This is a genomic window from Lactobacillus delbrueckii subsp. bulgaricus (genome assembly GCF_046938665.1).
GTDB classification, from domain to species: domain Bacteria; phylum Bacillota; class Bacilli; order Lactobacillales; family Lactobacillaceae; genus Lactobacillus; species Lactobacillus delbrueckii_C.
Window position 1 is genome coordinate 1 of record NZ_JBKZCD010000011.1, and the last position, 51,640, is coordinate 51,640.

At 50.9% G+C, this 51,640-nt stretch carries 46 protein-coding genes, 1 tRNA gene and 2 pseudogenes; 26 read left to right on the forward strand and 23 right to left on the reverse strand.

From position 1 onward, the window contains the following. Positions 1 to 239: 239 nt before the first annotated feature. From ACLUXO_RS06165 to ACLUXO_RS06175, 3 genes and pseudogenes are all read right to left on the reverse strand, one after another. Positions 240 to 584 (reverse strand): annotated as a pseudogene (locus ACLUXO_RS06165) (transposase); the annotation flags it as partial. Positions 585 to 1,148: 564 nt separating this feature from the next. Then, positions 1,149 to 1,997, reverse strand: a complete 849-nt coding sequence (locus tag ACLUXO_RS06170) for a helix-turn-helix domain-containing protein (RefSeq protein ID WP_412136775.1) — start codon at positions 1,995 to 1,997, stop codon at positions 1,149 to 1,151. 24 nt (positions 1,998 to 2,021) lie between these two features. Further along, the gene (locus ACLUXO_RS06175) at positions 2,022 to 3,497 is read right to left on the reverse strand and encodes an MFS transporter (protein WP_412136776.1); all 1,476 of its coding nucleotides are present in this window, start codon (positions 3,495 to 3,497) and stop codon (positions 2,022 to 2,024) included. A gap of 302 nt (positions 3,498 to 3,799) precedes the next feature. On the opposite strand from ACLUXO_RS06175, the gene ACLUXO_RS06180 reads away from it, so the two are divergent. The 3 genes from ACLUXO_RS06180 (at position 3,800) to ACLUXO_RS06190 (ending at position 6,334) form a co-directional block, all read left to right on the forward strand. Further along, positions 3,800 to 5,155 (forward strand): ATP-binding cassette domain-containing protein, encoded by a 1,356-nt coding sequence (locus tag ACLUXO_RS06180; RefSeq protein WP_412136777.1) that lies wholly within the window; start codon positions 3,800 to 3,802, stop codon positions 5,153 to 5,155. An 8-nt stretch (positions 5,156 to 5,163) separates the two neighbouring features. Beyond that, complete coding sequence (locus tag ACLUXO_RS06185; RefSeq protein WP_412136778.1) at positions 5,164 to 5,832, forward strand: energy-coupling factor transporter transmembrane component T family protein; 669 nt, start codon at positions 5,164 to 5,166, stop codon at positions 5,830 to 5,832. Positions 5,833 to 5,965: 133 nt separating this feature from the next. Then, positions 5,966 to 6,334: a pyridoxamine 5'-phosphate oxidase family protein gene (locus ACLUXO_RS06190; protein WP_201331567.1), complete on the forward strand. Its 369-nt coding sequence runs from the start codon at positions 5,966 to 5,968 to the stop codon at positions 6,332 to 6,334. A 59-nt stretch (positions 6,335 to 6,393) separates the two neighbouring features. On the opposite strand, the gene ACLUXO_RS06195 is transcribed toward ACLUXO_RS06190, so the two are convergent. The 9 genes from ACLUXO_RS06195 to yycF all read right to left on the reverse strand — a co-directional run bounded on the left by ACLUXO_RS06195 (position 6,394) and on the right by yycF (position 15,611). Then, positions 6,394 to 6,735: a hypothetical protein gene (locus ACLUXO_RS06195; RefSeq protein ID WP_412136779.1), complete on the reverse strand. Its 342-nt coding sequence runs from the start codon at positions 6,733 to 6,735 to the stop codon at positions 6,394 to 6,396. Between the two features lie 102 nt (positions 6,736 to 6,837). After that, the gene (locus ACLUXO_RS06200; RefSeq protein WP_412136780.1) at positions 6,838 to 7,281 is read right to left on the reverse strand and encodes a hypothetical protein; all 444 of its coding nucleotides are present in this window, start codon (positions 7,279 to 7,281) and stop codon (positions 6,838 to 6,840) included. Positions 7,282 to 7,408: 127 nt separating this feature from the next. After that, on the reverse strand, positions 7,409 to 7,888 hold the full coding sequence (gene rlmH, locus ACLUXO_RS06205; protein WP_003620648.1) for a 23S rRNA (pseudouridine(1915)-N(3))-methyltransferase RlmH: 480 nt from the start codon (positions 7,886 to 7,888) through the stop codon (positions 7,409 to 7,411). A gap of 491 nt (positions 7,889 to 8,379) precedes the next feature. Further along, positions 8,380 to 9,669: a S1C family serine protease gene (locus ACLUXO_RS06210; protein WP_412136781.1), complete on the reverse strand. Its 1,290-nt coding sequence runs from the start codon at positions 9,667 to 9,669 to the stop codon at positions 8,380 to 8,382. Positions 9,670 to 9,759: 90 nt separating this feature from the next. Beyond that, positions 9,760 to 10,557: an MBL fold metallo-hydrolase gene (locus ACLUXO_RS06215; RefSeq protein WP_412136782.1), complete on the reverse strand. Its 798-nt coding sequence runs from the start codon at positions 10,555 to 10,557 to the stop codon at positions 9,760 to 9,762. A gap of 18 nt (positions 10,558 to 10,575) precedes the next feature. Further along, positions 10,576 to 11,376 (reverse strand): two-component system regulatory protein YycI, encoded by an 801-nt coding sequence (locus ACLUXO_RS06220; protein WP_412136783.1) that lies wholly within the window; start codon positions 11,374 to 11,376, stop codon positions 10,576 to 10,578. After that, positions 11,377 to 12,951 (reverse strand): hypothetical protein, encoded by a 1,575-nt coding sequence (locus ACLUXO_RS06225; protein ID WP_412136784.1) that lies wholly within the window; start codon positions 12,949 to 12,951, stop codon positions 11,377 to 11,379. Next, entirely contained in the window at positions 12,941 to 14,836 is a 1,896-nt protein-coding gene (gene walK, locus ACLUXO_RS06230) for a cell wall metabolism sensor histidine kinase WalK (protein ID WP_412136785.1), read from the reverse strand. The genes ACLUXO_RS06225 and walK overlap by 11 nt, the downstream gene beginning before the upstream one ends. Before the next feature lie 46 nt (positions 14,837 to 14,882). After that, the gene (gene yycF / locus ACLUXO_RS06235) at positions 14,883 to 15,611 is read right to left on the reverse strand and encodes a response regulator YycF (RefSeq protein ID WP_412136786.1); all 729 of its coding nucleotides are present in this window, start codon (positions 15,609 to 15,611) and stop codon (positions 14,883 to 14,885) included. A gap of 126 nt (positions 15,612 to 15,737) precedes the next feature. On the opposite strand from yycF, the gene ACLUXO_RS06240 reads away from it, so the two are divergent. The 5 genes from ACLUXO_RS06240 to ACLUXO_RS06260 all read left to right on the forward strand — a co-directional run bounded on the left by ACLUXO_RS06240 (position 15,738) and on the right by ACLUXO_RS06260 (position 19,376). Then, a tRNA-Lys gene (locus ACLUXO_RS06240) sits at positions 15,738 to 15,810 on the forward strand. Positions 15,811 to 15,870: 60 nt separating this feature from the next. Next, complete coding sequence (locus ACLUXO_RS06245) at positions 15,871 to 16,647, forward strand: lysophospholipid acyltransferase family protein (protein ID WP_412136787.1); 777 nt, start codon at positions 15,871 to 15,873, stop codon at positions 16,645 to 16,647. Between the two features lie 28 nt (positions 16,648 to 16,675). After that, the gene (locus ACLUXO_RS06250; protein WP_412136788.1) at positions 16,676 to 17,500 is read left to right on the forward strand and encodes a glycosyltransferase; all 825 of its coding nucleotides are present in this window, start codon (positions 16,676 to 16,678) and stop codon (positions 17,498 to 17,500) included. A 38-nt stretch (positions 17,501 to 17,538) separates the two neighbouring features. Continuing rightward, complete coding sequence (locus ACLUXO_RS06255) at positions 17,539 to 18,486, forward strand: glycosyltransferase family 8 protein (RefSeq protein ID WP_412136789.1); 948 nt, start codon at positions 17,539 to 17,541, stop codon at positions 18,484 to 18,486. A 26-nt stretch (positions 18,487 to 18,512) separates the two neighbouring features. Next, a complete protein-coding gene (locus ACLUXO_RS06260) occupies positions 18,513 to 19,376 on the forward strand; it encodes a 1-acyl-sn-glycerol-3-phosphate acyltransferase (protein ID WP_412136790.1) in 864 nt (287 codons plus the stop codon). A 66-nt stretch (positions 19,377 to 19,442) separates the two neighbouring features. Here ACLUXO_RS06260 and ACLUXO_RS06265 read toward each other — a convergent pair whose 3' ends face one another. Together ACLUXO_RS06265 and ACLUXO_RS06270 are read right to left on the reverse strand one after the other, a co-directional pair. Beyond that, positions 19,443 to 19,910 carry a hypothetical protein gene (locus ACLUXO_RS06265; protein ID WP_412136791.1) on the reverse strand — a complete coding sequence of 156 codons (468 nt, stop codon included), beginning with the start codon at positions 19,908 to 19,910 and terminating at the stop codon, positions 19,443 to 19,445. Positions 19,911 to 19,938: 28 nt separating this feature from the next. Continuing rightward, positions 19,939 to 21,819, reverse strand: a complete 1,881-nt coding sequence (locus tag ACLUXO_RS06270; RefSeq protein ID WP_412136814.1) for a flavocytochrome c — start codon at positions 21,817 to 21,819, stop codon at positions 19,939 to 19,941. Between the two features lie 160 nt (positions 21,820 to 21,979). On the opposite strand from ACLUXO_RS06270, the gene ACLUXO_RS06275 reads away from it, so the two are divergent. Then, positions 21,980 to 22,906, forward strand: coding sequence for a LysR family transcriptional regulator (locus ACLUXO_RS06275; RefSeq protein ID WP_412136792.1), 927 nt, complete (start codon positions 21,980 to 21,982; stop codon positions 22,904 to 22,906). Between the two features lie 102 nt (positions 22,907 to 23,008). Continuing rightward, complete coding sequence (locus ACLUXO_RS06280; protein WP_412136793.1) at positions 23,009 to 23,962, forward strand: Rpn family recombination-promoting nuclease/putative transposase; 954 nt, start codon at positions 23,009 to 23,011, stop codon at positions 23,960 to 23,962. A 39-nt stretch (positions 23,963 to 24,001) separates the two neighbouring features. Here the strand turns inward: ACLUXO_RS06280 and ACLUXO_RS06285 are convergent, their stop codons facing one another. Beyond that, complete coding sequence (locus ACLUXO_RS06285) at positions 24,002 to 24,934, reverse strand: shikimate dehydrogenase (protein ID WP_412136794.1); 933 nt, start codon at positions 24,932 to 24,934, stop codon at positions 24,002 to 24,004. Between the two features lie 223 nt (positions 24,935 to 25,157). Between ACLUXO_RS06285 and ACLUXO_RS06290 the strand changes: the two are divergent. Then, positions 25,158 to 25,331: pseudogene (locus ACLUXO_RS06290) on the forward strand (CAT RNA binding domain-containing protein); the annotation flags it as partial. Between the two features lie 75 nt (positions 25,332 to 25,406). Here the strand turns inward: ACLUXO_RS06290 and aroD are convergent. The 3 genes from aroD to ACLUXO_RS06305 all read right to left on the reverse strand — a co-directional run bounded on the left by aroD (position 25,407) and on the right by ACLUXO_RS06305 (position 28,456). Further along, a complete protein-coding gene (gene aroD, locus ACLUXO_RS06295; RefSeq protein ID WP_412136795.1) occupies positions 25,407 to 26,165 on the reverse strand; it encodes a type I 3-dehydroquinate dehydratase in 759 nt (252 codons plus the stop codon). 39 nt (positions 26,166 to 26,204) lie between these two features. Beyond that, positions 26,205 to 27,419 carry an MFS transporter gene (locus ACLUXO_RS06300; protein WP_412136796.1) on the reverse strand — a complete coding sequence of 405 codons (1,215 nt, stop codon included), beginning with the start codon at positions 27,417 to 27,419 and terminating at the stop codon, positions 26,205 to 26,207. 101 nt (positions 27,420 to 27,520) lie between these two features. Continuing rightward, complete coding sequence (locus ACLUXO_RS06305; RefSeq protein WP_072546882.1) at positions 27,521 to 28,456, reverse strand: shikimate dehydrogenase; 936 nt, start codon at positions 28,454 to 28,456, stop codon at positions 27,521 to 27,523. Between the two features lie 183 nt (positions 28,457 to 28,639). Between ACLUXO_RS06305 and ACLUXO_RS06310 the strand changes: the two genes are divergently transcribed. Next, positions 28,640 to 29,560 (forward strand): LysR family transcriptional regulator, encoded by a 921-nt coding sequence (locus ACLUXO_RS06310; RefSeq protein ID WP_412136797.1) that lies wholly within the window; start codon positions 28,640 to 28,642, stop codon positions 29,558 to 29,560. A 143-nt stretch (positions 29,561 to 29,703) separates the two neighbouring features. On the opposite strand, the gene ACLUXO_RS06315 is transcribed toward ACLUXO_RS06310, so the two are convergent. After that, positions 29,704 to 31,488, reverse strand: coding sequence for an FAD-dependent oxidoreductase (locus ACLUXO_RS06315; protein WP_412136798.1), 1,785 nt, complete (start codon positions 31,486 to 31,488; stop codon positions 29,704 to 29,706). A 118-nt stretch (positions 31,489 to 31,606) separates the two neighbouring features. After that, positions 31,607 to 32,788: an MFS transporter gene (locus ACLUXO_RS06320; RefSeq protein WP_412136799.1), complete on the reverse strand. Its 1,182-nt coding sequence runs from the start codon at positions 32,786 to 32,788 to the stop codon at positions 31,607 to 31,609. 220 nt (positions 32,789 to 33,008) lie between these two features. On the opposite strand from ACLUXO_RS06320, the gene ACLUXO_RS06325 reads away from it, so the two are divergent. The 3 genes from ACLUXO_RS06325 (at position 33,009) to ACLUXO_RS06335 (ending at position 36,753) form a co-directional block, all read left to right on the forward strand. Beyond that, positions 33,009 to 33,755: a YczE/YyaS/YitT family protein gene (locus ACLUXO_RS06325; RefSeq protein ID WP_412136800.1), complete on the forward strand. Its 747-nt coding sequence runs from the start codon at positions 33,009 to 33,011 to the stop codon at positions 33,753 to 33,755. A 117-nt stretch (positions 33,756 to 33,872) separates the two neighbouring features. After that, positions 33,873 to 35,099: an MFS transporter gene (locus ACLUXO_RS06330; RefSeq protein ID WP_412136801.1), complete on the forward strand. Its 1,227-nt coding sequence runs from the start codon at positions 33,873 to 33,875 to the stop codon at positions 35,097 to 35,099. A 730-nt stretch (positions 35,100 to 35,829) separates the two neighbouring features. Next, the gene (locus ACLUXO_RS06335; protein ID WP_412136802.1) at positions 35,830 to 36,753 is read left to right on the forward strand and encodes an L-lactate dehydrogenase; all 924 of its coding nucleotides are present in this window, start codon (positions 35,830 to 35,832) and stop codon (positions 36,751 to 36,753) included. A 51-nt stretch (positions 36,754 to 36,804) separates the two neighbouring features. On the opposite strand, the gene ACLUXO_RS06340 is transcribed toward ACLUXO_RS06335, so the two are convergent. Next, complete coding sequence (locus tag ACLUXO_RS06340; protein WP_412136803.1) at positions 36,805 to 37,743, reverse strand: ROK family glucokinase; 939 nt, start codon at positions 37,741 to 37,743, stop codon at positions 36,805 to 36,807. Positions 37,744 to 37,909: 166 nt separating this feature from the next. After that, positions 37,910 to 39,034 (reverse strand): 5-methyltetrahydropteroyltriglutamate--homocysteine S-methyltransferase, encoded by a 1,125-nt coding sequence (locus ACLUXO_RS06345; protein WP_412136804.1) that lies wholly within the window; start codon positions 39,032 to 39,034, stop codon positions 37,910 to 37,912. A 135-nt stretch (positions 39,035 to 39,169) separates the two neighbouring features. On the opposite strand from ACLUXO_RS06345, the gene ACLUXO_RS06350 reads away from it, so the two are divergent. The 10 genes from ACLUXO_RS06350 (at position 39,170) to ACLUXO_RS06395 (ending at position 49,707) form a co-directional block, all read left to right on the forward strand. Further along, positions 39,170 to 40,084 (forward strand): LysR family transcriptional regulator, encoded by a 915-nt coding sequence (locus ACLUXO_RS06350; RefSeq protein ID WP_412136805.1) that lies wholly within the window; start codon positions 39,170 to 39,172, stop codon positions 40,082 to 40,084. Between the two features lie 233 nt (positions 40,085 to 40,317). Further along, positions 40,318 to 41,019: a hypothetical protein gene (locus ACLUXO_RS06355; protein ID WP_412136806.1), complete on the forward strand. Its 702-nt coding sequence runs from the start codon at positions 40,318 to 40,320 to the stop codon at positions 41,017 to 41,019. 240 nt (positions 41,020 to 41,259) lie between these two features. Continuing rightward, positions 41,260 to 42,822 carry an ATP-binding cassette domain-containing protein gene (locus ACLUXO_RS06360; RefSeq protein ID WP_412136807.1) on the forward strand — a complete coding sequence of 521 codons (1,563 nt, stop codon included), beginning with the start codon at positions 41,260 to 41,262 and terminating at the stop codon, positions 42,820 to 42,822. Then, positions 42,819 to 44,396, forward strand: coding sequence for an ATP-binding cassette domain-containing protein (locus tag ACLUXO_RS06365; RefSeq protein WP_412136808.1), 1,578 nt, complete (start codon positions 42,819 to 42,821; stop codon positions 44,394 to 44,396). Before ACLUXO_RS06360 ends, ACLUXO_RS06365 begins: the two co-directional genes overlap by 4 nt. Positions 44,397 to 44,556: 160 nt before the next feature. Next, positions 44,557 to 46,152 (forward strand): acyl-CoA dehydrogenase family protein, encoded by a 1,596-nt coding sequence (locus ACLUXO_RS06370; protein WP_412136809.1) that lies wholly within the window; start codon positions 44,557 to 44,559, stop codon positions 46,150 to 46,152. A gap of 202 nt (positions 46,153 to 46,354) precedes the next feature. Continuing rightward, complete coding sequence (locus ACLUXO_RS06375) at positions 46,355 to 47,182, forward strand: Rpn family recombination-promoting nuclease/putative transposase (RefSeq protein ID WP_412136810.1); 828 nt, start codon at positions 46,355 to 46,357, stop codon at positions 47,180 to 47,182. A 144-nt stretch (positions 47,183 to 47,326) separates the two neighbouring features. Then, positions 47,327 to 47,509 carry a hypothetical protein gene (locus tag ACLUXO_RS06380; RefSeq protein ID WP_270448314.1) on the forward strand — a complete coding sequence of 61 codons (183 nt, stop codon included), beginning with the start codon at positions 47,327 to 47,329 and terminating at the stop codon, positions 47,507 to 47,509. A 108-nt stretch (positions 47,510 to 47,617) separates the two neighbouring features. After that, on the forward strand, positions 47,618 to 47,917 hold the full coding sequence (locus ACLUXO_RS06385; RefSeq protein WP_231523914.1) for a hypothetical protein: 300 nt from the start codon (positions 47,618 to 47,620) through the stop codon (positions 47,915 to 47,917). A 410-nt stretch (positions 47,918 to 48,327) separates the two neighbouring features. Further along, the gene (locus ACLUXO_RS06390; protein ID WP_002879583.1) at positions 48,328 to 48,807 is read left to right on the forward strand and encodes an S-ribosylhomocysteine lyase; all 480 of its coding nucleotides are present in this window, start codon (positions 48,328 to 48,330) and stop codon (positions 48,805 to 48,807) included. A gap of 18 nt (positions 48,808 to 48,825) precedes the next feature. After that, complete coding sequence (locus tag ACLUXO_RS06395) at positions 48,826 to 49,707, forward strand: MetQ/NlpA family ABC transporter substrate-binding protein (RefSeq protein WP_412136811.1); 882 nt, start codon at positions 48,826 to 48,828, stop codon at positions 49,705 to 49,707. Positions 49,708 to 49,750: 43 nt separating this feature from the next. Here ACLUXO_RS06395 and ACLUXO_RS06400 read toward each other — a convergent pair whose 3' ends face one another. Beyond that, positions 49,751 to 50,182 carry a peptide deformylase gene (locus ACLUXO_RS06400; RefSeq protein ID WP_412136812.1) on the reverse strand — a complete coding sequence of 144 codons (432 nt, stop codon included), beginning with the start codon at positions 50,180 to 50,182 and terminating at the stop codon, positions 49,751 to 49,753. A gap of 225 nt (positions 50,183 to 50,407) precedes the next feature. Between ACLUXO_RS06400 and ACLUXO_RS06405 the strand changes: the two genes are divergently transcribed. Then, positions 50,408 to 51,409, forward strand: coding sequence for a D-2-hydroxyacid dehydrogenase (locus tag ACLUXO_RS06405; protein ID WP_412136813.1), 1,002 nt, complete (start codon positions 50,408 to 50,410; stop codon positions 51,407 to 51,409). Positions 51,410 to 51,640: the final 231 nt, after the last annotated feature.

Consider the following 51,640-nt stretch of genomic DNA (forward strand, 5'->3'; position numbering starts at 1 on the left):
TGATAATATAAAGGACAAAGTTCCCCTAAGGAGCAAGCGCACCAAAGGGAAATTATTATATCCATATACATACTAGAGCATTCCAAAATTTGATTGTACAATCAGCCCAAAACAAAAATGCCCCCTTGATTCTGAAGGGACTGAATCAAGAGGACTTCTCAAGTATGTAATATCTTTGTGTTTTAGGTAATGTTAAGAAAAAGAATGAGGATATATAGGATATAAGGATACGCGTGGTGCTACTTGAAGAAGCTGAATCCATATCTCTCTAGGATGTAGCTAATATTGTAAGTTAGTACAATTATCTCGACAGTTTGTTGGAAACCATCTACACTTCTTGCAAGTATATTTTCAATTCCGTAGTACTTTAGTACAGAAAACACACTCTCGATTGTTCTGCGAATTGCCATTAGCTCTCTTTTGTTATGCTGCTTAGCACCCTTCATATTTTTCCAATAAGGTGTCCACAGTATATAACCGTCTATCTTGAGGGCATCATGCAGTCGTTTGCCTATATAACCTTCATCGCCTAAGATAAAGTGCCCTTCGGGACGAGTACTGAGAATCAGTTCTTCTGCTTCTTTTAACGGTCAAACTAGCCTAGAGCATAAAGGGGCTAGGGTTAGCACCTTAGGCGAGCTCACAATCCTAAGTTAGCCGGCTGCATCGGCATCAAAGTGAGAAATGAAAATATGAAAAAGGTTACCAAATCTGCAATTTTTGTGATTTTTTGAACTATATCTGGCAAAATATTTTAAGATTACGAGTGAGGAGGAGAAGAATGAGTAAAATTATATGGTGAAGAACCATGTGCCGAAGTGAGCAGCAAAATCAGCAGCCGCTGTGTTATATGGTATAATTTGGTATTATCTAAATTAATATAGGAGAAAATATGGATAAGCTAAAAAAGAAAATGCCAAAAAATAAGTATGCAAAAGCTGCTATCTCATTGACAATCTTTTTTGCCTGCATTCTGCCAATCCAATACTTATTTGATAAATTGTCATTTAGTACATTTTGGTCAAACTTTCTTGGCTTAACTATTGGTGTGTACCTCTTTCGGAAAATCATCGTTGCTTTGGGAATTCAACGACACAATTTTTAAAATGTCACTTTATTTAGTGGCATTTTTGCCTTTTTAGCTTAGTCTACAAATTGATCCCCTGCTGGCGGAAGAGCTCCTTACGCTTGGCCGCCGGCGACATCCCGTAATACTTGCCGAATTTTTCATAAAAGAAGGACTTGCCCCGGTAGCCAACCAGGCCGATGATCTGCTTGATCGACAGGTCTGGCCGGGCCAAAAGGCGGACGGCTGCCTCCATCTTCTGCTCGTCAACCAGCTCAATAAAGCTCTGCCCAGTCTTCTTTTTGACCAGGTCGGAAAAGTAGTTGGGACTGAGCTGGTAGTAAGCTGCGGCACTCTTTAAGCTGGTCGAGACGTAGTTTTCACTAATATAGCGGCGGATCTCCCGCTCACTCAAGCTGCCCGCTTCATTTAGTGCCCGCAAGGCCAGGGCCAAGGCAGTTAGCAGGTGGCTTTTGAGCAGGATTGGGGCTAAAGAATCGCTAGTATGGTACTCATTCAAGGCCGCCAGGAAAGCCGCTCCAGCCGGCCCGTCAACCGCCACCCGGCCGTGGGTCCCTACTTCTTCAGCTTCTCCCAGCATAAGCTCCTTTTTCAAGTCTTTCACTGAAAAAGCTTCTGGCAAGACTAGCTGGACCAAGAGCCCCTCTTTCAAACTGGCCTGGCAAGATTGGCCAGCTGCCAGGAGAAACCAGTCGCCGGGCTTGACCTGCCACTTTTGCTGGTCAGCCCGGAAGCGCCCCGTCCCCGCTAAAAGCAGCAAGGCAGTCAAGGAGTCCGTCTTCCAGCCTTCAGCCTTGTCGCCTAGTAAAACAAACTGGCAATCAGCAGTCTGCCCCTTCCCTTTAGTCAGCGGCAGGGCGGCATCCCCAGCTTCCTGCAATTTTTTCCGCAACTTGGCAATTTCAGTCATCGGCTTGCCCCTTTCCTAAAAAACTTACCGTAACTTGGCCAATTTTTTCTCCCGCCAGCGGGCCCAGATGGCCAAAAGCAGAGACAGGAAGACCAGGATAAAAGCGGCCCAGAAAATCGCGTGGATGGCCCCGTAAAGGATATTCTCCATCTGGCCCAAATCCTGCTTGGGCAGGCTGGCCCGGGTCTTGGCGTCTGACAAGTGGTTGAGCATGGACAAGCTGATCTTGCCGCCGCTAGCCTTGACCCCCTTAGCCAGGTGCTCATTCAAGATGACCCCGAAGACGCTGGAAGAAATCGCCATGGCCAGCATCCGGATCAGGTAAGAGAAGGAAGTAGCGACCGGCACGTCCTGGCTTTCCGCGTCTTCTTGCACCTTAACCTGGAGCTGGTTGAACATGACCCCATTGCCCCAGCCCTGCAGCATCCCGGCCAGCAAAATCCCCCAGTAAGGGAAATAGCGCGGAGCCACGGCCATGGCCAGGTAGCCCGCCGTCAAAAGCCAGCAGGTGGCCAGCATAACCTGGTAGGCCGACCAGCGCCGGCGCATTTTTTCCACGGACAAGGAGCCCAGCATGTCGGTAAAGGCCCCGGGAATCTGGGTCATCCCCCCGACCAGGGCAGTCGTGGCCATCAAACCTTCAGCCCACATCGGCGCGTAGACGCTGTAAGCCGACATGGCGGCCCAGATCAAAACGAACAAAGTAAAGTCGACCACCAGGGGGATATTTTTGAACAAACGGCCCGGGATAATCGGGTCCTCCGCCCGGCGCTCAATAATGACCAAGAGGCCGATGAAAATCAAGGCCGCCGCGAAGATCAAAAGCGCCGTGGCCAGACTGGCTGAACCCACCAGCTGGGTCCCCAATAAGAGGGCCACCACCCCAAAGGACAGGCAGATGGCCCCGCCTAAGTCGACCTTGCGAACTGGCCGGTCTTTTTTCTCATCCAGGAAAAAGATCTGGATCAAAACGATGGAAATCAAGGCCACCGGGATGTTGATGTAAAAGACCCAGCGCCAGGACAGGGCATCAACGATCCAGCCCCCAAAGAGCGGCCCTAAGATGGTGGCCGTGGTGAAGAAGGCAGAGACCATCCCCAGCACTTTTAAGCGCTTGTGGGCGTTTGGATAAAGGTCAGAGTAGATGATATAAGGAAGCGACACCATCCCCCCATTGCCGATCCCGGCCAACAGGCGGAAGGTTAAGAGAAAGGACATCTGCTGGGCGCAGCCCTGGAGCAGGGCCCCCAGCAAGAAGCAGGCAGCCGCGAGCTGGTAGGCCAGCTTATTCCCCCGCCGCTCGCCTAATTTACTCCAAAGCGGCGTGGAAACAGCCGTCCCCAATAAGAAGATGGCCACCAGCCAGCCGGTATACTCAATCCCGTGCAAATCGGCAATGATCCGCGGCAAGGCGGTGTTGATGATCGTGTTGTCCAGGCCGGACATGACGTTTGACAACATCAAGGCCACGGTAATTACTCGTCTTCGTTGATCTGACATTTTTCTCTCCCACTAAAGTCTAAAAGTCTGTAATTCTAGGATACAGCTAAAAATTTTTTCGTTAAAGCCACTTCCCAGATTATTTTAAGAAAAGTGCTATAAATCGGCTTTTTCAATCAGTTTGGACAAAGTTTGAATTAGACAGGCCTTAGCAAATCCAATATAATAAAATAAGAATCAATTTGACGAATCAACGGGGTGCCGGAAGGCTGAGATGATACCCATGGAACCTGGCCAGGTAATGCTGGCAAGGGAAAATGCTGCTGCTTATGGTCACCCCATTTTTGAGGTGACTTTTTATTTTGCAAGCAGAACTGATAATTGACCACTTAACCTTTTCCTACGGGGACCGGGAGGTCATCCGCGACCTGTCCTTAACCCTGCCGGCGGGGACTTTTTCCCTCTTGATCGGGCCGACCGGCTGCGGCAAGTCGACCCTGCTCAAGATCATGGCCGGCCTCTACCCGAAATACGGGGGCCAGCTGACCAGCGGGCAGGTCTCTTTGGGCGGGCGGAGCCAGGCCATGATGTTCCAGGAAGCCGGCGAGCAGTTTACCATGGCCACGCCTAGAGAAGAGATTATTTTTGCCATGGAAAACCTGGGCAAGGGTAAAGAAGAATTTGCGGACCGGCTGAAGCTGGCCAGCGAATTCGCGGAAATCGACGCTCTTTTAGACCAGAAGATCGTAACCATGTCCGGCGGGGAAAAGCAGCGGGTAGCCTTGGCCGTCCTGGTCGCCATGGACGTGGACATTTTCTTATTAGATGAGCCTTTTGCCAGCGTGGACCCGGCGGCCCGCCGCTTCTTGATTGGCCGCTTGGCCAAGCTGAAAGAGCAGGGCAAGACCATCATCATCACCGACCACATTTTTGACGACTACCAGGGAAAGGTGGACGGGGTCTACCGCTTCAAAGGCGAGCAAGTGGACTTATTGACTAAGGATGAACAAGCACTTCTCCTGGCTACTGAGCCAATCAGCCTGCACTTCTCCCTGCCGGAGAAGGAGCCAGCGGCTTTTGTCATGAAAAATTTCGCCATCAAGCAGGGCCGGCCTTTGCTTGAGCAAAAGGAATTAGCCATCCCAAAGGGGAAGGTAACCTTGATCACGGGGCCAAACGGCAGCGGGAAGAGTTCCCTGTTTAAGGCCATGACCAAATTGCTGGACTACCAGGGATCACTTACCTGGGAGGGCAAGGAAGTGGCCAAGCTCAAGGAACGGACCTACTTCCAGCATGTGGCCCAGATTTTTCAAAACGCAGCTGACCAGTTCATGGCGATTACTGTCAAAGAGGAGCTGGATTTGAGCAAAAAGCACGCCTGCCCCTACTTCACTCCGGAAGTCTTGGACCAGGCCCTGGCTGACCTGGATTTGGCCGACCACCTGGACCAGGTGGTCTATTCTTTATCAGGCGGGCAGAAAAAGAAGCTGCAGATCCTCTTGATACTTCTGTCAGGCCAGGAAGTGCTCTTGATCGATGAGCCTTTGAGCGGCCTGGACCAGAAGTCGATTGAGCAAGTTGTGGGCCTTCTCAAAAAGTGCCAGAAAAAGAGCGGGCAGACCATCCTGCTGATCAGCCACCAGTTCTACGGAATCAATACTTGGTGCGACTACCACCTGCGCCTGGCCGGCAGAGAGCTGGCTTTTGTCCAGGATTAGGAGGAAAAATGACTAAAAGCAAAATGAATCCCAGCTTGAAATTCCTGCTGACCTTGATTATTTCACTGGAGTTATCTTTTAAGGTCAGCCTTTTCAGCAACATCATCGTTATTGTTTTATCCTTAGCCTACCTCTTATACCGGCGGATCAAGCCTAAGGCCCTGGGCGGGATGCTTCTGGCAACGGGCTTAGCGGCAATTACCGTCTTTTCTTCGGGCTACATCTTCAGTGACCACCGCGACCTCTGGTATGCCCTGGACATTTCCAGCCGGGTCTTCGTATACACCTTTACGACGGCCTGCTTGACCATTTCAACCACGGCAGAAGAGATGGCCCGGTCGCTGGAACAGAACCTGCACTTGCCAAGCAAGTTTGCCTACGGGACTTTGGCGGCTTTGAACATCATCCCCCGCATGCAGGCCGCGGTCAAGCAGATCCGGGTGGCAGGGATGATGCGGGGAGTCTACCTCTCCTTTTGGTCCCCACTTTTGTACTTTAAGGCGATTTTAGTAGCCTTAAACAGCGCCGACAACCTAGCCCAAGGAATGGAGTCTCACGGCTACAAAGAAGGGGCTCCGCGGTCGGTGATCATCGCTGTGCCACTGACTAAAAAAGACTGGCTGCTCTTTATTATCGCCATTGTCTTTTTGAATCTGGGCGCATTTCTACTACCGTAGAAATCGCAAAAAATTTTAGTAAAAAAGTTATAAACTTGACCTAAATCAATTTCTTTTGCCTGGCAGGGTCCTATAATATTAAGTATCAAGAGAAAAATTGTTACTTTAAGTAAAAAGAAGGGAAATTACCATTATGAAGAAATTAGACGCTACTACTTTGACTGCTGACCAACAAAAGTTCTTTAACGACGCTTTAGCCTTCGTTGCTTCCGTTGACAAGGACGGCAAGCCACAAGTTGGTCCTAAGGGCTCTGTAACTGCTTTGGACGACAAGCACTTGGTCTGGAGTGAAGTTACTTTCTCCCACTTGTGGGAAAACATCAAGAACGGCAGCAAGGTTGCTGTTGTAGTTGCTGACGTGCCAAGCCACACTAACGTGCGCGTGGTCGGCAGCGTGACTATCCACGAAGGCGACGACTTTGCTAAGGAATACGCTGCTAAGGTTGGCAAGCCAGAAACTGCTGCTGCCGTAGTAGTTGAAGTTGAAGAAATCTTCGCTTAATCAAATCAGCATAAAGAAAATGGCTTCTAGGAGAAAATCCTGGAAGCCATTTTTTCTGTCTATTTTTTCGCCCATAAAAGGCCACAGGCCAGAGCCGCGTAAAGCAAGTACAAGATGCCGATTGAGATGTACTCATGAATGTTGAAGCAAAAAATCAAGACAACAACCGCTAATGCTGCAGCAATTACGTAGCCAGCTGCTGGGCTGAGCTTGGTCAAGGGCGCGATGCCCAGAAATAGGGTTAACACTGTGATTGCAATCATACTAGCAATGGCCCAAGATACTGGCCCCGGGTTGCCTAAGGCAAAGATCCACTGAACTGCCATAAACAAGGCTAAACAGATGCCGGCCAGCAGAAAGGCGGTTTTGACGGCTGGCTTAGTTGCAAAGTTTTTCATCATAATCACGCTCCTATTTTTAAAAGGCTATTCACTTATATTGTAAGCTCAAGTTCAACTTTTGAGCAGTGATTCTTGCTAAGTTTAATAACTTTTGTTCTTCGGTTACCCAAGCCAGGCCATCACGCAGCTGACCAGGCTGACGGCCAAGAGGATACTAGCCAGCCAATAGTTAAAGACTGCCTTCCCCCGCCAGCGGTAGCTGGCCAGAACCAGACTAACCGCCAAATCTACAACAGCCAAAGTCCAGTACCAGGTCAAGCCGAAATACAGGCCTACCACCCGGTCAATTACAAGGCCCAGCAAAAGGCAGGCGCCAATTACCCAAGCCGCTGCAGGAGCTAGCCACTTGCTCAGCCAGACCCCCACAACAGCCGCAGCAACGAGCAAAATAAAGGCATCATAGAGCAGTTCTGCTGCCCGCCCATGACTGCCGCTAAAGGCATAACCGGAAGCCGTCTGGCCAACTAAATTAATGATCAAAGACACTGCCGCTGCCGTCAAAAGCAGGTCATTGGCCAGCCACATGTAACGCTCTGTTTTAGTCATCAAAACCATCCCTTTCATGACTAAAATACTTTATTCAAACACTTTCACCCTAGATTCTAGCACTAGACTGATTCGTATACAAAAAGCCCCTCCTGTTTATTACCCAGGAGAGGCTAAAAAATCTATTCTATTTGTGGTAAGGACTGCCAGAGTTAATCATAAAGGCCCGGTAGATCTGCTCAATCAAAACCAGCCGCATCAATTGGTGGGGCATGGTCAGCTTGCCGAAACTGAAGAGATCGTTGGCCCGCTTGTTGACCGCGTCACTGGTCCCCAGGCTTCCCCCAATCACGAAAGTAATGTCGGAATGCCCGTAGGTCCCCAGGTCCTTCAGTTCCTTGGCGAACTCTTCACTAGCCCGCTCTTTGCCCTTAATGGCCAAAACGTAGACATATTCCTTATCCTTGATCTTGCTCAGGATCCGCTCGCCTTCCCGCTTCTTGACCTCTTCCATCTGGGCCGGACTGAGGCTTTCCGGCGCCTTTTCATCCGGCACCTGCACGATCTCCACCTTGGCAAAACGGCTCAGCCGCTTCTGGTACTCCGCGATCCCGTCCTTAAAATACTTCTCTTTTAATTTTCCAACGCAAACAATTTTGATATTCATAATGCCCCTATTTTACCATTTTTGCTTCTGTCCCCACAATTAACAGTTTATCAACCGCCTTTTTCCACAGCTGTGGAAAGGCCTTTTCTAGATCTAGTGGACTAGAGCAGAATTCTATCTAGGTCTAGCTTTTTGCAAAAAAATTTCTAAAATCCCGTGTAACCATTCCACAAAGCGCCTGTGGACTGGACCTTTTCACAAACAATCAGCCAAAAAGCCCGGCCTGCCGCCTTGAACAGACGTTTTAACATGACTTTTACCCGTGGAACTTACACACAATCCACAACTTATCCACAGCTTTTTTAGTGCTTTTTACCCCATTTTTTGCACAATTCACAGTGTTTTCCACAGGATTGGGGATAAAGTCTCCTCAAAAATTTTCCTTGACAAGAAAAATATCCGAACTTTACGCCTTTTTCTCCCTGTTTTCGTTTTGGAAAAAGCAAAAAATCCAGCAGATCTGCTGATCCACTGGATTATTTGTTCTTAAATTAGTTGCTTGCCTGCAGGGTTACCGTGAAGGTCATGGTCTTGCCGTTCCGGTTGACCGTGATCTTGACCTTGTCGCCAACATTGTGGCTGTACAGGATGCTGTGCAGGGTGGCTACGTCGTTGACCGTCTTGCCGTCAGCCGCCGTAATCACGTCACCCTTCTTGATCCCGGCACTGGCTGCCGCGCTACCTGAAGTTACGCTGGCCACGTACAGGCCCTTCTTCAGACTGGTTGAAATGCCCAGCTGCTTCTTGTAGTAGCTGTTCAGTTCAGCAATCGCTGCTACCTTGATGCCCAATTGCGGCCGGGTGATCTTCCCCTTCTTGACCAATTGGTTGACGATCGTCACAACTTCGTTTGACGGGATCGCGAAGCCCATCCCTTCAACGGAGTCACCGCTGCTGGAGCTGGACAGCTTCATGGAGTTGATCCCGATAACCTGGCCGTCAGAGTTGACCAGGGCACCACCGGAGTTACCGGAGTTGATGGCCGCGTCAGTCTGGATGACCGTCATCTGGTTGGAGTTGTAAGTGATCGTCCGGCTTGGTGAGGAAATGATCCCTTGCGTTACCGTAGACGCGTATTCAGACCCTTCCGGTGAACCGATGGCAATCACCGTCTGCCCGGACTGCAGGCTGCTGGAGTCACCAAATGAAGCGGTCTGGGTCACGTACTTGGAGTCGATTGACAGAACTGCCAGGTCACTGGTTGAGTCCTTGCCGACAACCTTAGCGGCAATCGTCTGCCCGGAAGCCAGGATGACCTTCACCTTGGCTGCCCCGGAAATAACGTGGTTGTTAGTGACGATGTAGCCCTTGCCATTGGCCGTCGTGTAGATGACCCCGGAACCTTCAGAGTACAAAGTCAAAGACTTCTTGGAGCTGGATGAGCCTGAATCAGAACTGTCCGAATCACCGTAGCCAAACATGCTGTAGATGTCAGAGCTTGATGATGAACTGGAAGTGTACTTGTAGTTCAAGACTGAAACAACCGCGTTCTGCACCTTCTTGTAGGCGGAAGTCATCGTCCCGCTGGTAGTCGTGGACTTGTTGACCTTGGTCGTGCCGCTGGATGAAGTCGTCACTGACCCGGTTTCACCAGTGTTGCTGCTGCTTGAGCTGGCCGTGGATGATGAAGTACTGCTGTTCAAATTGGCTGCTGACAAACCGCCATAAGCAATCCCCCCGCCCAAAAGACCGGCAACGACCCCAATGATGGCCGCTTTAGTTAACAAACGGTTATTTTCCTTCTTGCGCGTGTTTCTTTGCTTATCTTGTTCTTCAGACATGATTATCACTCCTTATCGTTGCCATTATCATATCCAAGCTTTTTGAAGTATATATGAACAAAAGGTATTAAAAGCTTTAAAGCCTATGTATTATAAATTAATTAAAGAACTCGGCGTCATCGGCTCGGTATCGTGCAATTCCAGGTCACTGGACACATCGGCGTCTTTTTCCGCCAGAACCTGTTCAGCCACGTCCCGGGCCAAATAGTTTAAATTGTTCTGCTGGCTGCGGTGGGCCATGAAAACATGCTTGGTTTTAGAACTGATAACCCTGGCCAGAGTCTCAGCCGCCTGCTCGTTTGACAGGTGGCCGTGGTCTGACCGGACCCGCTGCTGCAGGCTCCAGGGATAGGGGCCGCTTCTCAGCATCAGGTCGTCATAGTTGAACTCGAGCAAATAAGCATCCGCGTCTTGAATCTCATATTCGACTTCTTCAGACACGTAGCCCGTGTCCGTCAGGCAGGCCAGGCGCTTGCCCCCGCTGGAGAAAACGTAGTACTGAGGCTGGGCCGCGTCATGGCTGGTGGCAAAAGCCGTCACTTCCAAGTCCCCATAGCACTTGGTCTGGCCCGGCTCAATCACGTTGATCTGGTCTTCCGGCAGGCGGCCGATCTTCCCGGTCTCCTCCAAATACTTCCAGGTGCCCGTGTTGCTGAAGGCATTCAGCTGGGGATAGCGGCGCATAAGGACCCCCATCCCCCCGCTGTGGTCGCCGTGGTCATGGCTTAAAAAGACCATGTCCAGGTCCTCGATCGCCACGCCTACCTTGGCTAAAAGCTCCTTAGTCTTCTTGCCTGAAAGGCCGGCATCCATCAAAATCTTGTGCTGGTCAGTCATCAGCAGGCTGCAGTTGCCCGCTGATCCGCTCGATAATACCGCGAATTGCAAATCTTTTCCTTCCTGCCCTTAATCGTCCAATGTACTGTTTTGCAAAAGCTGGCCGCTGAAGGCGTTAACCCGCTTCAAGCTGCTGCTCTTGCTGCTCTTGTTTTCGATCCAGACCAGCCAGGTCGGGACAAAAATCACGCTGCCCCGGACCTCGGTCAATTTGGTGTAGCCCAGCTTAACCTGCATTACCCGGGAGTTGTCAGCCAGTTCCCGGGTGGTGTAGAGGTTGCTGACCGCCCGCCAGGGGCTGATCGTGGCCTGCAGCTCGCGGACGCTGGTCAAGTCGCTCAAATAAGTCTGATAGTAGCCAGTAATCTTCTTGTTCTTGACATTGACCACCAGCTGGGCCAGGCTGCTGTAAACCTGGCCATACTGGGACTTCTGCACGTAAACGTAGCTGCTGTTGCTGGAAAGGTTCTTGGCATAGACATACTGCTTGCCATGCGGGACGTAATTGCTGTCATTCTTGAACTCGCCCACCGTCATCCGCTCCAGCGGAATCGCGGTCTTCATGGTCGCGTATAGGGTCTTGTCCCCTTCAGTGTAGCTGGTGGAGACGTCGCTGCTGAGCTTCTTGGCGGCTTCTTTCAAGTCGCTCTTGCTTCTAGTGGCCAGGTAGTAGCCCGAGTCCCCCTTTTTAGATAGAGAGGGAACCGTAATATTGTCTGACTTCATTTCAGTCTTCAAGCTGGTTGAGGTCGTCACCGAATTGGTCGATGAGGTCAAGGTAACCGGGGCCCGCCAAAGTTCAATCAAGAGATAGATGTCGACTAAGCAGAAGAGGATCAGAAAAAGCCATTCAATTTTGCGATGATCCATTTACTTTTCTCCTTCCTCTGAGCTGGCAGAGCTTGCTGATACGGCGGAACTTGAACTGGAGCTGCTGGAGCTGGAGCTTGATTCAGCCGCCGGCTGGCTGCGGCTGCTGGAATATGCTTCCTGGCTGCTGGCCGGTGCCTGGCTGCCCGCCTGGCTGACGCTGGAGCTTGCGCTCGAGCTGGCTTCACTGCTCGACTCACTGCTGGAAGAGCTGGAAGACGAGTAGCTGCTGGAGCTGGAACTTGATCCCTCCATCAACAGATCCGTGTTTTCCGCCTTGGCCTTCTTCCAACCGGCCAGGCTGTTCCAGCTGCCGCCAACCTTGATGAAGTAGGCCGGAACCAGGGTGATCAAGTCGCTGCGCTTCTTGTCGGCCTGGATATGGTAGCCGATGGCGATTTTTTCAATTTCGCTTTCCTTGATGCCGATGCTATTCAGCTCCTTCAGCAGGGTCGCGGTTTTCGGCAAGGTCTTGACATGGCCGTCATACGGGATCGGGATCTGCAGGTTTATGCTGCTGAAAGCCACGCTGACCGACTCCGTCCCCATGGTTACCTGGGTCTGAGCCAAAGTATCGTTGGCAAAAATCGGATAGCCTTCAATATAGTTGATGTAGGACACCGTCTTGCCGCTGCTTTCAAAAAAGCGCAGGTCCTGTTCAGCCAAGCCCAGCTGCTTGACATAGGCAGCACTTTCCAGCATCTCCTGGGTGGCCGTCCGCTCCTGGCTGGTCAGGTAGTTCTGGTACAGGTACTGGTGGTCATCGCTCTTGCCTTCCTTAGGGATCTGCAGGCGCTTGGAATAGCCAGCCGTGTAGACGGTGCGGCCGTTCTTAGCCACTGACTTCCGGTAGCTGCTGCCCAAAAGCCGGGAAGCATAGTAGCTGCTGGACTGGTAGCTGATCAGGTAGCTGTATTCCTTAACCTTGACCGCTTTCGCATAAAAAGGCACGTAGAGCTTCTTTAAGTGTAGGAAGCTGACCTCCTGCCGGTCTTGGGCGCTCTTGACGTACTTAACCAGCTGCTGGAAGGAACCGGACTTGATCCTTATCCGGTAGACCCGGCTGCCCTTGTCATTGCCAAAGTAAAGGTAGCGGGTCTTGCTCTTGACCGGAACGAAAACCCGGTTGAACTGCAGGCTGGAATTGGTCTGCTTCTTGCCTAAAAGGACCGTGAAATTGATCTGGTCCGGGTAGGCAAACATAATATAGTTCTGGTCAGCCAGCAGTTTCTCATAGTCACTGGCCGTGGTTGACATTTTCTCGATCGTCCCCAGCTTGACCTTTTCCAGGTACTGGACAAACTTCAAAGGCAGGTTCCGCTTGGCGTCATGGACCTGGTAGCGGACCCCGTTTTGAAAGACATAGGTCTGGCCCGGGGCGTAAAAAGACTGGACATTCCGGTAGTGGGTCGATAAAGAAGCCGAGCTCTGAGAGGATGATTCATTGCTGATCCGGCTGAAGCGCTGGTCACTGGTCATCACCGTGACCCAGAGGCCGATCGAGATCAGAATCACGGTCAAGGTCGCCAGGTGGAGGAGAAAATCATTGAATTTGAACTTGAATTTAAACTTCATCCCATTCATCCTCCTCATCCATTGGTTCGTAAGGCAGGGCAATATAGAAGGTTGACCCGTGCCCTTCCCGGCTGTCCGCCCAGATCCGGCCGCCATGGGCCGTCACGATTTCCTTGGCGATAGCCAGGCCCAAACCAGTCCCGCCTTGGGCCCGGGACCGGGCCTTGTCTGCCCGGTAGAAGCGGTCAAAGATCTTGCCCAGGTCCTTCCTTGGAATCCCTAGCCCCTGGTCGCTGATGCTGAGCAGGATCTGGTTCTGGTTCTGGGTCAGGCGGACCGTGATGGTCCCCCCGTCAGGGGAGTACTTGATAGCGTTGTTCATGATGTTGTCGATCACCCGCATCATCTGGTCAGTGTCGATTTCCACCCAAAGGGCCTGGTTGCCCAGGTCCCGCTTGATCACGTATTCCTTGGTATCGCTCTGGGCCTCGCCCTGGTCATGTTCGACAATCATATCGAAGCGGTTGAGCAGGTGGGAGACAAAGTCGGTAAAGTTGACCCATTCCGGTTCCAGCTTGGTGGCTCCCCGGTCCATTCTGGACAGAACCAGGAGGTCGTTGACCATCCGGATCATCCGCTCAGTTTCCTTTTGCGTCACATCCAAAAACTGGGGGGCAATCTCCGGATCCTTCCAGGCCCCTTCATTCAAGGCTTCAATATAAGCCCGGACACTGGTTAACGGAGTCCGCAATTCATGGGAAACATTAGAAACGAACTGCCGCTGCTCGTCTTCGTTCTTGATCTGCTCAGTCACGTCGTGCAAAACGCAGACGGCCCCGGAAACAAAGCCCGTGACCCGCTTGATCAAGGTAAAGCTGGCGTGCAGGATCATTTCATCATCCGTGCCGGCATTGACCGTGACCTGCATGTCGCTTTGGTTGGAGATCAAGTCCTGGGAAGTGTAGTCCTCCCCCAGGCCTAAAACTTGGGAAATCGGCTTGTTGATCGCGTCTTCAGCCTTGACGTCCAGGAAGTCCTGGGCCATCTGGTTCATGATCGACACGTTCCCGTGCCGGTCGGTCGCGATCACCCCGTCAGTCATGTGGGACAGGACGCTGTCCAGCCGGCGGCGCTCAGATTCTGACTGCTCATTGGACCGCTCGATCTTGGCTGAAAGGGTGTTAAAGGCCGCCCCCAGCTGGCCCAGTTCGTCATTAGAGTAGATCTTGACCTGGGTTGAATAGTCCCCGTCAGCCACCTGGATGGCCTGCTGGCGGAGCTCTTCAATCGGCCGGGTTATTGCCCGGGAAATAAACATGGAGGCAATCGCCGCCACGACCACGGCTAAAAGTGAGGCTGTCAAGAACATCATCGAGACATTGCGCAAGTTGTTAAAGACGTCAGCCATGCTGGCCCGGACGTAAACCGCCCCAACGATGTTAGTTCCGCTGGTCAAGGGCACGATCTGGACCATGAAGCTGCCCTTCTGGTCACTGGTAACCTGGGTCTTCTGCTGGCCGGAGTTGATCACTTCCCGGATATCGCCGTTGTTGGACAATTGCCCCACCCGGTTCTTGTCGTTTAAGTTGGACACGGCCCGGATCACGTTCTTGCTGTCCACGACCTGGATTTCAGAAATCGCGTCATTGCTGTAGTCAGTGATGATCTGGTTCATCTTCCGGTCAGCGCTCTTGCCGTTCTTGACCAGCTGGGTGGTCAGCTGGTCGGTTACGATCGACTGCAGCTGAATCGTGGTTTGAAAGTTGTCGATGCTGGTCTGTTCCATCTGCCGGGTAAAGTAGGCCCCGATAATTTCAATCGTGGCCAGCAAAAGGAGCATGAAGATAAGGGCGATCTTGGTCTGGATCGAGCTGACCACGCGCTTAAGCAAGTTGGTCTTCTCTTTCTTCACTTTCTCTTTGCGTGCTTTTTTATCTTTCTTCATTAATCCATCCACATAAAGAAAGCCACCTCAAACAGTGGCTCCCAAATTATTCTTCTGTTTGCTGCTTGACAAAGTAGCCGACTCCCCGCCGGGTAACCAAAATCTTCGGCCGGACCGGGTTGTCCTCGATCTTTTCCCGCAAGCGGTGAACCGTAACGTCGACAGTCCGGACATCACCGAAGTAGTCGTAGCCCCAGACCGTCTGCAAGAGGTGCTCTCTGGTCATAACCTGGTCCATATGCTGGGCCATGTAGTAGAGCAGCTCGAATTCCCGGTGGGTCAGTTCGATCTTTTCCCCGTTCTTTTCAACCAGGTAGGCATCCGGCTTGATCAGCAGGTTACCGATCTGGATGTCATTGCTTTCCTGTTCTTTTTCCTTCTGCTGGTTGACTTCCACTGCCTTCTTGACGATGTCCCGGCGGCGCAAATTGGCCTTGACCCGGGCCACCAGCTCACGGTTGGAGAAAGGCTTGGTCACGTAGTCGTCCGCCCCCATTTCCAGGCCGAGGACCTTGTCGATCTCACTGCCCTTGGCAGTAACCATGATGATCGGCATGTCATGGGTCTGGCGGACCTCCCGGGCTACTTCCAGCCCGTCTTTCTTCGGAAGCATTAAGTCTAAAATCATTAAGTCAGGGTTGTATTCTTCAACCTTCTCGACAGCTTCCTCGCCGTCATAAGCGGTCTCTACATCAAAACCCTCTTTGGTCAAGTTGAACTTGATGATATCGGAAATCGGTTTTTCGTCGTCAACGACGAGAATTTTTTTAGGCATTATGAACCTCCTTCACTGTGACTATTATACTTGATTTGCCCGCGAAATTAAAAAAATTACAATTAATGTAAAAAAGAAGATTGCTTTTACTGAAATTTATGGCATAATAAAGGTGTTGGTTGATACGGGTCGTTAGCTCAGCTGGCAGAGCACCGGACTCTTAATCCGGGTGTCCAGGGTTCGATCCCCTGACGACCCATCATCCCTAAGCACTGCACTTGCAGTGCTTTTTTTATTTTACAGCAAGCGGGGACTTTTGATGAGTAAAAAGACTTACTACTACCACAGTGAAAGCGAGGACCTGGTCAGTTCCGCCCAGCAGGACTTCCAGCTCCCAGATGACTACCAGGTCTTCCGGAAAGGGGCGGCTTGGCAATTCTGGAACGGCCTGGTCCGCACTTTGGCCTACGCCTTTGCCTGGCTCTACTCCCGCCTCTTTTTATTGGTTAGGGTCAAAGGCAAGGAAAAATTGCGCCCCTTTAAAAAGCAGGGATATTTTGTCTACGGCAACCACACCCAGATGCTGGGTGACCCCTTCACCCCCATGACCATCGTCAACCCCTACCGCTACTATGCCCTGGCCGCCCAGGCCAACTGGGGGATTCCTTTTTTAGGCAAGTACGTAATTCCGGCAGCTGGCCTGCCGGTTGGGAAAAACATCAAGCAGTCCATCAGCCTGCTTAAAGACGTCAAATACGCCTATGAAGAAAAGCAGGCAGCTATCGTCATCTACCCGGAAGCCCATCTTTGGCCCTACTACACCAAGATCCGCCCCTTCCCGGCGACCAGCTTCAATTTCCCGGTCAGCTTGAAGGCCCCGGCTTTTGCCATGACGACCACCTACCAGCCCTGCCGCTGGCGCAAGCGGCCGAAAATCACGGTCTATATTGACGGCCCCTTTTACCCGGACGAGAAGCTGGGCAAGAAGGCGGCCCAGGAAAAGCTGCACGGTGAAATCGCCAAAAGCATGCAGGAGCGGGCAAAACTGAGCACTTGCGAGTATTGCTCGTATGTTAAAATTGACAGTAAGAACTAGGACTTTTTCTACTAAGGAGGCAAAAACCATGAACTTTCTTTTTTGCGGTGACCACAACGCTGAAAGAGGCGTGCTGATTGCCGTCTTATCCCTGCTCAAAGCCGAACGCGGCGAAGAGGTTCACGTCTACATCCTGACCATGAGGGCCAAGAGCAAATCCAGGTCCTTCAAGCCCTTCAGCCAGCACGCGGCCGACTTCATCCGCTCGCTCATCGTGGCTGACAACCCCAACAGCAGCCTGGAGCTGATCGACTGCACCGAAAACTTCATCAAGGAACCGCCGACGGCCAACATGGGCACCCGCTTCACCCCCTACGCCATGCTCCGGCTTTTTGCCGACGAACTGCCGCAAATTCCCGACCGCATCCTCTACCTGGATGATGACGTGATCATCCGCCGGCCGGTTGACCAGTTCTACACCCAGGACTTGACCGGGACGGAACTGGTCGGGGTCCTGGACTACTTTGGCCGCTTCTTCTTCCACAATCAAAAGAAGATTTTTGACTACTTGAATTCCGGGGTTCTCCTTTTGAACATGCCGGAAATCAAGCGGACTGGCCTCTTTAAACGGGTCCGTCACTTGATGCAGGTCAAGAAGATGTTCCTGCCTGACCAGACAGCTATCAACAAGCTGGCCAAGGAAAAGCGGATTGCCCCGCGCAAGTACAATGAGCAATATGCCCTGCAGGAAGACACGGTCATCCAGCACTTTACCACCAGCTTCCGCTTCTTCCCTTACTTCAGAACTCAGACGGTCAAGCCTTGGGACGTAAAAAGGGTCCACAGTGTGTTAAAGTTGCATGAATATGATGACTTGCTCAATGAATACCTGCAACTGAAAGACCAGCTGTAAAACAAACAGGAGACTAACTCTGCTTGGAGGAAAGAATAATGACGATTCCAATTTTTTACACCATCAGTGACGACTTTACGCCATATTTGGCTGTTTCCATAAATTCCTTGGTCAAACAGGCCAGACCTAACAATGACTACAAGGTCATCATCCTGCACCAAGGCTTAAGCCAGGCCCACCAGCAGGCCCTGGCGGCTTATGAAAGGGCCAATGTCAAAATTGACTTCCGTCAGCTGGATGACCAGCTTTTTGCCCCGATTCAAAACAAGAAGGGGAACTATCTGCGGGCCGAATTCTTTACCCTGTCCATCTTCTACCGCCTCTTCATCCCGGACCTTTTTCCGGAATATGACAAGGCGATTTACATTGACGCCGATACCGTTATCAACGATGACTTGGCCAAGCTGTATCAGACCGACTTTGCCAACAACTTGATCGGAGCCTGCCATGACCAGTCAATTCAATACGTCAAGCCCTTGCAGGTCTATCTCAAAGATGTTCTGGGCCTAAATCCAGCCAGCTACATCAATTCCGGGGTCTTGGTCATGAACTGCCAAGCGCTCAGAGCAGAAGGCTTTTTGGACAAGTTTTTGCAGCTGCTGACGACTTACCAGTTCAACTCAATCGCGCCTGACCAGGACTACTTGAATGAAATCTGCGCCGGCCGAATCAAACTGCTGGACCCGCGCTGGGATGCCATGCCTAATGACTTTGACCCGGAAATTGCCAATCCTGGCCTGGTCCACTACAACCTCTTCTACAAGCCCTGGCACTTTACCGGGGTCAAGTACGAGCGCTTCTTCTGGGCCAGCGCCAAGGAAACAGCTTTTTACGAGGAGCTCAAGGCAGAACTAGCCAACTTCACTGACCAAGACCGGGAAAAAGAAAAGGCCAAGATGCAAGAGATGGTCCAAGCAGTTGACCTGCTCTTGGCTGATCCTGGCAACTGGTTCCACGTGAAACAGACGATCAAGGTTACCCTGTAACTTTTTAACTTAATGAGGAGAATGAAATGATTATCGGTGACAAGCGCCTGGACGTGATCAACAATATCAAACAGGCCGCGAATGAAAGAAACTTTACCGCCAAAACGGAAATCGGCGACCCGGTAATGTCCAGCGAGGAAAAGCTGGCCCTGGTGGAAGACTTTTGGCAAAAGCAGGACAAGCTTCAGACAAAATTTGACGGGGCCGTGGGCCGCGAGCTTCTACAGGCCTTGACCAAGACGATTTCCGGCTCAACCAAGGTGACCGGCGCGGACAAACTGCAGGACCTGCCTAAGGGCGGCGCCATCGTGACGGCCAACCACTTCAACCAAGTTGACGCCCTGGCCGTTAACCGCCTGGCCCAGAAGGCCCACCGGCGGATGGACATTGTGATTGAGGAGACCAACTTGAAGCTGCCGGGCTTTTTCTCCTACATCATGAACAACATGGGCTCAATTCCCTTGACCCAGAGTCCCAACTACCTGGGCCGGGAATTCATCCAGCACTTGAACCATGCCTTTAACCAAAACCACTGGGTCTTGATTTTCCCGGAGCAGGAGATGTGGTGGAACTACCGCAAGCCCCGTAAGCCACAGCGCGGGGCCTACTACTTCGCGGCCAAGTGCAACGTACCGGTGATTTCGACTTTCGTGGAAATCCAGGACCTGCCAAAACTGGAAAAGCAGAACGAGCACTTCTACCAGACCCGGTACACCGTACATGTTTTGGGCGTGCTCTACCCGGACCCGACCAAGACGGCCAGCGAGAACGCCAGCTGCTTGATGGAAGCAGACTACAAGCTGAAGGTCCAGGCTTACGAGAGAATCTACAAGAAGAAACTGGACTACGACTTCACCAGCTGGGACATTGCCGGCTGGCGGGGAGAATAATTTTTGACAAAAGCAAAAGATCATGAAGGAAAGAATGTCCTTCATGATCTTATTTTTTATGGGAAATTACTTGACGAACTTTTCAGCAACCTTCTTGCCCAGCCAGACAGCCGCGAAAGAAGCGATGTAGGATACGATAAAGCATGGGATCCAGGCTTCCTTGCAGCCGTTAAGGTAGGCGGTCATCCGCGCTGCCTTAGGGATGGATTCGTTGTAGAAGATGCTGGCGCCGGTACAGATAAAGGTGTTGAGCGTGTTCAAAACGGCGGAAGGGATGATCCCTTGGACCAGCTTGAAAGCTACCGTGCCTTCCTGCAAGTGGAAGAGGCCGGCAAACCAGTCACCCCAGGCATTGTAAGGGATGAACAAGCTGAAGAAAAAGACGATCAGGTTGATTTCCGCGGTCAATTCAAACAGGTTAACCCAGTTGAAGGGCAGGTGGTTCAAGAAGATGATGAAGATTGCCATCACAAAGCCCATGAATATGGACAATACAGAAGTCAAAATGGTGCCGAAGTGGCTTTTGTAAAACATAGTGTTGCTCCCTCTTGATTATTTTCTCTTAGTGGTGGGATGCCCCGCTAACTGCATCAGCAGCTGGGTTTTCTTCATTAGCCGTGTCAGCAGCAATCCGGCCGAAGGTGAAGATGTCAGCCAGGGAGTTCCCGCCCAAACGGTTGCCGGCGTGCAGGCCGCCCGCGTTTTCACCAGCTGAGTACAAGCCGGCGATCACGTGGCCTGCTTCGTCCAAAACGTGGCCCTTAGTGTCGATGACCAGACCGCCCATCGTGTGGTGGATAGCTGGCTTACGCGGAGTTGCGTAGAATGGTGCTACTTCACACTTCAAGTGGAAGGCGCTCTTGCCGAATTCCGGGTCGTGGCCGGCGTCAACGTAAGAGTTGTACTTCTTGATGGTGTCGGTCAAAACTGCTGGGTCCATGCCGACCTTTTCAGCTAATTCTTCCAAAGTGTCAGCTCTGAATAAGGTGCCAGCTTCAACTTGGGCATCGATTGATTCTTGCGTGGTGTTGTAGGCAGTTTCCTTGATCTTGTCATCAGCGATCAGGTAGAAAAGGCCGCCGTTGTCGATCGCTGCCTTAGCCAGAGTGTCACGTTCAGCGAATTCGTTGACGAAACGTTCACCCTTTTGGTTGACCATGATGAAGTTTTCTGGTGGAGTTTGCAAGCCAGTGAAAAGTTCCCCGGTTACCGGGTCAGAAACTGGCATGAGTTGGATGAAGCCCATCCCCGTCAAAGCAGCGCCGGCTTCCTGGCCCAAGGCAATCCCGTCACCGGTAATAGCTGGTGAGTTGGTCGTAGCGATGTCGTCAGCGATGTCGCTCCAGTAAGTGTTGTACTTTTGCACCATCTTGGTGTTGGCCCCGAAACCGCCGGCCGTCAAAATCACGCTCTTGGCGTGGACAGTTACCTTTGAGCCGTCAGTCTTTTCCGCGATCACGCCAGTAACCTTGCCGCCTTCAATGATCAAGTGCTTGGCCCGGGTTTCGGTCAAAACGGTTGCCCCATGTTCCTTAACCCAGTCACCCAAAACGTGGATGAAGGCAAAGCCCATTGGTTCAACCGGCTTGTGGCCTCTGCGCCATAAGGCACCAACTGGCATGGTCACGTCGCTGCGGTCAAACTTCACGCCCAAGTCGGTCAGCCAGTTGACTGAGTCCAGAACGTTGTTGACCAAGGTCGTTACCAGTTCGTACTTGCCGTGGATTTCGTTGCCCTTGAGGTCCACCCGCTTGCCGCCGAGGTAGGTTTGAATTTCGTGCAGCAGGACTGAGTCGAAGAGGTAGTCTTCACCTGAGTCAAGGTAGGCCTTGATCTGGTCACGCAGCTTTTCGAAGTCTGCCACGTATTCTGGGTCGATTTCGCTGGTTGGCGTTTCAGCCAGTTCCTGCAAGGTTTCCTTTTCACCTGGCAGAGCCTTGAAGCCCTTTTGCCAGTCTGGTTCAGCGGCGTTCATTGGACCACCAGCCCGGGCAGTGTTGCCGCCAAGTTGCGGGAACTTTTCCAGGATAACAACTTTCTTATCATGTTGCAGAGACCGGGTAGCAGCGGCCAAGCCAGCCCCGCCAGCACCGATGACTACAACATCAGCTTCGTATTCTTCATCCTTGGCAGCTGAGGAAGCAGGCTTGTCCCGCTTCTTCCATTCTTCAGCATCCCCGCCAGCTTCATTGATCGCTTCGGCAACCCCGTCGATCACCCCTTGTGAGGAGATTGAAGCCCCGGAAACGGCATCGACGTTCAAGGTTTGCCCGTCGATGATCGCCTTTGGCAGGCGCTTGAAGACTTCATCAGCAATCCCGCTGGTTTCACCCGCTGAGTCAACCGTGATGTCCGCCACCTTGTCGTTTTCAATAATGACTTCCATTGGCATGAATGATGAACCGTGGCCCTTGGCCTTAACCTTATAAGTACCTGATTTCATTGACATGATTTTGCTCCTTTTGCTTTGTTAGCGTTTTCTTTACTTGATAGCTTAATTCTAATATTATTCCTGGAAAAAATGAACGACTTTAAATATTATCAATCAATAACATTTGTGTTATCGTAAAAACAAGACTTTTTAACAGAGGAGAAAAAAGAAAATGAACGATCCCGACATTATGCTCAACTACCTGGAAACCCTGCTCAAGGAAAGCAACTTCACCCGGGCCGCCGAACACCTCTACATCTCCCAGCCCTACTTGACCCAGCTGATCAAGCGGGTGGAGAAAAAACTGGGGACCACCATTATCAACCGGGACAAGGTTCCCTTTACCTTGACTGAATCTGGCCAGATCTACTACCAGTATTTGGAAAACATTTCCGCCCAGCGCCACCAGCTGGCCAACGCCCTGGAGCGTTTCAGCAACCAGCAGGAAGAAGTCATCCGGATCGCCATTCTGGAAAGCCTGGGCACCTTCCTCTTGCCTAAGATCCTACCTGCCTTTTTGGCAAAGCACCCCCAGGTCAAGATCCAGGTCGCTGAAGGCTTCCCTCACACCAGCGAAGACCGGCTGCTAGGCGGGGATGTCGACTGCTATATGGGGCAGACGCCGGAAACCGTCGCGCAAGGAATTGATACTTATATCAACGGCGGGGAGGTCTACTATATCGTGATTCCGGAAAACTCCAAGTACTATCTCAAAGACCACTTTATCCTGGATCCGGCTGATTATGATCCCAAGGAGCTGCTCCAGCAGCCTTTTGTCTTAAGCAACGGGGAATCCGCTATCCGCCACCAGGTCAACGGTTTATTTCATTATTTCCGCGTGCAGCCAAATATCCGGATGACCTCCAACAGCGTTATCACGGCCACCAACCTTGCCGTCAACGGGGTCGGCTTCACGATCTCCTCAGCCAGTATCTTGAAGCGGCTGGAGCACCTGCCAATCAATCTCTACCCCCTTGACCCCCGCCAGATCAAGCTTACCTACTTCATCGGGGTCCGGCGCGGGGCTGACCTTTCGCCGGCCTTAAAAGACCTGGTCGAGGCCTTCCAAGCGGCCGAACTGCAGGAAAAAATCAGATAATTGGCTAAAAGTGATTTTTTGGCTGAAAATAAAAAAATTTTGCCCTTTTTCTTGTATTAGTAAGTGGAGGGAAAAATTGCCCCTCCTAGTTAAGGAGGAACCATGTCAAAAAAACATTCAAACCAGCCTCATGGCACCAATGACCTGGTTGAGAAAATTCTGCTGGACAAGAATGAAGTGTTCGCTGACGTATTGAACGGCTTCATCTTTAATGGCCAGCAAGTCATCAAGCCTAAGATGCTGGCAAATACCAACACGCTTAGCTACTACAAGGCTAACGGAAAGATTCACAGCCAGAACCGGGACGTAGCCAAGCTACTGACAATCGGCAAGAAGAAGGTCGTCATTTCGCTAGTCGGCATTGAGAACCAGACCCGGCCGGACAAGAATATGCCGGCCCGGGTGATGAACTACGATGCCGCGGCCTATCGCTACCAGCTCACTAAGAGCAAAAATCTCTACCCCGTGCTCACGCTGGTGGTATACTACGGGAAAGAAGCTTGGAACTACAGCCGGAATTTGCTGGGGAGTGTCAATATGAAGAAACTGCCTGAAGAAATGCGGCCACTGATCAGCGATTACGAGATCAAGGCTTTTTACCGGATCAGCGACTTGTCGGCAAAAGGGCTGGATAAACGTTTCAAGAGCGCCTTCTTCTGCTTAGCGGAATACTTCATCCAGACCAATGCTGGTGAGGAATACCACCCAAGCGCCAAAAAGCTGTCAGTAGAAGATATCATGCTTCTTTTGGACATGATGAATGCCCTGTCGGGGACGCATGCTTTTGACGAGTTAATCAAGGAATTGGAAAAAAGAGATAAGAACGAGGTGACCACCATGACTGAAGTAATGCCACAATTTATCCAGGTCAAGCTTGACCGGGCCAAGAAGGAAACGACTGAGGAAGTGACTAAAGAAACGACTGAGAAGGTGACTAGAGACTACTTGCTCAACATTCTGAACACCACTAACTTAACTCCAGACGGAGCCATGGACCTCCTGGGCATCCCCGAGGCAGACCGGCCTATGTACAGGGACTTGCTTAAGAAAAAGTAGACAAATAAAAAGCGGACAAGTTTGCCTTGTCCGCTTTTCTTACGCCTTAGCGACGATTTCCTTAATGTAGTCAACCGGCATTTCCTTGCCAGTCCAGAGCTTGAAGGACTCTGCCCCCTGGCCGACCACCATACCCAGCCCGTTATAGATATGCTTGACGCCGGCTTCTTTGGCGATCCGCATCAGCTTGGTCTCCCGCGGTTCATAAACCGTATCGCTGACCACCATGTCCTCATGCAGCCAAGATGGGTCTTCCACCAGTGACAGGTCATCCAGCGGCGGCATCCCTACCCCGGTCGCGTCGCAGTAAATCCCGGATTCAGCAATCGACTGCTTGAAAGCTTCCTTATCTTCCATCGGGTTCAAGCTGCAGACGCAGCCAGTCGCTTCATTGATCGCGGCCACCTTGTCCTTGGCTGGTTCCCAGTTGCGGTCATGGATGTTAAAAATTCTGATCTCCTTGGCCCCGCCCATAGCGGCGGCTACAGCAATCGGAATCGCCGCCCCGCCGGCACCAGCTAAAGTCATAACCTGCCCCTTCACGTCCTGGCCGTCTTCTTGCAAAGACCGCAGCCAGCCGGTCCCGTCAGTGGTATAGCCCGTCAAAAAGCCATGGTCATTGACCACCGTGTTGACCGCCCCGCAGATTTCTGCTGCCGGGTCCAGCTTGTCAAGGTAAGGGATGATCGCCTGCTTGTTTGGCATGGACACATTGGCCCCCCGCATGTCCAAAGTCCGCAAGGCCTTGACCGCGTCCTCAATCCGGTCCGGCCCGATCTCAAAGCAGAGGTAGGCCCCATTCAAGCCCAGCTTAGCCATAGCATTGTTGTGCATAGTTGGTGAAACTGAGTGTCTGATTGGATTCGCGAACAGGCCCAGCAAAATGGTGTGCCCATCCAGCCAGCCTGTCACCGGTCCGGTAATCCCGCTGATTTTTACCGGTAAAATATCATTGTTTCTTTCGTCAGTCATCTTTTCCAGTCCTTTGTTTTTATCTCTAAAAAATATGCTAGCGCTTGCCGCCTGGTAAAAAAAGGCATCCAGCCGCTTTTATCGATCAATTTCTTCTATTGCTTATGCAACAAATTCCCAAGTAATCCCTAAATTCTCTATTAAAAGCAGGATTGACAAAGTCTTCCTGTTAACGCTAACATTGAATAATGACGCGATTATGATTTGTTAACGAGGACTTGCTATGGAATTTATCAAGAATTACAACAACAACGCTGCCCTTGTCAAAGACTCAGCTGGCAAAGACTGGGTCGTCATCGGCAAAGGTATTGGCTTTGGCCTGAAAAAAGGGATGCCGGTCGATGAAAGCAAGATTGAGCGCCGCTTCCTGGCCCAAGACGAAACCGACCAGGTTGAACCCTGGCTCAAGTGCAAGAAAAAGCTCCTGTATCGCGTTTGATACGGGAGCTTTTTTTCTATTTCTCTTAGCTAATTAGTGCAATTCCAAGTAATTTTCAGCGTTTCTCAAGTCTTCGATTGACAATTGGCCAGGTGCTGAAGTCTTGCCAACGGCACCGAATGACAAGCAGGAGCCGAAGACTTGGCCGGCAATCCGGCTGACCTTGCCCAAGTCAGCCATTGCCATGGTGATGATTGGCGTGGAGAGTGCCTTGCGGGCGTCGTTAGTCGCGCTCAACAGGGTCAAAACGTCGTCAGCACTGTGCGGCATGCAGGCCAGTTTTGGCACGTCAGCACCCAATTCAGCCATCTTCTTCAAGCGGAATTCGATAACATCCTTGGCTGGCACCTTTTCAAAGTCGTGGTTGCTCATGATCACGACCACGTTGTAGTTGTGGGCCTGCTTAACCAGGTCCTTGACTCTTTCTTCATCGTGGAAAAGTTCGATGTCGACCGCGTCACCCAAACGGTTGGTTACTACAGTAGCTACCAGGTCCAGGTATTCGTCTTCACCAAGTTCCAGGACGCCGCCTTCGTTCTTGGTTCTGAAAGTAACCAGGATTGGCAGTTCGCCAACTACGTCCCGCAAAGCCTTGGCCGTAGCGATCAGCTTTTCATTGTCCTTGATGCCGGCTTCGTAGTAGTCGATCCGCCATTCCATGATGTCCGGCTTGGCAGCCGCGATTTCCTTGGCTGAAGCCAGGATTTCTTCTTCAGTCACGCCAACGTTTGGCACGGCAATCTTCGGCAGGCCTTCGCCCAAAACGATGTTTCTAACTTTTACAGTAGTCATTTTTTTACCTTCTATTTTTCTACTTTTGCTTTTAAAAAATTACTTCTTCAGTGAACCAAACAGCTTCTTGTAACGGATAGCGATGATGGTCGTGTCCACGAAGCCCAGCAGGGCAACGATCACGTCAAAGAACATAACTTCTCTCATCCCTGGCAAAGCGTTGATTACCAAAGGAATAGTAAAGGAAGCGATTGAACCGGCAGTGTAGAAGAAACCAGTAACCGTCCCCTTGCCAGCTGGGAAGAAGTCGGCCATAACCGTCAAGCCCAACTGCATTACGCCACCAGCGGCAAAGAAACCAACGGCGAAGGCCAGAACAGCCATCAATACCGCGCTGGTTGGGTATGCCCACATCAAGAAGATGGCAATGAAGGCACCCAAAGTGTAGATTGGCACCAGTTGCACTTCCTTAAACTTGCTGCCGATCACTGCAGTAAACAGGACGCAGCAGATTGAACCAAGTGAGTACCAGGAAACCAGGGCGTGGGCAGCACCATCGTTCATATGGCTGATTTGTTGCCCGTATTGAGTCAGCATTTGGCTGACCATGTAGAAGGTAGCTTGGGAAATATAGCCGTAAAGGATGAACAAGGTACCGTCAACCCACTTGTTGGACTTAACGGCTGGCTTGTCGCCAGCAACGGCAGCTTCAGCTTCGGCAGCCTTCTTTTCTTCAGCTTCAGCAACTGCCTTGGAGTCCGGGAAGGCACCCTTGAGGAAGTAGATGAAGGTGATAACCAGGATGGCAGCTGGGATAACGATTGACCAGCCGTACCATGCGTGAGCAGCAGCCAGGCCGCTGACGATGAATGGCAAAAGGAACTGGGCACCAGAGATGAAGGCCTTCAAAACAACGTTGGAAGTCCCCTTGGCATCTGGGAAGATTTCCATCAGGGCTGGGTAAGTACCAGTGTCCAGGAAGGAGTTGGCCATCCCGGCGCAGATCCCCAAAATGTAGGCCACAGTCACGCTCTTGGAGAAGAGCAGGCCAACAAAGAAGACCAGGTAGAAGACGATCCCCAGTTGCACGAATGGCTTTCTGCCAAACTTGTCAGACAGGATACCTGAGATCAAGAGGTTGATGATCCGCCCGATACCCAGTGAGGAAACTACAGCGATGGCACCAGTCGTGGTCGTGCCCCATTGCTGAGCCAGGCTGGAGGCATTTTGTGAGATGATGATAACGCCCATCCCGTGCACGAAGTAGTTCATGTACAGCATGAAGGCAGTCATCATGTACTTGTTCTTTTTCATGATTTTGTCCTTCCAAAAATACCTTCTGTCGGCAAATATTCAGCTGCAGAAGGTATTGATTCAAACCAATTTCTATTAAGTTTGCTGGTTAAAAGTTTTTCTTACTTGTTGGCATCCATGATTTCCTGGATGTAGTCAGTTGGCATTTCCTTGCCAGTCCACAGCTTGAAGGCAGCGGCACCTTGTTCGATCATCATGCCGATCCCGTTGTAGATGTGCTTTACACCGGCCTTTTCAGCAACTTCCATCAGCTTGGTCTTGCGTGGTGCGTAAACAGTGTCGGAAACAACCATGTCTTCGTGGAACCATGATGGGTCTTCAACCAAAGTTTGGTCTTGCAATGGGTTCATCCCTACGCTGGTAGCGTCGCAGTAGATGTCTGATTCAGCGATTGACTGCTTGAAGTCTTCCTTGTCTTCCAGGTGGTGAACGCTGGCTACGCAGTCAGTTTCCTTGTTGATGGTTTCAACATTCTTGACTGCTTGTGCCCACTTGTCGTCATCCAGGTTGAAGATGCGGATTTCCTTAGCCCCTTCCAAGGAAGCAGTAACGGCGATTGGCGTAGCGGCACCGCCGGCACCGGCCAAAGTAATGATCTTGCCCTTAACGTCTTGGCCGTCCTTCTTCAAGGCCCGCAGCCAGCCCATGCCGTCAGTGGTGTAGCCGGTCAAAACGCCGTGTTCGTTGACGATAGTGTTTACCGCGTCACACATTTGTGAAGTCTTGTCCAGCTTGTCAAGGTAAGGGATAACCTTCTTCTTGTTAGGCATTGAAACATTTGAGCCCCGCATGTCCAGGGTCCGGATAGCGTCGATAGCACCTGGCAGCTTTTCGTTGTCGATTTCAAAGCAAAGGTAAGCCCCGTTCAAGCCCAACTTGGCAAAAGCGTTGTTGTGCATGGTTGGTGACATGGTGTGGCGGATTGGGTAAGCCATCAAACCGACTAAAATCGTGTGCCCGTCAAGCCAGCCGGTGATTGGACCGTTAACGCCTTGAATCTTCGTTTCTTCGATCTCGTTGTTTCTTTCGTCTGCCATTTCTGGAATCTCCTTTAAACTTTATAACAAGTTACATTTTTCTCAATTCACTATTATGTTATCGTTTTCACCCTTCGTGATAAATAAGGCAAAGCAAAATTATTGATAAAAGCATTTTATTAATTTTAGATTAACGGTACAATGTAGGTATGAAAACCTGTTGTGCATGATTTGGAGGCAAATATGAACATTCGACATTTACGTTTCTTCGTCGAACTGGCGAAAACGGAACACATGGCCAAGGCAGCCGAAAAGCTGGGCATCTCCCAGCCTTCCCTCTCCTACGCCATCAGCAGCATTGAGGAAGAGCTCGGCGTGCCCCTGTTTGAAAAAGAGGGCCGGAACATCCGCTTGACCAACTATGGCAAGATCTACCTGGAATACGTCAAGAGCGGCTTGAGCGACCTGGACCGGGGCGGCGAGTACATCGCTGAATTGCTGGACGTCAACCGGGGGCATATCAGGGTTGGCTTCACCTTTACCATGGGCCAGGACCTGATTCCCCAGCTGATCTACAAGTTCAAGCAGGAAAAAGACACCAAAGACATCACTTTCTCCTTCGTACAGGGAACCACTGACGATTTGGTGGACAAGCTGGTCAATGACGAACTGGATTTGGTCGTCTCCTCAGCTCCTGACCTGCCTGGCCTGGAAGAAAAGGTCGACATTTCCCATCTGGTTGACCAGGAAATGCTGGCTGTCGTTCCCTTTTCCAATCCTTTAGCCAAAAAGGACTCTGTCTCCCTGGCTGATTTGGCCAAGTACCCGATGATCTACTACAGCAAAAGCAGCGGCCTGCGCCCCCGTCTGGACAAGATGTTCGCTGAAGCCGGCGTCAAGCCGAAGATCATCATGGAGTCCATGGAGGACCATACCATCATCGGCTTCGTTCACTGGGGCTACGGGGTAGCCATCGTGCCCCACCTGCCCCAGCTGGATCCGCGGACGGTCAAGCTCTTGCACATTGATGAAAATGTCGGCGTTCACCCGATTTTCGTCGTGAAAAAGTCCGACCACTTCTTAACCCCGGCTGTAACCAGATTCGAACAATTTATCAAATCCTACTGCCGGAAGCATTACAATAACGAACATAAGCTCGTTTAAGAAGAAAAAGCCCAAGCATCAGCTTGGGCTTTTTTAGCAAGTTTTTGTAAGGAAGAAGGTTCCCGCGGCCAAAAAGAACAAAGTGTATGTTTTCACATAGCCTGTTTTAGGCCCGGGAGAAAATTTGTGAATTGTTAGCAATATTAGTGACTGGCACCGGAAGTTGCTTCTGGCTTAGGAGCCGGAGCATGGCTGGCGCTGGTAACAACGTCAACAGCGTAGTTGTTGGCATTGTCAGCAGCTGCGGTCCCTGCCACAAAACCGGAAGCGTAGGACCAGGAGTTCATCATTGACGGCATTGAGTCCTTGCCGTTGGCCCCGCCAACCAGTTCGCCGGCAGCGTAGAAGTTGGCAACTGGCTTAAAGTCGTTGTCCAAAAGCTGCATGTCCTTAGTGGCTTCGTAGCCGCCCATGGTGGTGCAGAAACGGAGCTTTTGTTCAATGACGTAGTAAGTGTCGCCTTCCAGTTCGTGGAGGAACTTGGCATCGCGGCCGAATTCCGGATCGCGGCCTGCCTTGGCATATTCCTGGTAGTGGTCGAAGGTTTCCTTCAAGTTGCCGTAGTCGATGCCGGCCTTTTGCGCTACAGTGGCCAGGTCACCCTTGACCAGAACCGGGCTCTTCTTACCGTCATTAGCAAAGAAGCCTTGGACTTCTTCAGCGGTGAAGCCGTACTTAAGCATCAGTTCATAGTAGCGGTCCCAGATCCGCTGGTCCATCAAGACAAAGCAGATCTTGTCCTTTTCATTGGCGATCGCGTCACGGAAGTGGGTGTAAGGCAGGCTTTCGTTGACCACCCGCTTGCCGGCCCGGTTGACAAAAATTGCCCCCATGTCGCTGGCTTCCTTGGTTGAGTAAGTAGTCAATTTGGCAATGCCAGGTTCAACTTCCAAGCCGTGCGGGTAAACCTTGTACCAGTCCAGGTTCCGGGTAACCAGGTTCATGCCCTTGGCAAAGCCGAAGTAGTCACCAGTTGAGGTCATTGGCCCGTAGTAAGGAATGTCAGTCTTGTGTTCCTTGAAGTCCTTGGCGCCCCAGCCGCCGGCGGCCAAAACCAGGGACTTGAAGTTGACCGTGGTGGTTTGGTGCTTGCCTTCAGCAACCAGGCTGGTCAAGACGCCGGCCGGGTTCTTCTTCAATTCTTCAACCCGGGCGTCGGTCAACAGGATCCCGCCCTTGGCCTTGAAGGCGTCAGCCACCTTAGTTACGACTTCGTAGGAGCTTTGGCTTGGCATTTCCACTTGCCGGTTGACACTGTGTTCAATGGTCTGGGTTTCTGCCTTTTGGTAAGTCAGACCCGCGAAGTCAGTGATAAAGTCGATGGCCTTGCCGATGTTGTCCGCCAGCAGGTGGGACATTTCAGGGTAGTTGGTCCCCCGGCATTCTCTGGTAATGTCGTCAAAAAGGCGTTGGGCTGAGTCTTCTTCAGCTGCAGAGCCAAAGAGCTTCTTGGCCAGTTTTGACCCGGTAGCCGTTACGTTGGACCCGTTCAAGATGGAAGCCCCGCCGACATAGCCGTTCTTTTCCAAAACGACGACCTTCTTGCCCATGGACAAGGCCCGGCAGGCAGCGATGAGGCCGGCCATGCCGGAGCCGACAACAGCCACGTCGACATCTAAAGTAACAGCCTTGTGGCTTCTGTCAACTGGCCGGGGAGCTGGCATGAGACCTGCTTCATCCAGCGCCTTTTGGCCGGATTCCAGGATGGCCTTGGTCATGATGGTTGCCCCGGAAACAGCGTCAACGTTGAAGCTGTTGGCAGCCAGAACATTGTCGCGGAGCTGGCCGAAGGCCTGGTTGAAGACAGCCTTGGTTTCTGAGCTCTTGGTTACCTTGATGTCGGCAATTTCCCGGTTTTCGATTTCAATGTCAAAGTCGATTTCCCCGTTACGGCCTTGTGCTTGCGCTTTAAGTGTTTCTTTACTCATGAGATCTTCTCCTGCTAATTATTTTTCTACAATCGCTTTCATTATAAAAAGACCGGTTACTTAAAAAAATAAGTCCCGGTCTTTTTATTAATAGATCGTCTTTATTAAAAATAATGTATTAATCAGCCTTACCCTGCTTCTTCTGGCCAACCCGCTTGACTACGAAGGCCAAAGCCGTGCCGACCAGCATATTGGCCACGTTCAAAAGCAGGATCAAACGCGGGGCAGCCGCGCCAGTCCGGGCCGTAATGGAAGCCGCCAGCTGGATGATGGCAAAGTTGGCGAAGGCTGAGAAGAAGCCGCCCCAAGACTGAACAGTCGCCTTCATGTCCGGGTACATCTGGCCCAGGACGCTTTGGCCCAGCTGGTAAAGACCGCTGGCCGCGAAGAAGCCGACCGCCAGACTGGTCAGGTAGAGGATTTGCGGGGCCTTGATGAAGTAGGCCAAAAGCAGGCCAGCAGCGCTGAGCAGGGGGTACCAGATCAAGATGTCGATTTCCTTGACCCCTTTTTTAATGATAAAGGAGTTGAAAAGGACGGCAATTGAGGCCCCAACCGCGTAGACTGACTGCAAGGAGCTGGGGTTGGCAATCCCGTAGGACTTGGCCAGTTCCTGGTAGGTATTGATCCAGAGCAGGAAGGCAGCCGTGGAAGTGAAACCCATCAAAACCAGGCTCCAGACGCCCAGGTTGAAGTCGTGCTTGGCTTTTTCCTGCTTTTTCGGGCCAGTGACCTGGTCTGGGTAAGGTGAAAAGGCCAGAATCAAGGCCATGACGATGTACAAAATGCCAGCCAGCATGAAGACGGTCCGGTAGCCTGAACCCAGGGCCGTCCCCAGCAGGATAGCTAAAGGCAGGCAGAATTGGCCGATATTGATGGCAAACTTAGACATGAGGCCGGCTACTGAGGCACTTTCTGGAAAGATTTCCATCAAGGCCGGGAAGTTGGACGCGTTCAAGAAGGAATTGGCGATCCCGCCCAGGATCCCGATGATGTAGGCAACCGCAAAATTCGGGGCATAAAGCAGGCCGATATAGTAGATAGCCCACAATAAGTGGCCGATGACGGCTGAGGCCCGGCGGCCAAAGTGGTCTGAAATAGGACCAGTGATCAAGATGGAGACGATCCCCCCGATCCCAACCGCGCTGACCACGCTCAATACTCCGGAAATTGAGGAATGCCAGAGGCTGGCAAACTGGGGCTTGAACTGGGCCAAAAGGGACATCCCGATCCCCATCATAAAGTATGAAAAGTAGACCGTACTGGCCGTAGCGGCATACCGGTGCTTCTTAACTGACATTGCTTTCACTCCTTTTGTTATTTTTCTCACTTAATTTCAGTATATAGTAAACCGTTTACATTTTGTAATAGAATGCTTATTTTTATTAATAGATTTATCTGATTAAAAAGCAGTTTATCGCCAGTAAATTATAATTAGAGAAAATCTATTGGAATCTCAGCAAACGATAGAGTAAAATTATGATACTTAAATAGCAAGTATATTTTTTTCGAGGCATATTTTGGATATCAGTAAATCACATTTCTCACTTCATGTTTTTCTGTCTTTCTTCAAACCGAAAGCCGGGTCTGGCTTTGACCCCCTTCCCCGCCGGCTGGCGGCCTTGACCTTTGGCCTGGTCTTGAATGCTTTTGGCAACGGGATCACCATTTCCAGCAATATCGGCACGGCCCCCTGGGGAGCGTCAGAGGTCAACCTGGCCCATATTTTCCATACCAGCATTGCCCTGGCCATGTTTTTGACTGGTTTTTTGGTGGCCGTCATCAACCAGCTGCTTATGCGGCGCTTTGACCTGCCCCGTTTCCTGGGCGAAGTCGTCTTTATCGCCTGCTTCAGCTACTTCATCAACTTGTTCACCAGGCTCTTTTCCGCCCTTGGCCTGCCGGACCTGCCTTTGCCTTGGCGGCTGGCAGCCGGGCTTTTGGGCATCATGACCCTGGGCTGCTCCATTTCCTTTTACCAAAGGGCAAATTTGCTCATGCACCCGAATGACGACACGACCAACATCCTCCGCTTCATGTACTGCAAGAACAAGGTGGTCCGGGCCCAGCTGATCAACTTCAGCGTTCCGCTTTTGCTTACCGGCATCTGCTGGCTGGCAACGGGCAAAGTCTATGCCGTCAATATTGGCACCCTCCTTTGCCTCCTGGTCAATGGGCCGATGATTGCCCTGGCTGACCAGCATCTTTGGCATAGTCTCCACCACAATATTGCCCTGCCGAAGGCCATCAGCGACCGGACTGAGTAATTAAATAACGATTGTTTTGCAAGAGCCCTTGACAATCTTAAGGAAAACGCAAATAATTGTTACCGATACAAAATAAGTAATGTCCGTGAGCATTAATTTTGGAGGTACAAGTTAATAATGGATAATACCAGCTCAATGTCCACTAACCAAAAGTGGGTTTTGGCCTCCATGTCTTCCGGCTTCCTGCTGGAAAACATGGACGTCATGTTCCTGTCTTTCTCCCTGTCGGAAATCATCGCGCAGATGCACATCAGCTCCGCGGCCGGCGGCTGGATCGGAACTTTTACCAACCTCGGAATGTTCTTCGGTGGCGCGCTCTTTGGGCTGCTAGGAGATCGTATCGGCCGGGTCAAAACTTTCAGCTATACGATCTTTCTTTTTGCCATCGCGACTGGCTTAACCTACTTTGCCCACAACATCACCGCCCTTTACGCTCTCCGCTTCTTAGCCGGGATCGGGGCCGGCGGTGAATACGGGGTCGGGATTGCCTTGATCGCGGAAAACTTCCAGGCTAATCAAATCGGCCGGGCCAGCTCGGTGGCGGCCGTGGGTGGCCAAATCGGCTCTATCGTGGCCGCTCTTCTGGCCGCCTGGATCATTCCGGCTTACGGCTGGAACACCCTCTTCCTCTTTGGGGTAGTGCCGGTTGTCTTGACCTACTTTGTCCGCCGCCACGTCAAGGAAAGCGATGAATTTTTGGCCGCTCACAAGAAGGCGGAAGAAACGAGTGAAAAGATCTCCTTCGGCCGCTTGTTTGAGACACCCCGCCTGGCTTTGCAGACCCTGGCCTTGATGCTGATGACGATCGTGCAGATTGCCGGCTACTTTGGCTTGATGAACTGGCTGCCGTCAATCGTGCAGAAGAAGCAGGGCCTGTCCGTTTCCGGCTCTTCTTACTGGATGATCGCTACTATCATCGGGATGAGCATTGGGATGATGGTCTTCGGGACGAGCATGGACAAGATCGGTCCCCGCTGGGCCTTCGGCATCTTCCTTTTGGGCAGCGCGGTCGTGGTCTTTGCCATCGTCAACGTGACCAGCTACTGGGCCATGCTCTTGGCCGGAGCCTTGACCGGCTTCTTCTCCAATGGGATGTTTGGCGGCTACGGGGCGGTAATCAGCCAGCTCTACCCGACTGAAATCCGGTCCACGGCTAACAACTTAATCATGAACACTGGCCGGGCCATCGGGGGCTTCTCTTCCGTCATCATTGGTGCCTTGATGGACCACTACAACCTGTACGTGGTTATGGGCTTCTTATCCGCCCTCTACATCATCAGCTTCCTGGTCATGATCAGCCTGCCAGGCCTTAAGGAAATCCAGGCCAAGAAGCGGGCAGCTTAAGGCTGGAAAGACAAAAGCAGGAAAACAAGCAAACTAACAAACTAGAAAACTAGAATTAAATATCTACCATGTCACGGCTTCAGCTCTGCTGGAGCCGTTTTTCTTTGGCTAGCTATCTTTTCTGAAAGTTTACCAAGTCACAAGCTTAATTTTTTGCAGTTTTCATTTTCCCCCAACCGCTTACAAAAAGATATGTTTTTTAATAATCAAAAAAGTGAGCTGTTTTTTTGATTATTAGCATAAACCGTAGTACTATATTCTTCGAAAGTTATGCGGCTAGTTATTTTTCTCATTTTTTCTCCTTCAGTCGTTATAATTTTCGGTACTACTGACAGGTGGCGATCCGAGCATGCCACCGGTTGGTGTAGCTCTTAATAGGTTCATGAGCAGCCCAGTTGCCATGCTTTTGCTTTTCTATTATGTTACTTGTTTTTTATAGGCAAGGGCCGGCTCTGAACTCAGATATGTATTTCAACATTTTTCGGTTCCTGTCTCTTACAGACAGACAAACTTATTTTTTCCTTACTCATCACATGCGGCGCCTCTACTCCTATCACTAACAGGCGCCGCCAAGCAAACTACTTTGTCGTAGCAAGCTTAAGTTTTATCACATCACATCACATTTCTAAGAAACGCAGTCCTCTGGGCCGCGTTTTTTATTTCCCGGGAAATTTTCCAGCTAATTCAGTTATAATATGGTTAGCTAATTTCCTTGAAGGAGGATTAAATAATGAGTAGAAAAGTCCTGCTAGTTGGCGACGGTGCTGTCGGTTCCAACTTTGCCAACGATTTATTGCAAACAACGCGGGTGGATGAACTGGTCATCTGCGACTTGAATAAAGACCGGGCCGCGGGCGACTGCCTGGACCTGGAAGACCTGACCTACTTTACGGGCCAGACCAAGCTGAGAGCTGGCGACTACAGCGACGCGGCTGACGCCGATGTGGTAGTTATCACGGCCGGCGTGCCCCGCAAGCCAGGTGAAAGCCGGCTTGACTTGATCAAGAAGAATGAAGCCATCTTGCGGAGCATCATTGATCCAGTCGTAGCTTCCGGCTTCAGCGGTATCTTCGTCGTTTCCGCCAACCCGGTCGACATCTTGACCACCTTGACCCAGAAGCTGTCCGGCTTCCCGAAGAAGCGGGTCATCGGCACCGGGACTTCCCTGGACTCAGCCCGTTTGCGGGTGGAGCTGGCCAAGCGGCTGCAAGTGCCAATTGAATCAGTCAACGCCTGGGTTCTGGGCGAACATGGCGACAGCAGCTTTGAGAACTTCTCAAGTGCCGTGGTCAACGGCAAGCCCTTGCTTGACTATCCAGGCATGACGAAAGCAGCCTTGGATGAGATTGAAGCCCACGTCCGGGAAAAGGGCGGCGAGATCATCGGCAAAAAGGGCGCGACCTACTATGGCGTGGCCATGATGCTGGCCAAAATCGTGGCGGCCATTTTGGAAAACAACGACCTGGCCCTGCCTCTTTCCGCGCCATTGCACGGGGAATACGGGATCAAGGATGAGATCTATCTGGGCACCCTGGCCATCATCAACGGGCAAGGGATCAGCCACGTGCTGGAATTGCCGTTAAATGACAGCGAATTGGCCAAGATGCAGGCCTCAGCCGCAACGATGAAGGCAACCCTGGACTCTTTAGACTAAACAAAATAAGCACCAGACTTTAAAAGCCTGGTGCTTTTTCTATATTCAAAATTACAGAACCATCTTAACGGCGCCGTACATACCGGCATCGTTGCCCAGTTGGGCCAGGGCGAATTCAGTACCTTCAGAAGCGTGGAAGGCCGCGTCAACGAAGTGCTTTTGCACAGTGTCAAGCAAGATTTGGCCAGCCTTGGAGACCCCGCCGCCGATAACGTAGACTTCTGGGTCAAAGACGCAGGAGATGGAAGCCAGGGCAGTACCCAAAGTTTCGCCGACAAAGTCCACGATTTCCAAAGCCAGCTTGTCGCCTTCCTTAGCCGCGTCAAAGACGGCCTTGGCGTCAAGTTGGTCTACCCCGCGCAGACTTGATTCTTCGCTGCTTTCAGCCAGAAGTTCCTTGGCCTTGCGGGCAATGCCAGTAGCGGAAGCGTATTGTTCCAGGTGGCCCTTCTTGCCGCAGCCGCAGAGCTGGGTTTCATCCTTATTGACCAGCATGTGGCCGATTTCCCCGGCAGCCCCAAAGGCACCAGCGACGATCTTGCCTTCAGAGATGATCCCGCCACCGACACCGGTACCCAGGGTAACCATGACAACGTTTTGGTGGCTTTCACCACCACCTTGCCACATTTCACCCAAAGCAGCAGCGTTGGCGTCGTTGGCTACCTTGACTTCGTCCAGGCCAGTCAGCTTGCGGACCTTTTCAGCCACGTTGAAGACGCCCCAGCCCAGGTTGACGCAGCGGTTGACGATTTCGTCGTCCAGGATTGGACCTGGCACGTCGATGCCGATCCCGGCTACTTCTTCCTTAGGAATGTCCAGTTCCTTCAGCTTGTCGTTCAGAGAAGCAGCGATGTCAGGCAGGATCTTGGACCCGTTGCCTTCTTTTCTAGTTGGGATTTCCCACTTTTGGGACAATTCACCGTTGGTTTCAAACAAACCAATCTTTACAGTGGTACCACCGATGTCAACACCAAATGCATATTTCTTCAAAGTAGTTGCCTCATTTCTTCAATGTTCTCTTTTTGCTAGTCCTATTATAAAGAAGAATTTGGCTTTTCGAAAGCGCTTCGGCTGACTTTTTGAGAAAATTATCAGACTTGTGACATTTTTTCCAAATATCAAAAAGATGCCCCGCGCAAGGAGGCATCCCTATTGATTATTCAGCGTCTGGCCAAACTTCCTTAGCCGTGTCGATGACCAGCTTGATCTTGGCCCATTGTTCTTCATCAGTCAAGTGGTTGCCTTCTTCAGTTGAGGCAAAGCCGCACTGAGTGCTGAGAGCCGTAGTAGCCAATGGGTGGTACTGGCCGGCTTCCTTGATCCGGGCCTTCAAAGCTTCCGGGTCTTCCAATTCCGGCTTCTTGCTGGTTACCAGGCCCAAAACAACTACCTTGTCAGCTGGCACTTCAGCTAAAGGAGCGAAGTCGCCTGACCGGTCATCGTCAAATTCCAGGTAGAAGGCGTCCACCCCTTTTTCCTTGAAGACGTAAGGCGCAGCTGGGCCGTAGCCGCCTTCTGAAGCCCAAGTTGAGTCGTAGTTGCCCCGGCAGATGTGGGTCGTGATCCGCAAGTCTTCTGGCAGGTCAACCAAGGCATTTTCATTGATTTCCTTGTAAAGCTGCAGGATTTCTTCGCGCTTGAGGTGGCCTTCGTCAAAAGCATGCCAGAAGCTGTCGTTGACCAAAACGCCCCAAGTACAGTCGTCCAGCTTGATGTCGCGGGCACCGTGCTTGTACAAGTCCAAAATCAATTCCCGGTAGACCTTGGAAACGTCCTTAGCCAGTTCTGCCCGGTCTGGGTAAACGACATCAGTAGCCGCGATCAATTCATCGTTGCGGCAAATCAATTCACAGTAGAGCTGAGCCGGGGCAGGGATACTCTGCCGGGCTTCAACGCCAGCCGCATCCGCCAAAGGCTTGAGGAAGTCGAAAGCTGCCACGTCCGGGTGGCCGGCTTCATAAGTCAATTTACCAACCAACTTGGCCGCGTCTGGCCGGGTTTCTTCATCATGGAAGAAGTAACCATGATCAGCCCGCACATGTTCAACCCCGCCAAAGCCCCAGAAAGTATCCAAGTGCCAATAGCTGCGGCGGAATTCCCCATCAGAAACTACCTTTAAGCCGGCAGCAACTTCTTTTTGCACCAGGTCCTTGATTTCCTGGTCTTCTACAGCCGTAAGCTCGGCCTGGCTGATCTCGCCGCGGGCAAATTTTTCCCGGGCTTCCTTTAATGCTGCTGGACGCAAGAAACTGCCGACAATATCGTAACGTGGAAATGACATCTGAATTACCTCCGAAGTTTTTAAATCGTATTTTTAATTTGCTCTTAATGCTTGTTATTATAGCCAGATCTCGTTATGATTGAAAATAGCTATTTTTATCGTGTATCGATAGATTTAAACTATGGAGGTTCAAGCATGCGCATTCAGCAACTGCTCTATCTGCAAAAAGTCGTCGCCCTCGGCAACATGACCGAGGCAGCCAAGGAACTTTTCATCGCCCAGCCCACCCTGTCCAGTGCCATCAAGCAGCTGGAAAAAGAAATGGGGATCACCATCCTGATCCGGGGCAAAAAAGGGGTTAGCTTAACCGAAGATGGCCGGGAGTTCATGCAATACGCCCAGCAGATCCTGGACCAGGTCCAGCTGCTTGAGCGCCGCTACGGCGACCAGTCCAGCGCGCCGAAGATTTTTTCCGTGGCGGCCCAGCACTATGCTTTCGCCGTTGACGCCTTCGTCCAGCTGTTAAAAGAAATCGGCCAGAGCGACTACCAAGCCAGCCTCAAAGAGATGCGGACCTATGAAGTCATCGAAGACGTGGCCAACCTCCACAGCGAGATCGGCATTGTCTACCTCAGCCGCTACAACCGCCAGGTCATGGAAAACAGCTTCCAGGAAAAGGAACTCAGCTTTACTCCCCTCTTTAAGGCCCGCCCCCACGTCTTTTTATACAGAAATCATCCCCTGGCCGGCAAAAAATCTATCTCTTTAGCCGACCTCTTGCCCTACCCCAAGCTCAGCTACGACCAGGGCCAGCACAATTCCTTCTATTACTGGGAAGAAACCTTGGCTGACCAGCACTCACCAAAATCCATCATTGTCAGTGACCGGGCCACCCTGTTTAACCTGGCAATCGGCTTAAACGGCTATACCATCTCTTCAGGGATCATCAACGCTGACTTAAACGGGGACGACATCATCGCCCGGCCTTTGATCAGCGACGAATACATTGAAATCGGCTACCTGACCAACCGCCTGCACCAGCTCTCTTCCATCGGGCAAAAGTATCTGGGCTACTTAAGGGAAAGCATTGAAAAGAATGCCAAGCGCTAACTTAATTTATTTCTAATAAGGATTAGCTGCTTTTTTCTAAAAAAATCCCGTCTCCGCTTAATTTTAATAACTTTGCGGCCTGTACAAGGTTTGCCAAACAGCTATTTTGTAGTAAAATTAAAAGATATAAACGGGCTTAGCACTTAGCTTTGAGCCAGATAAATTTTAACTTAGCATTAATCAAGCATTTTTTCAGCTCGGAAGAAATGCCTATACTGGAGGTTTAGACAACTATGGGTTGGATACTTTTATTATTGATCATCATCATCGGCGTGGGTACTTACATCAACTCCCGCAATGAAAAGAAGAAGCAATCCCAGCTGTGGGCACAGCGTCAAAAGGACAGCTATGTTCCGCCAATGCCGATCATCAGTCTGGAGACCGTTGATGGCGCAAACAAGCTGGTTGTCAAGAACGACTCAAGCGTCTACTTCACCCAATACGAAAAGGGCAAGGCTCCTTGGCCAGGTGGCGTTGAAAACTTCAGCGTATACTACGACGAGGATACCAAGCACTTGTTGATCTTGTCATTGGTACAAGAAAACGACAACATCGACTTTGGTGAAGTTGACCCTGAAGCAACTGAAAAGTTCCTGGCTGTCTTCCAAAGCGTTGGCGGTCACCTGGCTCAGCACTACGAATTGCTGACCTTGAACAAGGTTGACTCCAGCGACCTCAACCTGGCAGTCAAGTCCAGCCCGGCCAAGGTTTACTTCTACACTGAAAAGTCAGTAACTGACGGCAAGAAGCGCCTGTACTTCTCACCAGACCCGACTTCAACCGCCTACAAGCTTTTGGGCGTGGCAGTCAGCGATGGCAGCAATGGTGAAAAGAGCATCGACCTTAGCCTGGAAACCTTCAAGGGTGTTAAGGGTTCAATCTACACCACCCTGTCAGAAGCCGGCGTGAAGGACCTGCAGGAAAACTTCGCTTAATTAAAGCAGAATAGAATTACGCGGCAGTCTCCCAACTTTGGGAGGCTGCTTTTTGTGTTTCAGCATTAGCAAAAATGAACAAGAAGTAAAAAGCAATAGCACTGGAAATAGTTAATGTTTTCTGCTTATACCGGTTGTTTAAGCCTTTATATTAAATTAAGATTATAAAAGTTACACAACAAAGATACTATTTACAAGCCCAAGATCCTTTAGGAGAAAAAGACTACACGATTTTTGCCCATGACTTTACGTAAACTAATCAACAGCAACCGGGGCCGCTTCACCATCATCTTTGCCCTGCTGGTCATGACCCAGGTCATCGACGTTGCTTCAACTTACCTGTTCTCGCCAATGGTCAACCAAGTTTCCGCCGGCCGTTTTAACATTTTTTGCAGCCTGCTTCTGATCCAGTTTGCCCTGGCCTTAGTACTGAACTTGGCTTTCAACGGGGCCAACTACCTCTTCAGCAAGCAGACCCAGCAGTATCTGCACGGCGTCAGAGACAGACTGGCTGACCACTATTACAAGCAGCCTGCCGGCGTCTCCGAGATGACCAACCATTTTAGCCAAGACCTTGACACTTTGACTTACGATTACGCGACTGTTCTCTTTTACTTGATCTGTGACGTTATCAACGCGCTTATGGTTGCCGCCAGCCTCTTGTCTTTTCACTGGCTCCTGCTCCTGGCCAGCCTCTTAACCACCGTGACTTCCTTCGCGATTGCCCGCTTATTGGAAAAATACAGCAACCAGGCAACCGATCAATTATCGGTTGCCAACCAGCACTTTTTAGCGACTATCGCCCAATGGACTGCCGGCCTAGCAGAACTGCGCCGCTATTTTGCCAAAGGCCCTTATCAAAAAGCCCTGCTTAAGTCCGGCCAAGAGCTGGCCGACCGGCAAGTCGGCCGCCGCAAGATGAGCAGCCAGATCCAGTGCTTGCAGAGCCTTAGCAACGCCTTGGGCACGGTCAGCATCCCCCTCATCGCCGGCTTCCTTTTCTTTAAAGGACAGATGTCCATAGGTGGCGTCATCGCGGCTGGCTATTTTGCCAGTAGCATTTTTTCTGTCCTGGAAAACATCGCCGGCAGCTATTCCTTTCTGAATTCGACCAAAAGCCTCCGCCAGCGGCTTAGCCACTTGCAGGAAAGCAAGAAAAACAGCCTACTGCAGCCAGTCAGCCGAATGGCCCAAATCGAGGTCAAACAGGTCTCCCTAACCCGCGGCAAACAGCTTTTGTCCTACCCCGATTTGATAATCCATGCTGGTGAAAAAATTCTCATCACTGGCGACAGCGGCAGCGGTAAAAGCACTCTTTTAAAACTGCTTTTAGGTGATTTACAAGCTGAAAAAGGCCAGATCGTTTTTAAAGACGCTGCTGGCCAAGCCTTCCAGCCAGACCCTTACTCAATCGGCTACCTGGCCCAGGACCTGGTCCTGTTTCCCGCGACTTTGGCGGAAAACGTGACCATGCATAGCCCTGGCCTAAGTGCTGATCCCAAAAAATATCTGGAAATGGTCGGCCTCAAACTTGATCCCCAGCGCCAGATTACTCCAGACGATTTGACCCTGTCTGGCGGTCAAAAGCAAAAACTGGCTCTTACCCGGTCTTTTTGCCATGACTTCCCCCTGCTTTTGCTGGATGAATCATTGAGTGCGGTTGACCGGGCCGGCCAGGACCAGATCTTGCAAACTCTTTGCCAGTTGCCCGCAACCGTCCTCTTCGTTGCCCACAATTTAAGCCCTAAGCAAAAAGCCCACTTTGACCGGGAAATCAGCTTAGCTAAGAAGGAGCATGTATGACTTTTAAAGAATTTTACCTCTGCAAACCGGTCAAAAGCAGCCTGCTCTTCCTGGCCGCGGCTTTAAGTTCCTTGCTTCTGGTCGGGTCTTCTTATGCCTTGACCCTGGAATTCAATGCTTTAAGAAACCGGCAGCCCGGTCTTTTTGCCCAAATGTTGGCTTTGCAGCTGGCCTGTCTGGTCTTCAGTGCCTTGCTCACCTACTATGGCAACCTGGCCCTGGAAAAGCTGATCCAAAGCTACCTGCAGCAGATCCGGCAAGAGCTTGCCCTGCATATATTCAATGATGGCCAAGCACACGATCCAGCCCAGGCACAAAATCAGCTGCTTAAGGAAGGAGACCTGCTGACTGTCAGCTACCTGCGCAATATTTACAGCAGCTTTAAGGCCGGCATGATTGTCCTGGCCGCTGGCGGCGCCCTGCTCAGCTTTCACTGGAGCCTCTTTATCGCCTGCCTAATTTTTGCTTTGGTGCAGCTCTACCTGCCCCGCCTGCTGGATCGCCAGCTCAACCACGCCAACCAGAGACTAGCCGCGCAGAACCAGGCCTATCTTAAAGTCCTCGGCGACTGGTTGCTGGGCCTTGGCGACTTGCACCGCTGCCTGTCCTTAGCCTGGTTCAAAGAAAAAGCCGGCCTGGCCGCCAAGGAGCTTGAAGATGCCCATGTGCACAAAAGCGCCGTCTCTGCCCGCTTGGACTACCTCAACCAGCTGGCCTACTCACTTGGCAGCAGCTTGATCCTGCTCTTGACTGCTTTTCTGGTCATCCATCACTGGACGGCTTTTGGCCTGCTCAGCAGCATCGCTTCTTTTAACAGCGACTTTTTTGGCAATCTGCAAAACGCGGCTGACTACTTAGGCGAAATTTCCGGCAGCCGCCAGCTGCGGCAAGACCTGCTTAAGCAAAGAGAAGCCGTCCCAGAGAAAAAAGAGACTGGCCAGGTTCCTGCTGCTTTTACCAGCAGCCCCTTAACCGTTGACTTTTCCGGCCTAAGCCTGGCTTACCCGGCCATCAAGCTGCAGCCTGGAGAAAAAGTTTTGCTGACTGGCGAAAGCGGCCGGGGGAAAAGCACTTTTTTCAAGCTGCTCTTAGGCGAAGTCAAGGCCGCCAGTGGTGAAATTCACTATCTGGACCAACAGGGACAGGTCATTCAGCCCAACTTAAGTCAAATCGGCTATCTCCCCCAGGATCCCCAGCTTTTCCCCGGCAGCATTGCTGAAAACATGACCATGTTCAATCCGGCTTTAAATGATCACGACTTGCTCTTCCAAACAGCAAAGCAGGTAAACTTAAGTGAAGACCTGCGTCTTTGGCCAGCCGGGCTTGATACAAGGGTTGCCGTAGAAGACAGCAATGTTTCTGGCGGTCAGCGGCAAAAAATCGTTCTGGCCCGCAGCTATCTTTACCACAGTCGGCTGCTTTTGATCGATGAAGGCACCAGCGCCATTGACCAAGCCGCCACGCGGGACATTATTACCCGCTTGCTTGAGACAGATAAAACAATTCTGTTCATCGCCCATAATCTGCCCACGGAAACCCGCCAGCTTTTTGACCGGGAAATTCATTTGGATTAATCCTCAGCCTCACGCGAGTGAGGCTTTTTTATTCCTCCTATTGCACACTAGTACCAGTTCATGATAGTATATTAATTATAAAAGCGCTTTCTGGATTACTGATTGTTCAAATTTTAGATCGAGACATTTTATATAAAAAAAGAATGATGAGGAAACTGACATGACAAACGAAACTGAACTTTTGCAAGCCGTCAAGCAACTGGCCGCTAAGGACGTAGCACCTTTTGACCTGCAGATCGACCGGATGGCCAAGCTGCCAAACGGCCTTTTCCAGAAGATCGTTGACCTGGGCCTTTTGAAGGCAAAAATTCCTAAAGAATATGGCGGCTTAGGCGTCAGCGCCATGACTGCCGGCAAGATCGTCAACATCCTGGCCAAGGCCAACGCCAGTGTCGGCGTAATGCTGGAAGGCCACTACAAGAGCTGTGACCAGCTGGCCAAGTACGGTACTGACGCCGCTAAGGCGCGCTACTTTGCCTGGGGCGCCCAAGCCATCCTCGGTTTCTCCAACACTGAACCAGAAGGCGGCTCCAACCCAAGTGCCCACCAGTCCTACGCTGTTGAAAAGGACGGCCGCTGGATCATCAATGGTGACAAGGTCATGATCACCAACGGGACCCTGGCTCAAGTTTACTCAGTCAACGTGAAGACTGGTCCTGACGAATACTCTGTCTTTATCGTGGACAAGGGGATGCCAGGTTTTTCCTTTGGCTATGTTGAAAAGTTCATCGGCCTGCGGGGGATTCCTTGCGGGGAAGTTGTCATGAACCAGATCGAAGTTGGTCCGGAAAACATGTTGGGCAAGCGGGGGCAAGGTTTGGAAATTGCCAACAACGCCCACGATGATGCCCGCTACTTGATGGGGGCCGTTTTGACCGGGATTCAAGAACACGCTCTTGATATTGCCAAGAACTACGCAGCTAAGCGCAAGTCTGGCAAGACCCTGCTCAAGGACATGCAGGTTACCCAGTACAAGATCAGCAAGATCGCGACTAACAAGGAACTGACCCGCCTGGTTTACCAAGAAGCAGCCCGCTTGAAGGACGCCGGCCAGCCATACATGGAACAATCGGCTATGGCCAAGTGCTTTGGGAGCAAGGCTGCGGTTGAATCCTGCGACTTGACCCTGCAGATCATGGGTGGCTACGGCTACAGCGCTGAATTTGCTCCAGAACACCTGGTAAGAGATGCCAGAGCCATGGAAATTGCTGAAGGTACGATTGAAAAGATGTACACGGAAATCAGCAACGCTGAAATGGCTAATGTACCAAGCCAGGAAGTGGCCAGAAAGCAGGCTGACTTGACCGACCTTGACCAGATCCTGCCGCTTTTGGAAGCAGCCAAGACCCCAGCCGGCGCGGTTGACGCGGTAAGCAGCCCATCACAAGCAGCCGGCCTGCCAAAGGCCAAGATCGTTCTGGCTCTGGGCCGTGGTGCCAACCAGCCGGAAACTATCGCTCTGGCCAAGCAAGTAGCTGAAAAGCTGGGTGCTGAAATCGGGGTTACCAGACCAATGGTCGGCTCAGACTTCAACCGTGGCCAGCAGCTCGGCGTCAACGGCCATAAGATCAAGCCGCAAGTTTTGATCAACCTGGGGATTGCCGGCGCGCCGCAATACACCTTTACTGTTGACCATGCTGAAAACATCATCTCCGTCAACACCAACCCGAACGCTATCGTCTTCGAAGGCTCAGACTACCGCTACGTCGGCAGCACTTACGACTTCTTGAAGGAACTGCTCAACCGCTTGGGCTAAAAATTAATAACCGCCAGCCGCTGGTATTTAACCGCGGCTGGCGGTTTTTTCTTTACTCTGGGCGAGTAGTGTAAAGAGTTTTGGGGCTTTTTCGCCATTTCCCTCAAATAAATTGAATTTGTCAGAAAATTTTTGCCGAAATAAACGTACTAGTAAATGGAGGGGTAAAAAATGGCTTACTAGCGAAAGGATGCTTTATAATATGGTCAAGGAAAATAATTTGAACCAGTACGAACCGATTGGCATTACTGACGATTTTATGTTTTTCGCGGTGATGAGCGATGAACAGATCTGCACCCGGCTCTTGCAAGAATTGTTGCCAGAACTCAAGATCAAAAAGGTGACGACAAAAGCCCAGTCACAAATCAAGGGTGGCCGTGAAGACAAGGCTATCCGGTTGGATATCCAGGCCTTTGACGAACAAGGGCGGATCTATGACATCGAAATGCAACTCTCCCGGGATTTCCAGCCCAAGCGGAGCCGCTATTACAAGGCTTTAGTTGACATGACCACTTTGCTGGCCGGGACTGACTACGATGATTTGCCACCGATGTTCGTAATTATCTTCTCTCCCTTTGACCAGTTCGGGGACAAGGAGCGGGTTTCAGATTACATCGTGTATTGTCCGAAAACGCACCGGGCACTTGGTGATGGCACTCACGTCGTCTACGTCAACTCAAAGGGAGTGAACGGCAAAGTCAGTCCGACCATGCAGAAGTTCTTGGATCTGATGAATGGCCAAGTTGACCGCAAGAATGCTCTGATCAATGACATCGCCAAGAAGATGGATTACTACAATCATAATCAAGAATGGAGGGCGAACAGATTGGAATACGAGACAACTTTACGCCATGAGCGCAAGCTCGGCGTTGATGAAGGCCGCAAGCAAGGATTGGATGAGGCAAAAATGGCAGACGCTTTAAGTGTAATGGTAAAGTTTAACGTTTCTGCAGAAGAGGCGCTAGACGCTTTAGGCGTTCCAAAGTCTGACCAGCCCAAGTACTTGCAGATGATGAAAGAAAAAGTTTAATCATTCAAAAACGAAGCTGCAGATTAAAGCAGCTTCGTTTTTTTGATGTATAATGTAAAAAGTTATACATAATTAATATATAGAGTTATAATTATCTTAATGTCAAAAGTGAAAAGCATGTTTTTTGAAATGGAGTGAGAAAAAATGATTTTAGCTGAGGTAGCTTACAACATCTGGCCAGTCTTGCTTGCCCAACTGGTCGGCATCATCATCTTCTTCGTGATCGCCTACTACTTTGCCAAGTTCCTGGTAATTAAACTGACCCCCTTAGTCCTCAAGATCAAGCGCGAGGAAGAAGCCAAGCAGAACCGCGGCCAGGACGATTAGCCGGCTTGGATAATTTCCACTTGTATGCGATTAGAAACAGAACTATAATTCCAGGTATTAATACTGTATTTGTTGTTTTCTAGGAAAGTAAATTTTTGAGGCATTATCATGACTCGTTTATTAATCAGCTATTTTTCAGCTGGGTTAATGATCGGCTTTGTTTTGACTGCACCCTTTGCGCCAAGGATGCAAAAGATTACAGACTTCTTCCGTTACCGGATTGGCTATTGGAACATGCTGATTCCTATCGGAATTATCGTAGTTACCAACGCGGCGGCCTATAGCATGCTGAACATCGCCGGACTGGCCCTTCTAGGTCCTTTTGACTTGATCTTCATTGGCGCGACGATTGCCGACTATCTGCGGGACCGGAAATTTAATTCCGGCAAGCAAAAGCAGGACGATTAGCCGGACTAGATAATTTTTGCCGCGAAAGGTTGACAAGCGGCTATCGTTATTATATTATGATTAAAAAATGAAAACACGTTGACAAGGAAAAGATAAGTAGCTGGTCAAATCTTCTTTCAGAGAGGCGCGGTGGCTGAAAAGCGCTGAAGAGGCCCCGGCGAACATGGTCTTTGAGTCATACGGGAGGCGAGCTCCGGCAAGCTTCCCGCGGGAGGCGCCCGATACCGCGCCCGAGTATAACTCCGCCCAGGCGGAGCGTACTTAAAGGCGGCCTCTTTTGGCCGTGAAGATGGGTGGTAACACGCTAATACGTCCCTGAGCGAAAGCATTTCGTTCAGGGACTTTTTTTGTCACGTTTTTTCAAGTAATTTAGTCAAGCAGTATTTTTTAGAAAAAAGGAGATTATCATCATGGCTAAAGTAGAAAGTTTTGAATTGGACCACACTAAAGTTAAGGCGCCTTACGTCCGCCTGATCACCGTTGAAGAAGGCCCTAAGGGCGACAAGATCTCCAACTTCGACCTCCGCCTGGTGCAGCCTAACGAAAATGCCATTCCAACTGGCGGCCTGCACACCATTGAACACCTCCTGGCCAGCCTCCTGCGCGACCGCTTAGACGGCGTCATCGACTGCTCCCCATTCGGCTGCCGGACTGGTTTCCACTTGATTACCTGGGGTGAACACAGCACCACTGAAGTAGCCAAGGCCCTGCGTGACTCCCTCAAGGCCATCAGAGACGACATCACTTGGGAAGACGTGCCTGGTACCACCATCGAAAGCTGCGGCAACTACCGCGACCACTCCCTCTTCAGCGCCCAGGAATGGTGCAATGACATCCTGAAGAAGGGCATCAGCGATGACCCATTTGACCGCCACGTGGTTGAAGACTAGTTTTTAGGAGCAAAAATCATGAGAAGAAAGAAAAAGCAGCAGCGGCTCATCGCCGCCGCCATTGCCCTCGTCATCATCATTGCCGCCTTCTTCGCCCTGCGCCTGACTTCTTCCCGGCAAACGGCCAAGAGCCAGACGACTACCGTCACTGTCGGCTCTATCGGCCCCGACATCCAAGTCTGGCAGCACATCGCCAAGAGCAGCCAGGCCAAAAAGCTGGGCCTTAAGATCAAGGTGAAGGCTTTTACCGATGGGCCAAGCCTCCTGCGGGCAACCTCCGACGGCAGTATCAACGTCAGTGCCTTCGCTTCCTGGGCTTACCTGGAAGCCTACAATAAGTCCAAGAGCAACACCGGCCAGCAAGTAGCCCTGGCCACGACCTACCTGGAACCAATGGGGATCTACTCATCTAAGTACAAGAAGCTCTCCGACCTGCCTAAAGGCGCCACCATCGCCCTGGCCAACAATGCCGCCAACGAAGCCAGAGGGCTCCTGCTTTTGCAAAGCGCCGGCCTGATCAAGCTGAAGAAGAACTTTGACGCAGCCAGCGGCAACACCAACGACATTGTTTCCAACTCCAAGAAGTTCAAGTTCAAGCTGATTGATGACACCACCGGCCCGCGGATCATCAAGTCCGTCGACGCCGTCCTCATCGGCAACACCATCGCCCTGGCCGGCAACTTGAACGTGCTGAAGGACTCCCTTTACCACGAAAAGATCGACCAGAGCACCAAGAACAACATCAATGTCCTGGCCACTGCCAAGAAGAGCAAGAACAATGCCGCTTACAAGAAGCTGGGCAAGCTCTACCATAACAAGCAGATCCAAAAGTGGATCGCCAAGAAATACTCCGGCACCAAAGTCGAAGTCAACAAGCCGGTCTCCTACCTGACCGATTAAAAAAGCTGAGCCGTTTGGCCCAGCTTTTTGCTTTCCTACCTTATTAAATTAATTTACCCTTGCAGTGGTCGACCTCATGCTGGATAGTTTCCGCCACAAAGCCCGTAAAGGCCTGCTCATGCTCTTTTAAGTCCATATCCTGGTATTTGACCGTAATCTCTTCATAGCGGTCAGCTGGCCGCTCTCCCGGCAAAGACAGGCAGCCTTCTTCTGCCAAATAGTGGCCGGATCTTTTAACGATCTTAGGGTTGAGCATAACTATAGGTAAAAAGCCGGCGTTGACCGCGATAATTGCCTTGTTTACCCCAATCATGTTGGCGGCCAGGCCAGCGGCGGGCGGCAGGCCGTCAACGCTTTCCCGGTGGGCCAGCAAGGTGTCCAGCAGGTCCTGGGCCGCTTGCCGGTCACTGGCCGCCGCTTTAGCTGCCGGCTGGCTTAAACTGAGGGGGTCGTGGATGATTTTTTGCACTGTCATTTTTCTTGCTCCTTTATTTGCTAAGACCAGTTTAAAGGGTCTGGGCCTTTTTGACAAATAAGGCTTGTGAAAAATGCTCACGTTCACGAACTAACAGCAGGCCATTCGTTAAGTGTAGCGCTTACAAGAAAAATATTTGCTCAAATACTCACATTTTAGTTTTTTACCAGGCGATTTTGTGCTAAGATTATCAATGTAAGAGCAAGAATAACGGAGGGACAATTAATGACTAAAATTTTTGCTTACGCAATTCGTGAAGATGAAAAGCCATTCTTGAAGGAATGGGAAGACGCTCACAAGGACGTCGAAGTTGAATACACTGACAAGCTTTTGACTCCAGAAACTGCTGCTTTGGCAAAGGGTGCTGACGGTGTTGTTGTTTACCAACAACTTGACTACACTGCTGAAACTCTGCAAGCTTTGGCAGACAACGGCATCACTAAGATGAGCCTGCGTAACGTTGGTGTTGACAACATCGACATGGCTAAGGCTAAGGAACTTGGCTTCCAAATCACCAACGTTCCAGTTTACTCACCAGACGCCATCGCAGAACACGCTGCTATCCAAGCTGCCCGCATCCTGCGTCAAGACAAGGCTATGGACGAAAAGGTTGCCCGTCACGACTTGCGTTGGGCACCAACTATCGGCCGTGAAGTTCGCGACCAAGTTGTTGGTGTTGTAGGTACTGGCCACATCGGTCAAGTCTTCATGCAAATCATGGAAGGCTTCGGCGCTAAGGTTATCGCTTACGACATCTTCCGCAACCCAGAATTGGAAAAGAAGGGCTACTACGTAGACTCACTTGACGACCTGTACAAGCAAGCTGACGTTATTTCCCTGCACGTTCCTGACGTTCCAGCTAACGTTCACATGATTAACGACAAGTCAATCGCTGAAATGAAGCAAGACGTAGTTATCGTTAACGTATCACGTGGTCCATTGGTTGACACTGACGCTGTTATCCGTGGTTTGGACTCAGGCAAGGTCTTCGGTTACGTAATGGACGTTTACGAAGGTGAAGTTGGCGTCTTCAACGAAGACTGGGAAGGCAAGGAATTCCCAGACGCACGTTTGGCTGACTTGATCGCTCGTCCAAACGTTCTGGTGACTCCACACACTGCTTTCTACACTACTCACGCTGTTCGCAACATGGTAGTTAAGGCCTTCGACAACAACCTTGAATTGGTTGAAGGCAAGGAAGCTGAAACTCCAGTTAAGGTTGGCTAATCTAGCCGCTTAGAAATCCCTTTTTTAAAACTTACAGATTTTCTTACAACAATCTACTTAAAAATTACTTACATTACTTTACAAACACATACTTTTAAACTTATCCATTAAAAGCTAAAACGAAAACCCGCGGGGCCTTCTCACCCGCGGGTTTTTGCTTGCTTATTTTTGGAGTAGAATATACTTACCAAAAAGGCGAAAACAACTAAGTGTTAACTGCTATAGAGGTAA

Coding starts and splice junctions, on each gene's coding strand:
- ACLUXO_RS06170 (WP_412136775.1), bottom strand. CDS start 1,997: ATGACTGAAATTGCCAAGTTGCGGAAAAAATTGCAGGAAGCTGGGGAT.
- ACLUXO_RS06175 (WP_412136776.1), bottom strand. CDS start 3,497: ATGTCAGATCAACGAAGACGAGTAATTACCGTGGCCTTGATGTTGTCA.
- ACLUXO_RS06185 (WP_412136778.1), top strand. CDS start 5,164: ATGACTAAAAGCAAAATGAATCCCAGCTTGAAATTCCTGCTGACCTTG.
- ACLUXO_RS06190 (WP_201331567.1), top strand. CDS start 5,966: ATGAAGAAATTAGACGCTACTACTTTGACTGCTGACCAACAAAAGTTC.
- ACLUXO_RS06195 (WP_412136779.1), bottom strand. CDS start 6,735: ATGATGAAAAACTTTGCAACTAAGCCAGCCGTCAAAACCGCCTTTCTG.
- ACLUXO_RS06200 (WP_412136780.1), bottom strand. CDS start 7,281: ATGACTAAAACAGAGCGTTACATGTGGCTGGCCAATGACCTGCTTTTG.
- rlmH (WP_003620648.1), bottom strand. CDS start 7,888: ATGAATATCAAAATTGTTTGCGTTGGAAAATTAAAAGAGAAGTATTTT.
- ACLUXO_RS06210 (WP_412136781.1), bottom strand. CDS start 9,669: ATGTCTGAAGAACAAGATAAGCAAAGAAACACGCGCAAGAAGGAAAAT.
- ACLUXO_RS06220 (WP_412136783.1), bottom strand. CDS start 11,376: ATGGATCATCGCAAAATTGAATGGCTTTTTCTGATCCTCTTCTGCTTA.
- ACLUXO_RS06225 (WP_412136784.1), bottom strand. CDS start 12,951: ATGAAGTTTAAATTCAAGTTCAAATTCAATGATTTTCTCCTCCACCTG.
- walK (WP_412136785.1), bottom strand. CDS start 14,836: ATGAAGAAAGATAAAAAAGCACGCAAAGAGAAAGTGAAGAAAGAGAAG.
- yycF (WP_412136786.1), bottom strand. CDS start 15,611: ATGCCTAAAAAAATTCTCGTCGTTGACGACGAAAAACCGATTTCCGAT.
- ACLUXO_RS06245 (WP_412136787.1), top strand. CDS start 15,871: ATGAGTAAAAAGACTTACTACTACCACAGTGAAAGCGAGGACCTGGTC.
- ACLUXO_RS06250 (WP_412136788.1), top strand. CDS start 16,676: ATGAACTTTCTTTTTTGCGGTGACCACAACGCTGAAAGAGGCGTGCTG.
- ACLUXO_RS06255 (WP_412136789.1), top strand. CDS start 17,539: ATGACGATTCCAATTTTTTACACCATCAGTGACGACTTTACGCCATAT.
- ACLUXO_RS06260 (WP_412136790.1), top strand. CDS start 18,513: ATGATTATCGGTGACAAGCGCCTGGACGTGATCAACAATATCAAACAG.
- ACLUXO_RS06265 (WP_412136791.1), bottom strand. CDS start 19,910: ATGTTTTACAAAAGCCACTTCGGCACCATTTTGACTTCTGTATTGTCC.
- ACLUXO_RS06270 (WP_412136814.1), bottom strand. CDS start 21,819: ATGAAATCAGGTACTTATAAGGTTAAGGCCAAGGGCCACGGTTCATCA.
- ACLUXO_RS06275 (WP_412136792.1), top strand. CDS start 21,980: ATGAACGATCCCGACATTATGCTCAACTACCTGGAAACCCTGCTCAAG.
- ACLUXO_RS06280 (WP_412136793.1), top strand. CDS start 23,009: ATGTCAAAAAAACATTCAAACCAGCCTCATGGCACCAATGACCTGGTT.
- ACLUXO_RS06285 (WP_412136794.1), bottom strand. CDS start 24,934: ATGACTGACGAAAGAAACAATGATATTTTACCGGTAAAAATCAGCGGG.
- aroD (WP_412136795.1), bottom strand. CDS start 26,165: ATGACTACTGTAAAAGTTAGAAACATCGTTTTGGGCGAAGGCCTGCCG.
- ACLUXO_RS06300 (WP_412136796.1), bottom strand. CDS start 27,419: ATGAAAAAGAACAAGTACATGATGACTGCCTTCATGCTGTACATGAAC.
- ACLUXO_RS06305 (WP_072546882.1), bottom strand. CDS start 28,456: ATGGCAGACGAAAGAAACAACGAGATCGAAGAAACGAAGATTCAAGGC.
- ACLUXO_RS06310 (WP_412136797.1), top strand. CDS start 28,640: ATGAACATTCGACATTTACGTTTCTTCGTCGAACTGGCGAAAACGGAA.
- ACLUXO_RS06315 (WP_412136798.1), bottom strand. CDS start 31,488: ATGAGTAAAGAAACACTTAAAGCGCAAGCACAAGGCCGTAACGGGGAA.
- ACLUXO_RS06320 (WP_412136799.1), bottom strand. CDS start 32,788: ATGTCAGTTAAGAAGCACCGGTATGCCGCTACGGCCAGTACGGTCTAC.
- ACLUXO_RS06330 (WP_412136801.1), top strand. CDS start 33,873: ATGGATAATACCAGCTCAATGTCCACTAACCAAAAGTGGGTTTTGGCC.
- ACLUXO_RS06335 (WP_412136802.1), top strand. CDS start 35,830: ATGAGTAGAAAAGTCCTGCTAGTTGGCGACGGTGCTGTCGGTTCCAAC.
- ACLUXO_RS06345 (WP_412136804.1), bottom strand. CDS start 39,034: ATGTCATTTCCACGTTACGATATTGTCGGCAGTTTCTTGCGTCCAGCA.
- ACLUXO_RS06350 (WP_412136805.1), top strand. CDS start 39,170: ATGCGCATTCAGCAACTGCTCTATCTGCAAAAAGTCGTCGCCCTCGGC.
- ACLUXO_RS06355 (WP_412136806.1), top strand. CDS start 40,318: ATGGGTTGGATACTTTTATTATTGATCATCATCATCGGCGTGGGTACT.
- ACLUXO_RS06360 (WP_412136807.1), top strand. CDS start 41,260: ATGACTTTACGTAAACTAATCAACAGCAACCGGGGCCGCTTCACCATC.
- ACLUXO_RS06365 (WP_412136808.1), top strand. CDS start 42,819: ATGACTTTTAAAGAATTTTACCTCTGCAAACCGGTCAAAAGCAGCCTG.
- ACLUXO_RS06370 (WP_412136809.1), top strand. CDS start 44,557: ATGACAAACGAAACTGAACTTTTGCAAGCCGTCAAGCAACTGGCCGCT.
- ACLUXO_RS06375 (WP_412136810.1), top strand. CDS start 46,355: ATGGTCAAGGAAAATAATTTGAACCAGTACGAACCGATTGGCATTACT.
- ACLUXO_RS06380 (WP_270448314.1), top strand. CDS start 47,327: ATGATTTTAGCTGAGGTAGCTTACAACATCTGGCCAGTCTTGCTTGCC.
- ACLUXO_RS06385 (WP_231523914.1), top strand. CDS start 47,618: ATGACTCGTTTATTAATCAGCTATTTTTCAGCTGGGTTAATGATCGGC.
- ACLUXO_RS06390 (WP_002879583.1), top strand. CDS start 48,328: ATGGCTAAAGTAGAAAGTTTTGAATTGGACCACACTAAAGTTAAGGCG.
- ACLUXO_RS06395 (WP_412136811.1), top strand. CDS start 48,826: ATGAGAAGAAAGAAAAAGCAGCAGCGGCTCATCGCCGCCGCCATTGCC.
- ACLUXO_RS06400 (WP_412136812.1), bottom strand. CDS start 50,182: ATGACAGTGCAAAAAATCATCCACGACCCCCTCAGTTTAAGCCAGCCG.
- ACLUXO_RS06405 (WP_412136813.1), top strand. CDS start 50,408: ATGACTAAAATTTTTGCTTACGCAATTCGTGAAGATGAAAAGCCATTC.